This is a genomic window from Labrenzia sp. THAF187b (assembly GCF_009363375.1).
GTDB lineage: Bacteria > Pseudomonadota > Alphaproteobacteria > Rhizobiales > Stappiaceae > Roseibium > Roseibium algicola.
Window position 1 is genome coordinate 4299336 of the sequence record NZ_CP045344.1, and the last position, 57671, is coordinate 4357006.

The following is a 57671-nucleotide window of genomic DNA, read 5'->3' on the forward strand; positions in this document are numbered from 1 at the left end:
TGTTGAGCCAACCGCATCCGAAGCCGATAAGGCTGCTGCCACAGCCGTACTTGGTGAAACCGTGGCATCGGCTGGTCGCAAGGACGCTCCGCCTACCGCTCTTGTCGATCTCATCAACAGCACTGGTGCTGCTCCCGGGCCGGATGGGGAAACAATGACATCACCCGACAAGTCTTTTTCGGGTAATGCCTCATCCGTTTCCTATCTCGACATGCCGGACAGCGCCACGCCATCGGGGCCGGTAATGCCTGACCAGCAGGGGCTTGACCGTCTCGCTTCGCACAAATCCAACCATCTGCCTCTCGATGTCTTGAAAGCTCTTCAGGAACGCCATGCCGAACGCTCCGTATCTGAACGCACTTGATCAAATCTCCGCGTCTTTGGCGGCCCTGGAAACTGAGATCGGGCCCGTGAAACTCAGCGGACGTGTGACCCAGGTTTCTTCCGAATCCATTCGCGTCTCCGGTCTTTCCCGCGTGGTTTGCCTGGGCGACCTGGTGCAGTTCGAGGGGCGAGCTGGCATCCGGCAGGGCGAAATCATCCGGCTGGACCAGAAGGACGTGGTAATCAAGCCATTGGAGCGCGTGACCGACATTGGCATCGGCAGCGTTGCTTCGGTCATGGGCGGACTTGCCATTCATCCGGACATGAGCTGGCGCGGCCGGATCGTGAATGCGCTCGGCGAACCGATCGATGGGGCAGGGCCGCTTGCCCATGGTGTGGAAGCGTTTCTTCTTGACCGCGCACCACCGCCGGCGATGAACCGAAGCAAGATTTCCGAAGGCGTTCGAACCGGTGTGCGGGTGATCGATCTCTTCACGCCACTGTGCGTCGGTCAGCGTGTCGGCGTTTTTGCGGGGTCCGGCGTTGGCAAGTCCACACTTCTCGGCATGCTGGCCGGGTTTGGGGACTTTGACACGGTAGTAGTCGGTCTCGTTGGCGAACGCGGCCGCGAAGTGCGCGAGTTCATTGATGACATCCTGGGCGAGACCTTGGCGCATTCCGTTGTTGTCGCCTCGACTGGCGATGAAAGCGCCATGCAGCGCCGGCTTGCGCCCAAGACGGCCATGAGCGTTGCCGAGTACTTTCGTGCGCAAGGTCACAAGGTGCTGCTCATTCTGGATTCCGCCACCCGATTTGCCCATGCTGCACGGGATGTGGCTCTGGCGGCTGGGGAACCTCCTGTCGCCCGCGGGTTTCCGCCAAGCGTCTTTGCTGATCTTGCCCGCCTCATCGAACGCGCCGGACCCGGAAGCAGCGGCGAGGGCTCAATCACAGGGATCTTTTCCGTTCTCGTTGACGGTGACGACCACAACGATCCGGTTTCCGATGCCATTCGTGGCCTTCTGGACGGACACATCGTTCTGGATCGTCAGATTGCCGAGGCCGGCCACTATCCGCCAGTCAGCGTATTGAAATCCACCTCGCGGCTTGCCGACCGGGCCTGGACACAGGATCAGCAGGAACTTATCCATCGGATCAAGGGGCTGATATCCTACTATGAAGATACGAAGGATCTCCGCCTGATGGGCGGTTTCCAGACTGCGGGCGACGAAAAACTGGAAAAGGCCTGCAGACTTGTGCCCAAGATTTACGAAGCGCTGAGACAGCGCGCAGACCAGCTGGCTCCCTCCGATCCCTTCGCAGACCTGGCTCAGGCTTTAGCTGCCGATACGTAAACCATTTTCCACATCTCTAGTATAAATACGAAATTGCCGCCTTGTCTGGCGGCGATTTTTGTATATATCAGTGTTACATCTTATTAAGGATTGCGGAAAAACGCGGTCCCCGGCATTTTAATAAATTTTTCTCTCAGTTTATTGGTAATGTCCGTGATTTTTTATTTAGTTTTCTATGTGGATATAAGAACTTCCCCCACTATAAATTCTGAAATAGTTGTCGAGTTAGGGAAGAAACGTTGACCTTGTGAAGCTCCAAAATTACGGATTCTACATTGGTAAAATCCAAGGGGCTGATATGTTCATAATCGTAGACTCAAGAGAGATAGTGACCGCAGGCTATGCCTCGGCATTCGACCGGGAAGGCTATGCCTCCCTGGAACTTCATCCATCGGAACTTCTTGACTGGCTGGAAATCACCTGTGCCCAGGATCTGGGCTCGGTTGACGCCATCCTTCTGGGAGAGTGTGAAGAAAGATGCGGCTACGTTGCATCGATCCGCAGCCGGTGTCCGGAAGCTCAGATCGTGGCTCTGGAAGATACCGCCAACCTTGAGAGCACGCTCGACCTGTTTTCCGCAGGTATGGACGATGTTCTGAAGAAGCCGGTTCACGTTCGGGAAATCATTGCCCGCGTCGGAGCTTTCCGCCGCCGGATCACTTCCCGGAACAATTCAGCAGGCACCGGTGCCATTGAAGTCTTCTTCGACGGTCGCGATCCAGTCGTCGGTGGGGACGTCATGGAACTGCCGCGCCGGGAACGCCGCATTCTTGAATATCTCGTCAAGAACAAGGGGCGGCGTGTCACCAAGACACAGATCTTCAATGCTGTTTACGGCGTCATGAACGACGGCGTGGATGAATGTGTCGTGGAAAGCCACATTTCCAAGCTGCGCAAGAAATTGCGGAAAAAGCTTGGCTACGATGCAATCGAGTCGACGCGTTACATCGGCTACATGCTGAAGGACGCCACGGCCACCAAGCAGAAGGTTGCAGATACCCGTCGGCAGGTTCAGGCCTCGCCAGCAACCGCACACGCTGTAGAGGTTCCGGTTGACACCCGCACCACCAACAAGCCGTTTTTGTCAGTGGTCAATGCCTGATCGGAATAAGCTCTGAATATGAAGACCTTGCAAGGAACAATAATTTGCAATGGCAACGATCGAGCGGACTGGTATGAAAGTTTTGCCGGAGACAATTGCATGATGCGATGCCGCTCTAATTCGTCGAATTCAGGTTTTTTGTAGATGCAAGACTATCTGTTTTGCTGTGGAAAGAAGGCTCTTTCAATTTACAATTGATTTTTATGGAAAATTTAGAAAACCTACCCAGAATATACGACACACTGACGCTCTAATCACATGATCTCCGCTGCGCGGCGCATTGATGGGGCGAGGGGCAATGTAGATGTGTCTGTGAATCAAGTATTGAAGAGACGGTCCGCAAAGGCGGTTCGGTTTTCGTCCTTGACCGGAAGCCATTTAAATCGGCGTTCTGCCGGAGTTTTATGAGCTGGAACGGACACCGTGAATTGAGGTGGGCGTCTTGACACTGAACGGCAGTACGTCGTTGCCATATACTCCCAAGGAGATGGGCCGTTCCAGCCTGTCCCGGACGTTCATTCTCTATACGCTCGGTCTTTTCGCTGTTCTTGGCATCATATTCATCGGCATTCTTACGAAGATCACGTGGGACGCCTCTCACGCACGCGCCATTCGTGTCACCGAGGCTTTCTTTCAGGCAACCAAACGCCCGTTTGAACGCGCCATCTGGACAGTCAATGCGGACGCGACCCTGCAGCTCATCCGTGGGTTGGAAAGTCTCGAGGTTGTCGAGAAAGTCTGGGTTGAAACACCGGACACAGGCAATTTCGGTGAACCTGTTACCGGACCACGCGCAGCCGAAGCTCTTAGTTATACACTCAATTCGCCCAGCACCATCCTGCACAAGGATGCAATCGGGCAGGTGTTCATTCTCATCGACCGCAACACGATTTCCTATGAAATCGTGTCGACTGTCGGGTTCATCGTCACCGCGATCATCGTCTATCTGCTGTTGCTCGCCATCGTCATCAGAACGGTCTTTCGCCGTCTGATCGGTCAACCGCTTTCGGCAATCGTGGACTACCTTTCGACGCCGCGCCTGATCGAAGATCCGCCAAAGGCCGAACTGATGCCTGGCCGTGCGGACGAAATCGGCATTCTCGCCGCCAGTCTCCAGTCCATGGTTCAGCGCCGGCATCTGGATTTGCAGAAAATTCAAGAATACCAGACTAATCTCGAGGACTTGGTCGCACACCGGACGGAGCAGCTTAAGTTGGTGCAGGAAGAGCTTATCCAGGCAGATAATCTAGCCGCGCTTGGTGCGCTGGTCGCCGGGGTCTCGCACGAACTGAACACGCCTCTTGGAAACGCGTTGATGGCGGCCACGACCATCAAGGATTCAACCGGTTACTTGCGCACCGAACTTGAAGAGCAGAAGCTGAGCAAGGAAGCTCTGGAAAACGAAGTCGAACGTATTTCCGATACCGCACATATCATCGAGAAGACACTCGGCCGGGCCCGTGAACTTGTCGGAAACTTTCGTCAGGTGGCTGTCGACAGGCAGAGCGAGAAGAAGCGGTCCTTCAATTTTGACCACATCATTCGTGAAACCCTTGCAACACTGCAGCCGACGCTCAAGAAAACACCTTTCAAGGTCGAGCTTGATCTCCATGCGGACGAAATCATCGACAGCTATCCTGGTGCAGTCAGTCAGCTCGTCTCGAATTTTGTCGAAAACGCCATCAAGCACGGATACGAAGGGCGAAGCGAAGGTCTGATCAAGCTTTCTTCCCAGGTGGTTCACCCGAAAGACAAGAACCGAAACAATTCGAACGAACGCAAGATTATCTTCAAATGTCAGGATTTCGGTGTAGGCATTCCGGAGAAGAATCTGAAAAAAGTATTCGAGCCTTTCTTCACGACGAAGTTCGGCAAAGGAGGATCCGGTTTAGGGATGGCGATTTGTTACCAGCTGGTCACCGAAGCCCTGAACGGAACCATCTCGGTGTCTTCCAGCGTCGGGTCGGGAACGGAATTCATTATCGAATTCCCCGCCTTGGCCGCTCAGGATACCAGGAAGCCTCTCGGACAGAAGGTGCATTGAGATGGTGATGGACTTTCTTGCCCCCTCAGAGCCGGAAGTGAAGAAGATCACAAAGGCGCCCTGGAAAATCCTGATTGTCGATGACGATCCGGACGTGCATGAAGTCACCAAGATCGCGGTTGGTGGATGCATCTTCGAAAATCGTCCGTTTGAACTCTTGCATGCTCTCTCGGCTCAGGAAGCCCGGCAGATCCTGTTGAAACACCCCGATATCGCGGTGGCGCTTGTCGATGTCGTCATGGAAAGCGATACGGCAGGTCTCGGGCTTGTGAGCTGGATCCGTTCCGAACTCGGCAATCATTTCACGAGGTTGATCCTGCGCACAGGTCAACCCGGGTATGCACCGCAGACCGACGTGATCATGAAATTCGACATCGACGGCTATACCGAAAAAGCCGAATTGTCGCGGACCAAGCTTATTACAGCCATCGTTACAGGTCTGCGCGGTTACAAGCTTGTCATGTCGCTTGAGACCAATCGAAAGAAGCTCAAGCAGTTAAACGAGCATTTTGCAGCGATTGTCGAAAAGAACGCCCTGAGTGAATTTGCTGCGGCAGTCCTGAAGCATTTCACCGTTCTTGTCGGGCAACCTGTCGACAGCCTGTTGTGCGGTCTTGAGACGCTTCCCGACTACGGATCCTTCGACAAGTCCAACGTCCGTGTGCTCGCGGCAACGGGAAACTTCGAGGACAAGATTGACCTGCCGGTGGACGTCATCAGTGACGATGCGATCCGCAATGCCGTGGCAAGATGTGTCGAGACACAGGCAACATGCGCGTCGCCCAAAGGGCTTGCTCTTCCGCTTGTCACCCGTAACGGCATGACGGGTGCGCTTTATCTCGGCATTTCAGAGGAGTTGCTGGAGGAGCTCGTCGGGTCGGAAGTCGTGCAGTTGTTTGTTTCCAACGTCGCGCTTGGCTACGAGAAGACCGGCCTGTTGGAGCATATTCGCAACCTTGCCTATGTCGATCGCGTCACTGGACTTTCGACGTTCTCCGGTTTCATCGAAACCTTTCAGCGTCACGCCGCCAACGGCGCCAAGTTGCTGGTCGTTCATTCCGACATCCAGAGATTCCGTGTCATTGTCGACGGGATCGGCGACGAAAAGGCCGGCGCGGTCTTGAAACGGACCGGCCACCGCCTGTCGCAGACCTTCCCCGATGCGCTAACCATTGCCAGGAAGGAAAAGGACGAATTTCTCATCCTTCTGAAGGGCGGTGAGGAGAATACCATTCAGGACGTTGTTGCGCGGATCGAAGATGCCTTCCAGCAACCGATAACGCTCGAAGACAACCAGATCACCCTTCGATTGCGGCTGGGGTTTGCGTCCACCGGCACCGAGACGCAGGGCGCGGAAGAACTCGTGCGTTTTGCCTCCATCGCCCTTAACGATGTGCGTCAGAAAGGGGTGACCAACCACGCGGTTTTTCATCCGCTGATGCAGGAGGCAGCGTTTGAGCGCTTGCGGCTTGCTTCACTGCTTACCGGTAGTTCCAACCAGACGAAGTTTTCGCTGAATTATCAGCCGATCATGCACGCCCGGGACGAGAGCCTTGCGTCCTTCGAGGCCCTGATGCGGTTCCGTACCCCGAGCGGAACGTTCCTGAATACCGCTCGGATGATCGAAGCCGCCGAAGCCAGTGGTCTTATAACCGAAATTGGCGCATGGATGTTCAAGACGTCCTTCACCGAATTCAGCAGCTTGACCGGGATTTCCGATGACGTTCGGTTGAATGTGAACCTGTCTCCCCGGCAGGTTCAGGCAAACCGGATCTACAAGGACATCGAAGATGCTGTGACAGCCGCCGAATTGCCGCTGGATCGCCTGGTTTTCGAGGTGACCGAAGGGCTGTTCCTCAGCAACGATCAGGTGACCCTGGCCTTCCTGACGTGGCTGCGTGACAAGGGCGCGCGCGTCGTTATTGACGATTTCGGCACCGGGTATTCCTCGTTCAGTTATCTGCGCAAGCTACCGGTTGACGGTATCAAGATCGACCGAAGCTTTATCATGAACATGGATCAGGATGCGGATGCGCTTGCTGTCGTGAAATCCATCATCGCCGTTGCGCAGGCGCTGGATCTGAACGTTACAGCAGAAGGTGTCGAGACTGTTGCCCAGAGAAACATCATGCAGGAGCTGCATTGCGACTACCTGCAAGGATATTTCTACGCCAAGCCTCTGGCGACCAATGAACTGTCCGGTTTCATCCAGAAGGCTGTCGAACCAGGCGTTGCCTTCGGATAAAACAGTTTATCCGTCTGTTTATCAAATTCTGGCCGGAACTGTCAGGACAGAAGTGCCTTTTTGGCCCATACTAGCGTCAGCTAGGTCATACGTTGAATTGAAGACACCGGATAGCCTGTCAAGGATTGCGTTCTGCAATTCTGTTCACATAAGCGATTGAAAATTTGTACGAAACACGCTCTCATGCGGGAAAACGTGTTTGCGGCGGACGCGTCAATCGCGTTGAATGTCGACTGGACCTTTGTAAATATGCGCTAAAGCGCAACTTGGGGAGAAAACATATGGACATGAGCGGCTCCCACCGGATTCCGGCCAAACGGGAAACCGTATGGCAAGCCTTGAACGATCCGGATGTCTTGCGGGCCTGCATCCCGGGCTGCGAAAGCCTCGAAAAGACCTCGGACACCGAAATGACCGCCGCGGTCACATCGAAAATCGGGCCTGTCAAAGCCAAGTTCAAAGGGGAAGTGACCCTTGAGAACATCAATCCTCCGGAAAGCTACACGATCTCGGGAGAAGGCAAGGGCGGCGTTGCCGGGTTTGCCAAGGGGTCTGCGGATGTGAAGCTTACGGAGGAAGGTGACGAAACCATACTTTCCTACGAAGCCAAGGCGCAGGTCGGGGGCAAACTTGCTCAGCTCGGCAGCCGGCTGATCGATTCTACCGCCAAGAAAATGGCGGAAGACTTTTTCACGAAGTTCTCCGAGATGGTCGGCTCACCGGCAGGACAGGACGAAACTGCTGTCGCAGCTGGTACCGATGACGATCTGGATCCTGGAGTGGCCGAGGAAGCCAAGCGGATCGCGATCGAAGATAGCCCTGGCGAAGTCATGCACGCAATTGAGGATGCGGAGCATGCAGTCGAGGAAAAGATCCATCAGGCGGAACAAAATATTGAAGCCGCCGCGGGACGCAACGTATTCGGCGGCCCCATGGTCTGGGGGCTAGTGTTGCTCGCTGCGGTGATTGTCGTGCTTGCACTTGCAAGTTGACCGGGTAGGACAAATCTTGAAATGATCGGGCTCTGACAATTTAGGACGCGCCAGGGCCCCAGCACAAAACACGGTGACAAGCCGGGAAATTGGGTCAGTGACATACAATCGAATTCGATTGTTTTTTCGTACGCTGGTCTGGATCGGACATCAGAGGTCTTGCCTGTCATTTCATGCAGGTGGGCCGGTTTGAACGCTCCGGTTCAGGGAATTTCATGAGGGAGAGGAATTCATGTCGAAAGTATCGATGGTATTGAACGGCAAGACGGTTTCGGCTGATGTCGAAGACCGGACGCTGCTCGTATCGTTTATCCGGGACGTGCGCGGACTAACCGGTACGCACGTTGGCTGCGACACCTCGCAATGCGGTGCCTGCGTTGTGCATGTCGACGGCAAGGCCGTAAAGTCCTGCACCATGCTTGCAGCCCAGGCCGATGGCGCAGAAGTAGTAACACTTGAGGGGATCGGCACAGCCGACAGCCTGCATCCTGTACAGGCAGCTTTCCGTGAACATCATGGGCTTCAGTGCGGCTTTTGTACCCCCGGCATGATCATGACCGCCGTGGACATGATCAAGCGTCATGGCGCCGGAAATCTCGACGAGGCAACCATTCGCCACGAGCTGGAAGGCAATATCTGCCGCTGCACCGGCTACCACAATATCGTCAAGGCGATCAAAGCCGCCTCCGATCAAATGGCCGGTATGGCTCAGGCCGCCGAATAACGGCGTTGGCCTGAACTCCCAAAATTGATGCGCGAACACGTTCGCGCAGCAGGACAGCAAGACCGATCAATCGAATGAGGTGCCGGGAGGAACAGGCATCTTCGCATTGACCGCCAGGTCTTGAGAGACAGTTGCCTTGAAGGCAGCAGCCGGATTGTCCGGCGAGTGGAGGATGTCCGGTACTGGCGGAGCCGGCAGATATTCGGGAGAGAAAAAATGGCAGTTGAAGGGATTGGCGCCCGTGCCTTGCGCAAGGAAGACAAGCGCTTCATTACCGGCAAGGGCAAATACACCGACGATATGACCATGCCGGGCATGGGGTATGCTGCTTTCGTTCGCTCGCCGCACGCGCATGCAAAGGTCAAGGGGATCGATGCAAGTGCTGCTCTGGCAATGCCGGGTGTGGATGCGGTTCTGACCGGCGACCAATTGGTGGGTGATGGTATCGGCAACCTGATCTGTGGGTGGATGATCCATTCCAAGGATGGCTCGCCGATGAAGATGGGCGGCTGGCGCGCTCTGGAACCGGAAATTGTCCGCCATGTCGGGCAGGCCGTTGCCGTGGTTGTGGCCGATACGCAGGCTCAGGCACGTGATGCCGCTGACGCGGTTGTGGTTGATTATGAGGAATTGCCAGCCGTTATCGATCCGCTGGCGGCACTCGAAGCAGGTGCCCCACAGATACACCCGGAAGCCGAAGGCAACCTGATCTACGATTGGGAAATTGGCGACGAAGGTGCCACAAACGCGGCCTTCGAAAAGGCTGCTCATGTCACGCGCATGGAGATCCACAACAACCGCCTCGTTCCGAACGCGATGGAGCCGCGCGCAGCTCTCGCAGGTTACGATGCGGCCGAGGAGCACTATACGCTTTACACCACTTCGCAGAATCCACATGTGGCTCGCCTGGTGTTGTCGGCCTTCTACAACGTTGCTCCTGAAAACAAGCTGCGTGTGATTGCGCCTGATGTCGGCGGCGGCTTTGGTTCCAAGATCTACATCTACCCGGAAGAAATGGTCTGCCTGTGGGCGTCCAAACGTGTCGGTCGTCCGGTCAAGTGGGTGTCTGACCGGACCGAAGCCTTCCTGACGGATGCACATGGCCGCGACCATCGCTCTGAAGCGGAACTCGCGCTTGACGCGGACAACAAGATCCTGGGCCTCAGGGTCAAGACGATTGCCAATCTCGGCGCTTACATGTCGTTGTTCTCGTCTTCCGTGCCGACGTATCTCTACGCTACGCTTCTTTCGGGCCAGTACGACATTCCGGCTATCCACGCCAACGTGAAGACGGTCTACACCAACACCACACCGGTGGACGCCTATCGGGGCGCAGGCCGGCCGGAGGCGACCTATCTTCTGGAGCGGATTATGGAAACGGCAGCCCGTGAAGTGGGCTTGTCGCCGGCAGAGTTCCGTCGCAAGAACTTCATCCGCACGTTCCCGCATCAGACACCGGTGATCATGTGCTACGACGCAGGTGATTATGATGCGACGCTGGATGCAGCCCTGAAGGCCGCGGACTACGACGGCTTTGCCGCCCGCAAGGCGGAAGCAGCTTCCCGCGGCAAGCTGCGCGGTATTGGTCTGTCCTGCTACATCGAGGCGTGCGGTATTGCACCGTCCGCCGCGGTCGGTTCACTTGGTGCCGGTGTCGGTCTTTGGGAATCTGCCGAAGTGCGCGTAAACCCTGTCGGATCGATCGAGGTTCTGACGGGGTCGCACAGCCATGGTCAGGGACACGAGACAACCTTTGCCCAGCTGATCAGCGAACGTTTTGGCCTGGATACCAATGCGGTGTCCATTGTTCATGGCGATACCGACAAGGTTCAGTTCGGTATGGGAACCTACGGCTCGCGCTCCGGTGCGGTCGGCATGTCGGCAATCGTCAAGGCGCTCGACAAGGTCGAAGCCAAGGCGAAGAAGATTGCAGCTCACCTGATGGAAGCCTCCGAAGGAGACATCCAGATCGAAGGTGGCGAATTGAAAGTTGCCGGTACCGACAAGAAGCTGACCTTCACCGAGGTGGCTCTCGCTGCCTACACGGCGCACAACCTGCCTGAGGGCATGGAGCCGGGCCTGAAGGAGGGAGCCTTCTACGATCCGACCAACTTCACCTTCCCGGCAGGTACCTATGTCTGCGAAGTCGAAGTTGATCCGGATACGGGCAAGACGGAAGTGGTCAACTTCGTCGCGGCTGACGACTTCGGCAACATCATCAACCCGATGATCGTGGAAGGTCAGGTGCATGGCGGTATTACGCAGGGCATTGGCCAGGCACTTCTGGAAAATGCGTCCTACGACGAAAACGGCCAGCTGCTGACGGCGTCCTACATGGATTACTGCATGCCGCGTGCCGATGATGTGCCGTCCTACAATTTGTCGACGCATGTCACGGCCTGCCCGGGCAACCCGCTTGGCATGAAAGGTTGCGGCGAGGCCGGGGCTATCGGATCTCCGCCGGCAGTTATCAACGCGATCACGGATGCGATCGGGGACAACAGCCTGTCGATGCCGGCCTCTCCTGAAAAGGTCTGGGCGCTTTACCATGCAGGTGTGAAGCAGGCGGCCGAATAACGCCACAACGGGATTTTCGGGCGGGGCAACCCGCCCGCCATTGCACAGTTCGAAATCCGGGGAGACCCAGCATGTATGAAACGACGTATCACAAGGCCGGATCGGTAGCGGAAGCTGCTTCTCTGATGGCCAATGCCGATGACGGCAAATTCCTTGGCGGTGGCCAGACCTTGCTGCCAACCATGAAACAGCGGCTTGCCGCCCCCAGCGATCTGGTGGATGTCACCAAGATTGCGGACATGAAGGGGATCAGCGCAAACGGCGATGGTGTGACCATCGGCGCAGCAACGAGCCATTTCGAAGTCTCGACTTCCGATCTGGTGAAGCAGAAGCTTCCTGGACTGGCGTCACTCGCCGGTGGCATTGGTGACCCGGCGGTTCGTCATATGGGCACCATTGGCGGCTCGATTGCCAACAATGACCCGGCGGCCGACTATCCTGCTGCCCTGGTTGCGCTCGGTGCAACCGTTGTCACCAGCAAGCGGGAACTGGCAGCGGAAGAGTTCTTCACCGGCATGTTTGAAACCGCGCTTGATGAAGATGAAATCGTCGTCGCCGTCAAGTTTCCGGGGGCCGCCACCAGTGCCTATGCCAAATACCCGAACCCGGCATCGCGTTACGCCATGGCCGGTGTCTTCGTTGCCAAAGGCAACGATGGCTCCGTCAAGGTTGCGGTAACCGGAGCAGGGCAGGGCGGTGTCTTCCGCATGTCCGCCATGGAAACGGCGCTTGCAAGCAATTTCTCAGCCGATGCCGTCGCCGGCATAGCGCCCGACGCAGACGATCTTCTGTCAGACATTCACGGGTCTGCTGCTTATCGTGCGAACCTGGTTACCGTTATGGCAAAGCGTGCCGTCCAGAAGGCGTAACTGACCTCGTACTGATATGAGAATGGAAACCCGGCCGACACGCGGCCGGGTTTTTATTTTCCTGAGTGGGGAGTGGTCAGCTTCTCGATTGGGACACGAGCGCAGACAGTCGCACTGCTTGCTGCCAGGTTTTGTCAGAGTACCAGTATGGGCACTTCGGCTCCGGCTTCCAGCGCAGGTGCATAAGGTGGACGGACCACAAGTGCGCCGGATTTGGCGAGCAGGTTCAACATGGAACTGTCTTGCCGGGAAAACGGCGTGACGACCGGATCACCGTTTTCCGATTTGGAAAGCGTTGCCCTGACGTAGTCCTGCCTGCGATCGTTCTCGGGCAAAGGAGAGGCGAGTATGGCTCGTTGAGGTCCGGACTGTTCCGGCGTCTGACCGAGCATTGCCTGCATGAGTGGCTTCAGAAACAGCAAGCCGCATATAAGGCTCGAGACGGGGTTTCCAGGCAGACCAAGTACCTTGGTGCCGCCAAGACGGCCCGCCATCAATGGCTTGCCCGGACGCATTGCAATTCGCCAGAACGCCAGGTCCATGCCTTCCTGACCAAGGACACTTTGAACCAGATCGTGGTCGCCGACCGAGGCGCCCCCAAGCGTGACCAGAATGTCCGCCTTCTCGGTGATCGCACGCCTAACGTGGTTCGCAAGTGCCACCGGTTCGTCGGGTGATATTCCAAGGTCGAGAGGCTGACCGCCACAATCTTCCACGAGTGCGGCGATACCTGCGTGGTTCGAGGCGATTATCTGATCCGGTCCCGGTTCCGTTCCCGGGCGAACGAGTTCATCCCCGGTTGCGAGGATCGCAACCGTCGGTCTGCGGTGCACCGGCAGGACCGCGTGGTTCATCGCAGCGGCAAGGGCGAGATGCCGGTAGGCAAGTTTGAGCGGCGGTTGCAGAAGCACATCACCTTCGCAGAAGTCCAGGCCGGCCGGCCGGACGAATGCGCCCTTGGCCGGTTTCTCAAGAACGGTTATGCGCTCGCCTTCACGCTCTGCGTTTTCCTGGATCAGGATCGTGTCCGTACCGGCCGGCACAGGAGCACCGGTAAAGATCCTCACCGTTTCACCGGTGCCCACCGTTCCGGCAAAACCATGGCCGGCCGGTGCTTCGCCGACAACGGTCAAGGATGTTCGGGAAGCGGAAAGATCTTCATGACGAATGGCGTAGCCGTCCATCGCAGACGCTGCGAAAGGCGGTTGGGTTCGGGTGGAAACAAGGGGGGCGGACAGATATCTGCCGTTGGCGCCCTCGAGCGGAACATATTCCGTTTCAAGAGGTTTTACGCCGGAAAGGAGCTTCGTCAGCGCTTCGTCGACAGGCATCAGGCTCATCAGGTGCCACCCAGGCTGCCGTCCTTGTCGAGTGTCCAATGGCCGGATTTGCCACCGGATTTTTCGACCAGACGGATATCTCCGATGACCATGCCCCGGTCTACAGCCTTCGCCATGTCGTAGATCGTCAGGCAGGCCAGCGAGCATGCGGTCAAGGCTTCCATCTCGACACCTGTCTGGCCGCTGACCTTGGTTGTCGCTGTCACGATGAGGCCGGGAAGATCATCATCGGTATCGATGTCGATGGTCACCTTGGACAACATCAGTGGATGGCAGAGCGGTATCAGTTCGTGGGTTTTCTTGGCCGCCAGGATGCCGGCTATGCGTGCCGTGCCGATAACGTCGCCTTTCTTGGCGTTACCTGACCGAATGAGATCCAGGGTTTCAGTCCGCATGGTGACGGTTCCGCGCGCGACGGCAATCCGATGCGTTACGGACTTCTCGGATACGTCCACCATGTTGGCGGCCCCTGCCGCATCCAGATGGGTCAGTTTGGCGTCCTTGTTGGCCATGTCCGCCTAAACCGCTTCGGAGAGGGCCGGACGGGCCAGGAGCGTTCTGGTAGCCGAGGCAACGTCTTCCTGACGCATCAGGCTTTCACCGATCAGGAACGTTGAAATTCCCACCTTGTTCATTCGGGAAAGGTCGGCTGGGGTGAACAGGCCGCTTTCACCGACGATGATTCTGTCGTCCGGAATGCGCGGTGCAAGCTCTTCGCTTGTTTCCAGCCTGGTCTCGAATGTCTTGAGATTGCGGTTGTTGATACCGAGCAGACGAGACGACAGCTTGAGCGCACGCTCCAGTTCATCGGCGTCATGTACCTCGAGCAAGACATCCATTCCGAGTTCGAATGCGGTGTCTTCCAGTGCTTTGGCGGTGTCGTCATCAACAGCCGCCAGAATGATCAGGATGCAATCGCCACCCCAGGCTCTGGCTTCGTATACCTGGTAGGGATCGTAGAGGAAATCCTTGCGTAGCGCTGGAAGGGAAACAGCGTCACGTGCAGCAGCCAGAAATTCAGGCTTTCCCTGGAAGGAGGGCGTATCGGTCAGGACCGAAAGACAGGCTGCGCCACCTTCTTCGTAAGCCTTTGCCAGAAGAGGTGGATTGAAATCTTCCCGAATGAGCCCTTTCGAAGGGCTGGCCTTCTTGATTTCCGCAATGAGTGCGTACTCACCGTTATCGTGTTTGGCTTCGATCGCCTTGAGAAACCCGCGTGGAGCACTCGCGTCTTTGATGCGTGCCTTGAGTTCGTCGATCGAAACGGATGCCTTTGCAGCGACGATTTCCTCGCGCTTGTAGGCTTCGATCTTTTGAAGAATGTCTGCCATGTCTTACCCGTTCGATGCTGCGACAAGCTTTTCCAAAGTGTCGGCTGCGGATCCGCTGTCAATGGATTGCGCCGCCATCTCGACACCATCCTTCAAGGTTTCCACCTTGTCTGCTACCAGCAGGGAGGCCGCTGCATTGAACAGCACCACATCGCGATAGGCGTTCTTTGCTCCGGCGAGGACGTCGCGCAGGGCTTTCGCGTTTTCCGAGGGAAGTCCGCCCTTGAGATCTTTCGGATCGGAAACGGCAAGGCCGACATCTTCGGGTGAAATTTCAAATGAACGGATTGTCCCGTTCTTGAGTTCGGCAATAGCGGTTGGACCGGTTGTGGTAATTTCGTCCATTCCGTCGGACCCGTGGACGACCCAGGCCTTTTCGGACCCTAGTTCGCGAAGAGCTTCCGCAAGCGGCTCGACCCATTTACGGGCAAACACACCAACCATCTGGCGCTTCACGCCTGCGGGATTGGTCAATGGGCCAAGCAGATTGAAGATTGTTCGCGTGCCGAGTTCCATGCGGGTTGGACCCACGTGTTTCATGGCTGCATGGTGCAGCGGGGCGAACATGAAACCGATACCCGCCCTGTTGATGCAATCGGATATCTTCCTGGCATCGATATCGATGTTGACGCCAAGTTCGGCGAGCGCTTCTGCAGCGCCCGACTTGGAAGACAATGACCGGTTGCCGTGTTTGGCGACCGGTACACCGCTGCCGGCGACGACCAGGGCCGTGCACGTGGAAATGTTGTAGCTGCCGGAATTGTCGCCACCTGTTCCCACGATATCCATCGCGTTGGCCGGGGCCTTCACCGGGATCATCTTGGACCGCATGGTCGCGACCGCACCCGTGACTTCGGCAATGCTTTCGCCGCGTACACGCAAGGCCATCAGAAAGCCGCCAAGCTGCGATGGTGTTGCAGAGCCCGACAGGATCACCTCAAAGGCTTCGCGGGCTTCTTCAGGGCTCAAGGCGTGACCGTCTGACACCTTGGCGATGAAGTCCTTGAATGTGCTCATGTCGTCATTCCACTTTCAAACGGATCAATTCCGGTCCAGCCCGATCATCTGGGCGATACCGGCATTGTTTATCTCGACCCCTGCCTTGGTTTCCCGGTCGGAGATGAACTGGCCGAGCAACGTGTCCTGAATCTGCTGGGAAAGCTGCTGACCCAGAGCCGCTACTTGCGGTGCGTCGCTCTGGAAGTCCGGTACGTTGGAACCGCTCACCTTAAGCACGATCCGACCGTTGCCGTCGTTGGTTTCGGTGACCGCGCTTGTTCCAACGGGGCCGTTGAATACAGCCGAAACAGCTTCGCGGCCGAAATCCCCGGACGGCGTGTTGCGCTTCAGGTCAGTCGCGGACTTCACTTCCAGCCCGGTTTCTGCGGAAAGGGCGATAAACGGCGTGCCGCCTTCTACCTTGGCCAATAGGTCTGCCGCAGTGTCGCTCAAGCGTTTGCCGAGTTCATCCTGCTTCCAGGCGGCAATGACGTCATCGCGAACTTCGTCGAGGGTGCGTTCGCGCGACGGGATGACCTTTGCGACGTCATACCAGAGGAACCCTTGCTCACCGAGCTGAAGGACGTCGTTTTCGATGCCGATGTCGCTGTCGAACGTACCTGCTACAAGTCCCTCCGCATCAGGCAAGGTTACGGGTTTGCCGTCTTCGCCGTTTCCGGATGCATCAAAAGCTGACGGAGTTTCTACAGTCAGGGAGAAACGCTCGCCGACTTCATCCAGCAGAGCGCCGCCGGCCCGGGCATCCTCGACTTCGTCAAGCAGATCCAGAATTTCCCGTTCCGCTTGTTCCTTGGCGAGGCTCTGGACGATCTCGTCCTTCACGTCTTCGAAGGGTTTGGTACTTTCAGGAAGGATTTCCTCGACATTCAGAATGACAGTCGAGAACCTGCCTTCCACCGTACCGCTGGTGGCGCCTTCTTCCAGGCTGAAAGCGGCATCGCCGATAGCTTCATCGAGAAAGTCGGCCTTTGCCATGACGCCAAGGGCAACGTCGTTGTTGGCAAGGTTGCGGTCACTCATGAGTTCATCAAAGGTCTTGCCTTTCGCAATTTCTTCGGCAGCTTCTTCCGCAGCCTGTTGTGACGGGAAGGACATCTGGCGGATCTTGCGGCGTTCGGGCTGGAAGAAATCTTCCGACCGGCGCTCAAATTCAGCGCGGGCGTCTTCGTCGGAAATGTCATCCGGACGAGAGAGAGACGTCGGCGTAAGTGAGACGTATTTGATTTCACGGAACTCGGGTGCCCGGAAATTGTCCTTGTTCTCTTCGAAGTATGTTGTCAGGACACCTTCGGCCGGATCCTCGATGTCTCCGATGAATTCCGGTGTGACGACCAGGTAATCAACGCTTCGCGTTTCTCCCTGATAGGCGTCAAGAACTTCCAGATAGGCAATCGGCGCCTTCATGCTGCCGGCGAGGCCTTCTGCAAGCTGTGCACGCTCTGCAACCTTGCGGCGTTCGACGACATATTCGTCTTCCCGGTATCCGTTTGCCTGCAGAACCTGCTGCAGCCGGTTCTTGTCATACCTGCCGCCCAGTCCCTGAAAGGCAGGGTCGCTCTGGATAATGGTCGCCAGGCGTTCGTCCGAAACACCGAGTTTCATGTTTTGAGCGGTGTTGTTCATGGCCGCTTCGGCCACAAGGTTGCCCAGGGTTTGCTGCGGAACACCGAGGGTCGCACCTTCTGCCGGCGTCAGCGGCCGGCCGAACTGTTGAGCCAGCCGTCCGAGGTCCTGCCTGTAGGCCCGGTCAAAATCGAACAGGGAGACTTCCGTGTCACCGACCTTGGCGGCGGTGTTCTGGCCGACACCGGTCAAGAAACCGCTGATGCCCCAAACGGCGAAGCTAAAGATCAACAGAGCAATAAACAGTTTGGCAACCCAGGTGCCAGCGCCCTTGCGCAGCGCGTCAAGCATGACGACTCCCGTATTCTTCTTCGTTCCGGCAGCCGGCGTGACCGGCTGAATTCAGGACCGGCCTTGGCCGGAGCGGGCGGATCATAAAGACGCCGCGCCGCCGCCGCAAGGCGGCCTTTTACAAACTTCGGAAGCGATTTGGGTTTTCCCGTCCTCAGGGTGATTGCAACGCGTGTGCGCTTCTGCTCTATAGGCGGCAAATCAAGGATCATGCCGCGGGAGAAACTGAACATGAGCGCAGCGATCAAGCCGTTGGTTGCCGGTAACTGGAAAATGAACGGTCTGAAGGCAAGCCAGGCTGAAGTCTACAAGATGATCGCCGGCATCAGTGACGATCTGGCGGATTCGGTCGATGCGATGATTTGTGCGCCTGCAACGCTGATCGCAGCAATTGCGGAAAAGGCGGGCAGCGGTGCCCTGTCTGTAGGTGGTCAGGATTGCCATACCGCTGTTTCTGGTGCTCACACCGGTGATATTTCTGCTGAGATGCTTGCAGATGCCGGCGCAAAGGCCGTCATCGTCGGTCATTCCGAACGCCGGACGGATCACGCTGAAAGCGATGTTGATGTCAATGAAAAGGCTCGGGCAGCCTGGAGAGCCGGCCTTGTGGCGATTGTATGTGTCGGCGAGACAGAAGCCGAGCGCAAGGCAGGCCAGGCACTTGCTATTGTCGACCGCCAATTGAACGGATCGGTTCCGGATGGGGCGACTGCCGAAAACTGCGTGATTGCCTACGAGCCTGTCTGGGCGATCGGTACAGGTCTGACACCCACCGCAGGTGATGTTGAGGAAATCCACAAGGCAATGCGGGACAATCTTTCGGCAAGGTTCGGCGGGGAAGGAGCTTCCATGCGCCTTCTTTACGGCGGGTCTGTGAAACCTGGCAATGCGCGTGAGCTGATGTCTGTTGCCAATGTCGACGGCGCGCTTGTTGGCGGCGCCAGTCTCAAGGCTGAAGATTTCCTCGGCATACTTGCTGCTTATTCCTGAAGACACCGAATATATTGTGCCTGGCCTTGAAGCTTCTGTGTCGAAGGCGCAATTGAAGGGTGGAAAGCTGGCGGCGTCTGGTGTAGAAGGCCGCAAATCTTGAATTCAATGAAGAATGGCGTTCGATGGAAACCGTAGTCATCGTAATCCACTTGATGGTCGTCCTGGCCCTGGTGCTTGTTGTCCTCCTTCAGCGTTCCGAAGGCGGCGCGCTTGGCATTGGCGGCGGAGGCGGTGGTCTGATGTCCAGTCGTGGGACTGCGAATATCCTGACGCGTGCAACTGCCGTTCTGGCGGTCGCTTTCTTCGCTACATCGCTGACGCTCAGCCTCATTGCAAAGAATCAGGACCGGCCCGGTTCGATTCTTGATGCTGTTCCGACGGCAACCCAGGAAGTGCCTGCCACGACGGACGGCACGACCGAAGGCGGTTCAGGCGGTGTTCTCGATTCGTTGAAACAGCTGAACCAACAGCAACCTTCCGGACCTCAGGTCCCGGCCGCCCAGTAAGGCGGCCGAACGGGTCTTTTGGCCCATTCACCCGACATATGCCCTGCGGCTTAACTCGCAGGGCATTTTTATGTGTTGAGAACGCAACTCCCGAGTGGCCAAGGCGCCCTCGGCAAGGATATGGTATTGGTCCATGGCGCGATATATTTTCATCACTGGCGGCGTGGTCTCCTCGCTTGGAAAAGGTCTTGCTTCTGCAGCTCTGGGCGCATTGCTCCAGGCTCGCGGTTACAAGGTCCGTCTCCGCAAACTCGATCCCTACCTGAACGTCGATCCGGGCACCATGAGCCCGTATCAGCATGGCGAATGCTTTGTGACCGACGATGGTGCGGAAACAGACCTCGATCTCGGTCACTACGAACGGTTCACCGGTCGTCCTGCGAACCAGCAGGACAACATCACCACCGGGCGGATCTATCAGGACATCATCGCCAAGGAACGGCGCGGCGATTATCTGGGCGGAACCGTCCAGGTCATTCCGCACGTGACTGATGCGATCAAGAACTTCGTTCTGACCGGCAACGAGGACTACGATTTTGTTCTCGTCGAGATCGGCGGAACTGTGGGCGATATTGAAGGCCTGCCGTTCTTCGAGGCGATCCGCCAGCTTGGCAACGATCTTCCACGTGGCGACGTCGTCTATGTGCATCTGACCCTGATGCCCTACATTCCGAGCGCCGGTGAAATGAAGACCAAACCGACGCAGCACTCTGTGAAGGAACTGCGATCCATCGGTATCCAGCCGGATATCCTGATGATCCGTTGTGATCGCCCGATCCCGGAAACGGAAAAACGGAAGCTGTCGCTATTCTGTAACGTGCGCGAGAGCGCGGTCATTCCGGCCTATGATGTCAAGTCGATCTACGACGTGCCGGTCGCCTACCACAAGGAAGGATTGGACGACGAAGTTCTGGCTGCTTTCGGCATCAAGGGGGCGCCTGCACCGGTGCTCGATCGCTGGAACGGCATTTCCGAGGCGGTTGCCAATCCGGAAGGCGAGGTCAAGATCGCGATTGTCGGCAAGTACACCGTTCTGAAGGATGCCTACAAGTCGCTGATCGAAGCATTGGTCCATGGCGGTATCGCCAACCGGGTCAAGGTGAACCTTGAATGGATCGAATCGGAGACCTTCGAGAAGGAAGACCCGAGCCCTTATCTGGAAGGTGTTCACGGAATTCTGGTTCCCGGTGGTTTTGGGGAGCGGGGCGCCGAGGGCAAGATTGCTGCGGCACACTTCGCCCGAACCCGCAAGATCCCGTATTTCGGAATTTGTTTCGGCATGCAGATGGCGGTTCTGGAAGCGGCGCGCAATCTCGCCGGGATTGCCGAAGCCAATTCCACCGAGTTTGGCCCGGCGAAGGAACCTGTTGTCGGCCTGATGACCGAATGGACGAAAGGCAACCGCAAGGAAGTGCGCGACGCCGAAGGCGATCTGGGCGGTACGATGCGCCTTGGTGCCTATCCTGCTGCGCTCAAGGCCGGTTCCAAGATTGCTGAAATCTATGGAACGACCAGCATTTCGGAGCGTCATCGCCACCGGTATGAAGTCAACATCGGCTACCGTGATGAACTCGAGAAATGCGGACTGATTTTCGCCGGGACATCGCCAGACGGTGTTTTGCCGGAAACGGTCGAAATCGCCGATCATCCCTGGTTCGTCGGTGTTCAGTACCATCCGGAACTGAAGTCCCGTCCTTTCGATCCGCATCCGCTGTTTGCATCCTTCATAAGCGCAGCGATCCATCAGGGCCGTCTGGTCTGATCGGCCAAGGCGGGAAGGGGACAAGATAATGGTGCGCGGGCTCGATCACGTCGTTGTAGCGGTGAGGGATCTGGAGGCCGCGGGCCAGGCGTGGGCCGACCTCGGTTTCACGGTTACCCCCGAAAATCGCCATTCCTGGGGAACGGCCAACCGTTTGGTTCAGCTCGACGGGTTTTTCGTCGAGCTGTTGAGTGTTGCCGATCGGGATCTCATTTTCGAGGCTTCTAAAAAGGTTTTCTCGTTTGGGGCCTTCAACCGAGATTTCCTGTCCCGGCACGAAGGGGCCAGCATGCTGGTGCTGGACAGTTCCGATCCTGCGAAAGACAGGGACGATTTCAGCAAGGCAGGACTTGATCTCTACGAGCCGTTTTCCTTCGAGCGCACCGCCAATCTGGCGGATGGCGGCAAGGTGCAAGTTGCCTTCGACCTGACATTCGTGAGTGATGCACTTGCACCGGAGATCGGCTATTTCACCTGCAGGAATCGATTTCCCGAAAATTTCTGGAAAGAAGCCTTTCAGGATCATGCCAACGGCGCTTCAACGATAAAGACGGTCTATCTCGTTGCCGGCGATCCCTCGGATCATCACGAGTTTCTGGGTGGGTTCACTGGCCAGCGCGAAATGCGCGCCACCAGTCTGGGTCTGGAGCTCAAGACTGCTCGCGGGACAATCTCCGTGCTAACGCCATCTGCGTATGCGTCACTGGTCGGCGCGGACGCAGCTGCGCAAATTGCCGGTTCCCTGCCGCAGATTGTTGCTCTGGAAATCGGCTGCGAAGGATTGGATGAGCGCAAGATCGTGCCGGCGGGCCAGCTCAACGGGCTCACACTGATCCTGTCGCCAGTCGTCTCATAGAAGAAGTTCATTCTTTGTGAGATGGCTTGGCCGGTAGACGTACCACCCACGCTCTCCGGCTGGCTTTGCCGCACTTTATCGCATTCAGGATATTTGCCGGCGCATAAACCGTTGGGTGCGTTTCGTGGTTGACGTGCCGGGCAATGTATACGTGACTTTGAAAACGTTAAGGAATTTTTCCCGCCAAGACCACACGGCCTGGGCACAATTCACTTGTTGAATCAACCAGTCCTTTTATAGTGAACTCCAAATCATGCGCCTTGACCTGATGGTCGGACTGCGGAGTTCCCGAATGACTTTTTCGCCTTTTGCCTTTTTCCCTCGCAAACTAGCATTCGTTGCTGCAACCTCGGCTCTCCTGGCCGCGTGCTCCGACGACTCGCAAAAGGCCGCTCCGGCAGCGCCGCCACCATCGGTGACCGTTGCCAAGATCGCGTCCCAGGATATTCGCCAAAGCGCTCGTTTTGTCGGGCAGGTCGCCGCAATCGACCAGGTCGACCTCATGGCGCGCGTCAAAGGTTTCCTGGAAGAGAAAGCTGTGCCGGACGGCTCCGTCGTCAAGAAAGACGACCTGTTGTTCACGATTGAAAAAGCGCAGTATCAAGCTGCGCTGACGAAGGCCAAGGCTGATCTTGCAAGCGCGAAGGCAGACGCGGCACTGAAGGCTGCCGACGAGAAGCGTGACAGGGACCTCCGAGACAAGGGGCACCTCTCCGAGGCGGCTTACGAAGCGACCTTGGCGCAAAAGCAGCAAGCGGAAGCCTCGGTGGAAGCTGCGCAATCGTCTCTGCAGGAAGCGGAGCTCAATCTCAGTTACACCGACATTTCAGCACCTTTCGACGGCCAGCTCGGCAAGACCACCTACAGCGTTGGCGAGGTTGTCGGACCCACAACGAATTCACTGGCCAGCTTGATCAGTCTTGCTCCTGTCTACGTCAATTTTTCCGTCAGCGAGGCGCAGTACCTCAACGCGGTCAAGACACACGGGATAAACCCAGCCGATATCCAGCCGGATGAGTCTCCGGACCTGAAACTGGTTCTGCCAAACGGGCAGGACTACAATGAAAAGGGCAAAATCGTCTTCATCGACAATCAGGTCGATACGGCGACAGGCACCATCTCTTTCCGCGGACAATTCGACAACAAGGACATCCGCCTTATTTCCGGAACCTATGTGACGGTGGTTCTCGAAGCGCCGAAAACGGAAACGGCGCTGGTTGTGCCGCAGGCTGCCATTCAAAGGGACCAGGAAGGAGCGTTTGCGCTGGCAATCACATCGGACAAGAAGGTGGAACAGCGCTACGTGACACTGGGTCAGCAGGAAGGCACGAATTTCGTCGTCTCCAAAGGCCTGAAAGAAGGTGACGAGGTCATCATCGAAGGGTTGCAGAAAGTGCGCCCCGGCGTTGTCGTGAACCCGGTACTTGCTTCCAAGCCGGCGGAGAAAAGCTAAATGTTTTCACGCTTTTTTATCTACCGGCCGAAATTCGCGCTGGTCATTTCCATTGTTATCACTATTGCCGGTGTGCTCGGGTATCTGTCGCTTCCGGTTGAACAGTTTCCGAATATCACCCCGCCGGTCGTAAACGTTACGGCGACCTATACCGGCGCCAATGCCGAAGTGCTGGAAGAAACTGTTGCCGCCCCGATCGAAGGGCAGGTCAACGGCGTCGACGACATGATCTATATGCAGTCGACCAGTAACGACAGCGGCAACTATTCGCTCAACGTTACCTTCGCTGTCGGAACAGACCCGGACATTGCCACGGTTAACACGCAAAACCGGGTCAGTCAGGCCAACAGCCAGCTGCCAAGCGATGTGACCAACAATGGTGTGACCGTGCAGAAAGCCAGCACGAACATGTTGCTGGTCATTACACTGTTTTCGCCAAACGGCAGTTACGATCCGGTCTTCCTGTCAAACTATGCCTCGATCAATCTGAAGGATGCACTTGCCCGTGTGCCTGGGGTTGGTCTGGCAGACGTCATGACCGACTTCTCCTACGGCATGCGCATCTGGCTTGATCCGGACAGGTTGACCAGCCTGGGCATGACACCGACGGATTTCATCACCGCCGTACGTGACCAGAACATTCAGGTGGCTGCCGGTCAGATCGGCGCGCCTCCGGTTCCGGACGGACAGCAGTTCCAGTACACGATCAAGGCAAAGGGCCGTCTGGCCTCACCGGAAGAATTTGAGCAGATCGTTCTGCGAACCGGTGCAGACGGCGCAGTCGTAACGATTGGCGATGTTGCCCGCGTCGAGCTCGGTGCGCAGGTTTACAACGCCTCCGGTGAATACAACGGCAAGCCTTCTACGGTTCTGGCAATCTATCAGGCCCCAGGCGCGAACGCGCTTCAGGTATCGGAAAACGTGCTGGCTCGCCTCGATGAGCTGGCCAAGAATTTTCCGCCGGACATGCAGTACGGCGTTCCCTTCAACACCACGGATTTCGTTCAGGCTTCTCTCAACGACGTCATCACCACACTTTTCCTGACCTTCCTTCTGGTGGTGTCGGTGGTGTTCATCTTCCTTGGGAACTGGCGAGCGACAATCATTCCGACTGTTGCCATTCCAGTGTCGCTGATCGGCACGTTTGCCGTGCTGCTGGCACTTGGCATGACGCTCAACACGATTTCGCTGTTCGCGCTGGTGCTTGCCATCGGTATCGTTGTGGATGATGCCATCGTCGTCGTGGAAAACGTGGAACGCATCATTGCCGATGAAGGCTTGTCGCCGAAAGAAGCCACGACGAAGGCGATGGAACAGATCACCAGTCCGGTGATTGCCACGACGCTGGTGCTGCTGGCGGTGTTCGTTCCGACAATCTTCATGCCAGGCATTACCGGCCGTCTCTATTCCCAGTTCGCAGTTACCATCTCGGTCTCTGTGCTGATTTCCTCGATCAACGCCCTGACGCTGTCTCCGGCTCTCTGTGGCCTGATCCTGAAAGCTCGTTCAGGTCCGCCGCGCGGCATCATGGGGTTGTTTGACCGTGGCATCACCTCGGTACGCAACGGATATACCTCTGTTATTCGCCGCCTTGTTCGTTTCGCCGTGATAGGGCTTGCCGTTGTTGCAGGGGCAGTCGCCTTGATCGTGACACTCGGCGGAACACTGCCTCAGGGCTTTCTGCCTTCGGAAGACCAGGGCTACCTGATGGTCGACGTTCAGCTTCCCGATGGAGCGTCGCTGCAACGGACAGAGAACGTCACCAAGCAGGTGGTTGACCTGACCTCCAAAACGCCAGGTGTGGAAGACGTCGTCATCGTCAACGGCTACTCCATCCTGAACGGCGCAACGTCCTCGAATGCGGCGCTGGTGATTGCGACCATGAAGAACTGGGAAGACCGTCAGGCACCCGATCTTCGAATTGACGCGATCCTTGCAAAGTTCTGGGCGGAATTCTCGACTATTCCTGGTGCAAATATCATCGCCTTCAACCCTCCGCCGATTCCGGGCCTTGGCACGACCGGCGGTGTTCAGGTGATGCTGCAACAAACCGGTGGAGGTTCGCCGCAGGATTTGTCGTCGGCACTTGGGTCGTTGATTTATTCTGCAAATCAGAGTCCCGCGGTTGGGCGCGCCTACTCGACTTTCCGGGCCAATGTGCCTCAGGTCTTTATTGATCTTGATCGTGAAAAGGCCAAAACGCTCGGCATCAATGTGTCGGATGTGTTCACGACACTGCAGGCCTATCTGGGCTCGTACTATATCAACGACTTCAACATCTTCGGCCGGGTCTACAAGGTGATGATCCAGGCGGAAGGCAAGTTCCGCGATCGGGTGGAGGATATCGGTGCACTGTATGTGCGGTCGAGCGACGGCACCATGGTGCCCATGCGAAGCATTCTGACGACACAGAATGTCCTCGGTCCGCAGATTCTGACCCGCTACAACATGTTCCGTGCCGCCGCCGTGATGGCTGATCCGGCACCAGGAGCCTCAACAGGTGTTGTCATCAACGAAGTCAATGCCGCAGGGGCTGAAGCCCTTCCGGACGGGTATTCTCTCGAGTGGACCGGTACAGCACTGCAGCAGCTCGGATCGGGGCAGATCGTTCTGTTCATCCTGCTTTTGTCGATCTTGTTCACATACCTCTTCCTGGTCGCTCAATATGAGAGTTGGACGATGCCGATCGCGATCTTGATGTCGGTGTCGTTTGCAATCCTCGGGGCGCTTGTTGCTGTCTTTGCGACTGGGGGGGATGTCAACCTCTACACGCAGATCGGCATGATCATGCTTGTCGGGATGGGCGCCAAGAATGCCATCCTCATCGTCGAGTTTGCGATGGAGCAAAGGGCCGATGGCAAATCGATCAAGGATGCTGCAGTAGAAGCGGCTCATCTTCGGTTCAGGGCGGTCATGATGACGGCCTTGTCGTTCTTGCTGGGGGTCGTGCCTTTGATGACGGCATCAAGTGCTGGTGCGGCCAGTCAGAAAGCCATTGGCTTCGCGGTGTTCGGTGGCATGCTGTTTGCGACCTGCATCGGCATTCTCATGATCCCGATTCTTTATGTGAACATGCAGACCATGCGTGAAACCGTCAAAAGCTGGTTTGGTGGAAAAGGAAAAACCCAGACGGAACAGGAGCCTGTTGCGTCCTGATCTGAGAAAATTTTCAATACGCAAACGGTTTTGCGTTGTTTGAATCTTACCTAAGGTTAGTTTTGCCGGGCGATCCAGATGGGTTGTCCGGCTTTGCTTTTAGGTCAAATGCCAGCAAGTTCTCAGGTCCCGGGATTGCGAACTTGGATAGTGAAAACACAGATCTCGTCCACCGTGCGGCGAGCAAGCGGCAGATACTACAAGCTTAAAATTTTTAAGGGTAAGCTTTTGGAAATATTGGTGAGCCGACAGGGGTTCGAACCCTGGACCTACTGATTAAAAGTCAGTTGCTCTACCAGCTGAGCTATCGGCTCTCACCAATTTCCGAAGCGGTTCAGTGCGTTGTTGCAGCGCCACCGCGTTGGTGGCGTGTGTTTAGGCCGACCTTGAGGACAATGCAAGAGGCAAAATCGATTTTTTCAACAGGGTAGGAAAAAACAGCGTTGTTCAGTGGTCACTGTTGAAAACACACAACCAAAATTGGGAAATGGTGAATTCTCGCACATGTTATTAGCAACAACGGCTCTGCGATTGATAGTAATATCAAGTACAGTTGATTTTACTCTTTTTAACTCTAGTTGCTAATTTTCGCTTCTAAGAAAATAACGATCATTCTCCTGCGAAAACTGTCAGGTAGCGCAATAAAGCTATGTGAGGTAACGTTATCAGGCACATGAGAGGTTACATGCACACAACGACAATCGACACCCACACGAGCTCCGTCGAGTTCGATTTCGTGAAGGGGCACATCGCGGCGACGATGACGCTGATTCACGGATTGATCGACCAGGGCTTGATCGACCGGGAACGGCTCGACCTGTTTTTCGCGTCGTTTATCGGAGACCTTCCGCATAGCCGGGAAACGCTCGGCTTGCGTCTCATCCTTGACCAGTGGCGGCAGGGCCTTCGCGACGGTGATGCCGAAGAAGAGCTAAAGGGGAAGCTCTTTGAGGTGATCCGGGGAGGGCGAAACAACTGACGTTGTCTGGAGTATGGCCGGTCCAGGGGTTGGGGACCGTGGCATATTCTCGTCCGTAGCATTTGTTCAATCGAAATTTGTTCTGATCAGAAATTTTTTCAAAGTGTTTGCGCTATCGGTCCGGTCATGGGCTCGGTAACTTGTGTTTGAACCGATCGTCCCGAACTGGTGTTGACGCGTCGCCTCTGCTATCCCTTCGACATTGCGTAATCTTGCGGGTGCCTCGGCAGCCAGATGTGCAAGAGTCGCACTGCAGCGCCTGATGCTGGGTTGTTGCGGTCGGTGTGTAGCCGAGTTGTTGAAGGATACCGCCATATTTGTCGGCGGCAGAAGGGCGGAACATTTGGCAAAGTCTCTGGAGACCCTCGTTGCAGCGCAGTCCTTTACGCGCCAGTTGACCGGTTCCATTACCGCATGCAGCCGTCGTACCGCCCTTCTGGGAGCGGGATTGCTGGTGTTGAGCGGTGCAATCGCTGGCGCGCGTGCGGATGAACAGCATTTCATCACGATAGGCACTGGCGGCGTTACCGGCGTCTATTATCCGTCCGGCGGGGCGACTTGCAAGATCGTCAACATGACACGCGCCGACCACGGCGTTCGTTGCTCAGTCGAAACCACGCTGGGGTCGATTGCCAATATCGAAAAGATTCGTTCCGGTGAAATCGATTTTGGTTATGTGCAGTCCGACTGGCAGCACCACGCTTTTCTCGGGAGCTCTGCCTTTGAAAAGGCCGGGCCGTTCGACGAACTTCGCTCCATCTTTTCACTTCATGCCGAAGTCGCAACGATCGTCGTTCGAGAAGAATCTTCCTATCGGGTCTTCGACGATTTGAAAGAGGCAAAGATAAATATCGGCAGCAAGGGGTCGGGGTCTGCAGCTTCCTGGAACGCTCTGATCAGCGGCCTTGGCTGGACGCAGAGCGATCAGGAAGATCTTGAAGAGCTCAAGACATCGGAACTGTCTGAAGCGCTTTGTTCAGGCAGAATTGATGCCTATTTCGAATTGATTGGTCATCCGGCTGCGTTGATCGAGGAAACTCTGGCTCGTTGCGATATTCGCCTGATTGGTATCGATGGCGAGGCAGTTGATGAGCTTTTGAAAGAAGTTCCCTACTACATGCCGGCCGACATCCCTGCGGGCCTTTACGGTCTTTCGCAGCCAGTGGACTCCTTCGGCGTTGTCGCGACCTTCGTAACGTCTGCGCGCATGCCGGAACCGATCGTGACAACACTCGTCGAAGCGGTTTTCGAAAATTTCGACAGCTTCAAGCGTCTGCATCCTGCACTTGGTCGCCTGACAGAAAATGACCTGGTTGCCTACAGGATGCCGGCGCCGCTACATCCTGGCGCATTGACCTATTTCCAGGAAAAAGGCCTAGTGCCCGCAACCGCACCGGCAAAGGCAAACTGACCGGTGTTCACAGCTCTCCAAATGGTGAGCACCTTGTGTCTTTGGTCAAAGCAGGGAAGCGGCTAATAAGGTCGCTCCGAGGCTCGCCGGATTGCCGGTGGGCTGCCTGAACAACCGGAATGTCGAATGATCCAGGAAGTCACCATCATAGGCGCCGCGCTTGCCGGTGTCCTATCCTTTGTCTCGCCTTGCGTCCTGCCGTTGGTGCCTCCTTACCTGGGGTTCCTTGCGGGCGTTTCGCTGGAGCAATTATCAGGTGAAGCAGAAGACAGCACGGCCGCATCGCGCCGGGTGTTTCTGAGCGCGCTGTTCTTTGTGCTTGGTTTTTCAACCGTGTTCGTTTTGCTGGGGGCGACTGCCAGTTTTCTTGGCCAGTTCATTCGCGCCTATCTCGATTACCTGAGCTATATCGCCGGCGCCGCGATCATCGTCATGGGGCTGCATTTCCTTGGCGTGTTCCGCATAGGCCTGCTTTACAAGGAAGCACGTGTTCACGTGGAGAAAAAGCCTGCAGGTCCACTTGGCGCCTATGTCATCGGTCTTGCCTTCGGCTTTGGCTGGACACCATGTGTCGGCCCAATTCTGGCTGCCATTCTGTTTGTCGCCGGCGGAAAAGAAACGGTGGGGCAGGGAGCCTTGCTCTTGAGCGCCTATGCACTCGGCCTCGGCATCCCGTTCCTGATTGCAGCGCTTTTCGCTTCGCCGTTTCTCAAGTTCATGCGGCGGTTCCGCAAGCACATGGGTGTCGTCGAAAAGACCATGGGAGGCGTTCTCGTATTGACCGGGGTCATGTTTCTGACCGGGCAGATGGCGGTCCTGTCCTATTGGCTCCTGGAAACGTTCCCCGCGCTTCAGACCATCGGGTAAACGCAGCGCCAAGGTTCTTCGTCTTGGCGCATTTCATCAACCGACTGAAATCTACCTAGTTCAGGTTGCCTTAAAACGCCGTGTCGCGAAATTCCGCAGCAGTCACGAGCGGATCGCCCGCGAACAGGGCCGGGTGACAGAGCTCGGTCACATCCAAAAGGTGAAGACACGCAACGGCAGCGTCCGCCGCATTGGCAAACGGGCCGACCATCAGGGCTATACCGCCTTGAGGCGTATTTCGTTCCATCAGGAGCGGGCGAAGGTCACGCATGCGTTCCGCATTTTGATTCTTGAAATCGGCCCAGGCTTTTGCTGCTGCTGCAGTTGAGCTGTAGTGACCGATAATCGCCCCGAAATCGCTTCGCTTCAGTTTGCTGTCACCGCCACCGCGAAGCCGTCCGGCGGGACTGGAAGGCGTGATAACCGCAGGTCGACTTGTCGTCTGGGTAGGTGTTGCGTCGAACGGCTCCGGCAAGGGCGGTGTAGAAGGCGTATTGTCTTCAACGGCCAAGGGGATTGAACCTGTCGCTTGGGGTTCGCCACCTGGTGCGGGCAGATCTACCCTTGGCAGGTCGACAATCCGGACCGGTTCGGCAGAATTGAAACTTCGGTTAGGTGCGTCGACTGGAGCGGTTCCGGAATCGATGCTGACCATCCGGGGGGGCGCCTTGGGGACGTCAAGGGCAGGCGTTGAAACCTTATTCTTGGTGTCCGCCTGATCTGGTGCCGCAGAAGTCGTCTGGTTCGGCTTTGAAACAACGAGTTTTGCTTTAGGCGACGCTACGGGGACGGGAAGTGGTTTCTCCGCTTTTTCCGTCATTTCAGTGCGGACGATGCCCGGGCTTGGTTCCACTGGTTGGCCGCTGTCTCTGTCAGTATTCTCCGCTTCAGAGAGCCTGGAAAAAGCGGCTTCCTTCTCCAGTGCTGCGATGCGGCGCGAATATGCAAGATTTTGTTCGGCAAGTGCGCTAAGGCGTCGACGCAACCCGACGATTTCTTTCTGCAGCACAGAGATCTGGCTCTGGTCCAGACCGGGAAGGGGGGCGTGATCGCTTTCTTCCGGCAACTGCATGACTTCTACCGGCACCCCTCTGCCGGAAGATGACGTGATGGAGGCCGTTGACCCCACGCTTCCGACCGGGGGAAGGGCTAGTCCCGTCGGGAAATCGAACTTCGGTGTGAATTGCCCGTGGGCGTTGCTGAACTGATAGGAAGCAAGGCCGACAGTTCCCATGCAAACGGCCGCAAATGCCCAGGAAAGCAGGCCGACACGCGAAGGCGTGAACGTATCCCGGACAACGTCCCGAACAGATTTTTGTGCCTTCCGTTTTGCCAAAAGTCCTGCTTTCCGAGCCTGAAACCGAATCTCAAAGAAGATACCTCATCAGGTGTGCATTATGGTTAATGAAAAGCAAACCGAAGCACTCGGGAAGTCAGATCTTTCAATGTTCTGTGGATCGGGGCATATAGAGGCCGACTTGTGTGGGTGATGCCCGAAAAATAGACAGTGGACCTTTGATGACCTCCCGTTCTTGCCTTTCGATTGTTCTGGCCGCCGGACTCGGCACCCGGATGAAATCCGACCTGCCAAAGGTGATGCATGAGATTGGCGGACTGCCGTTGGTCGGGCATGTGGTAAAGGCCCTGAAACAGGCTGGATCTGACCGAATTTCCGTCGTAACCGGACCAGATATGCCCGAGCTTGAAAAGCTGGTTCAGAACCTAGCGCCGGAAGCGCATTGTCATGTCCAGCACGAGAGGCTGGGTACGGCTCACGCAGCGCTTGCCGCCCGTTCTGCACTGGCTTCGCCTTCGGACGATGTCCTGATCCTGTTCGGCGACACTCCACTGGTGACGGCAGACACGATTGGCAAAGTTCGACGGGCCTTGTCGGATGGCGCAGATTTGGCCGTGCTTGGGTTCGAAACCCTACAACCATTCGGCTATGGCCGGTTGCTGACCGATAACGGGCAACTGGTTGCCATTCGGGAAGAAAAGGACGCCTCGGACGAAGAACGGAGGATCACGTTCTGCAATTCCGGCATCATGGGGTTTTCGGGGCAGCATGCACTCTCTTTGTTGGATGCGATTGGCAACGCCAATGCCAAAAGCGAATTTTACCTGACGGACGCGGTCGAAATAGCCAACAGCAGGGGTTTGAAGGTTGTTGCGGTTTCCGGCTCGGAAGTCGAAACGCAAGGCATCAATACGCGTGCTCAGCTGGCTGCCTGTGAAGAGGATTTCCAGGTTCGTATGCGAAATATCGCTTTGGAAAACGGTTGCACATTGCTTGCGCCGCACACGGTGTATTTCTCGCATGATACCGTTCTGGAACCGGATGTTGTCGTAGAGCAGAATGTTGTCTTCGCCCCGGGGGTAAAGGTCGCAAGCGGAGCAAGGATCCGCGCCTTCAGTCACCTTGAGGGGGCATCCGTTGGCAGGAACAGCGCTGTTGGTCCCTATGCCCGTCTGCGGCTCGGCGCGGTTCTGGGGGCCGACACCCGTGTCGGCAACTTTGTCGAAGTCAAAAACACGACCTTCGAAGACGGTGCCAAGGCCAATCATCTCAGCTACATCGGCGACGCCAGTGTCGGTTCTAAATCGAACATTGGTGCTGGCACCATTACCTGCAATTACGACGGCTACCTGAAACACCGGACCGAGATTGGAGCGGGCAGTTTTGTCGGTTCCAATTCCACGCTGGTGGCACCGGTCAACCTTGGCAGCGGGACTTTTGTCGCTGCCGGAAGCGTGATCACCGATGATGTGGACCAGGATTCGATGGCATTTGGCCGTGCTCGGCAGATCGTCAAGGAAGGCAAGGCAAAACAGTTGCGGGAGCGGCTGAAGGCTGCCAAGGAAACCAAATCCTGACTTTCCTACAATTCTCGACCCTTGTCATTTAATGAAACAGGGATTGATTTCTGATTGGCAGGCGCTGTCGTCTAAAGCAGTGCGGTCCGTTGGATCCATTTTTAAAGGGCTTTTTGCATGTGTGGCATTGTTGGCGTGTTGGGAACGGTTGATGCGGCGCCGCGGATCGTGGATTCGCTGAAACGGCTGGAATACCGGGGCTATGATTCTGCCGGCGTGGCCACATTGGTGGATGGTGCTATCGTGCGCCGCAGGGCGGAAGGCAAGCTGCGCAATCTGGAAGCCGTCCTCGAAAAGTCGCCCCTGACAGGCATCTCCGGGATAGGTCACACACGGTGGGCAACACACGGTGCGCCGACTGTTGCCAATGCCCACCCGCACCAGGCCGGCTCGGTTGCCGTCGTGCATAATGGTATCATCGAAAACTATCTGGAACTGCGAGAGGAAATCGTCGCTGCCGGCGCCGTGCTGGATACCCAAACCGACACAGAAGTTGTCGCCCACCTGGTCAATCTGGCGATGGCCAAGGGACTTTCTCCTCGCGATGCTGTTGCACAGGTTCTGCCGCGGCTGAAGGGTGCTTTTGCATTGGCGATGCTGTTTTCCGGTGAGGAAGATCTTCTTATCGGTGCCCGCAAGGGATCGCCGCTTGCTGTTGGGCATGGAGACGGGGAAATGTTCTTCGGGTCCGATGCCATCGCCCTGTCACCGTTTACCGACCGGATTACCTATCTTGATGAGGGCGACTGGGCCGTCATCACAAGGGCAGGTGTTGAGATTTTTGATCAGGCAAACCAGCCTGTCACGCGCCCGGAAGCAAGGTCGTCTGTCACCTCCAGTCTTATGGACAAGGGCAACTACAAGCACTTCATGGCCAAGGAAATCCACGAGCAGCCGGAAGTGCTGGGCCACACGTTGTCACGCTATTTCGATTACACGACCAAGCGGGCCCGTGTGGAAGGGGCTGACCAACTCAAGTTCAAGGACCTGTCGCGCCTGATCATCACGGCCTGCGGAACAGCGTATCTTGCCGGTCTGGTGTCCAAATACTGGTTCGAGAAATACGCCCGTCTTCCCGTGGAGATTGATATCGCCAGCGAGTTCCGCTATCGCGAAACACCGGTGAGCGAAAAGGACACGGCACTGGTGATTTCCCAGTCTGGTGAAACTGCAGACACGCTCGCCTCACTGCGGTACTGCAAAACGAATGGTGCCACGATCGGCGCGATCGTCAATGTGCCGGAAAGCACGATCGCCCGGGAAGCCGACCGGGTGTTCCAGACCATTGCCGGACCTGAAATCGGCGTCGCCTCGACAAAGGCCTTCACGTGTCAGCTTGCGGTGCTCGCAGGTCTTGCCCTGCAGGCCGGACGGGAACGCGGCGTGCTGACGCCGGAGCGGGAGCAGGCGCTTGTCGCGGAATTGATCGAAGTGCCGAGCCTCGCTCTCAAGGCCCTGGCCCGTGAAAGCGATATCGAGAAACTGGCGCATCCGCTCTCCAAGGCAAGCAATGCCCTTTACCTCGGCCGGGCAACCAATTTCCCGCTTGCACTGGAAGGCGCGCTGAAGCTCAAGGAGCTCTCCTACATCCACGCAGAAGGCTACGCTGCCGGGGAACTCAAGCACGGTCCAATAGCCCTCATCGATGAAAACATGCCGGTTTTCGTGATCGCGCCCTTTGATGCGATTTACGAGAAAACCGTTTCCAACATGCAGGAAGTGGCCGCGCGCGGCGGACGGATCGTGCTCATCACTGATGAACGCGGAGCGTCGGAGTGCGGCAATGCGGCCGAAAATACCGTCATTCTACCGGACATGTCGGATATCGTTGCGCCGATCATCTACGCGTTGCCTGTTCAGCTCATTGCCTACCACACGGCAGTCTTCATGGGCACCGATGTCGATCAGCCGAGGAACCTGGCCAAATCCGTTACGGTTGAATAACCCATGGACGGCAAAAGCACGCAAGATCGGGTTCTGCCCTTCGAGGAGCGGTACAGGGCTGACGTTATTGCTCTCTGGGAGAAATGTGGACTGACGCGACCCTGGAATGATCCGAACAAGGACATCGACCGCAAGAAGACCGACGAAAACGGTGCCTTCTTCGTGCTTCTGCGTGGAGACAGGCTTATCGGGTCCGTCATGGCCGGGTACGACGGCCACCGCGGGTCGATCAACTATCTTTCAGTCGATCCCGAATGCCAGACGGTGGGCCTTGGGAAAATGCTGATGAGCCGCTGCGAGGCATTCTTGATTGCGCAGGGCTGTCCGAAAATCAACCTTATGGTACGTCAGGACAACGACAAGGTTCTGCGGTTTTACGAACAACTCGGATATGCGGAGGAAAGCGCTGTTTCCCTTGGGAAACGGCTTATTCCAGACATTGAGCCCGTCGACCTATGACGGATCCTTGCAACCGTCGGGAGGGGTGTTGCCCGGGCCCGATGGACGAGACAGGACGTAGGCTGCGCAGCCGATCATGAACAGTCCGACACCTATGGCAAGCCACAGGTTCGGATGGGTTGAAAGATAGAAGACGCAATATCCGAAAGTCATTCCGGAAATGGCGAAGATTTTTGCCTTCGGCGGGATCGCGCCATGTTCGCGCCAGGCAATCACTGGCGGACCGAAGATAGGGTGGTTGAGGATGCGCGCCTCAAGTGCGGGAGAGGATCTGGCAAAACAGGCAGCGGCAAGGATGAAGAAGATCGTGCTCGGCAGAATGGGAAGGAACGCACCGACAATCCCGAGGCCGACACATCCAGTTCCCAGAAGTTTGAACGTGGTCCGCCGCAACACTGCCTCCAAATCCGGCATAATTTGAATACATCGCTGAAAAATAAATCAAGCGAAGGATACCGCACTGCGATAAAGATGCTTATCTAAGTTCGGGTCAGTTGAAAAGACGAGCACACACAGGGAAGTTTCGGGTTTAACCCATGAGCCGACACAAACATAAAGCAGAAGACGCGCACAAGATAGGCCATCGGCCGGGTGCGGCAACACGTCTTCGCAACTACTTCCTGACAGGGCTGGTCATCGCCGGCCCGATCGGCATTACCCTGTGGTTGACCTGGACCTTCATCAAATGGGTGGATGGCTGGGTCAAGCCGTTTGTACCCAAGATCTACAATCCGGACACCTACCTGCCGTTTCCGATACCCGGTTTCGGGCTCATTGTTGCAGTGTTCGTCCTCACGGTCGTCGGCTTTCTTGCAGCAAACTTCCTTGGACGCAGTCTTATCTCGGTTGGCGAAAAAATCGTCGGTCGCATGCCGCTCGTTCGTAACATTTACAGTGGCTTGAAGCAGATTTTTGAGACAGTGCTTGATCAGCGTGGAAGCAGCTTTACCACAGCGGCGCTGATCGAATATCCACGCAGAGGTCTATGGGCGATTGTGTTCATCTCCACCGACACCAAGGGCGAAGTGGAGCGCCGGCTCAAGGACAAGGCCGATACACTTTCCGTGTTCCTGCCGACCACGCCGAACCCGACATCGGGCTTTCTGCTGTTTGTTCCCAAGGAAGATGTGATTGAACTGGACATGAGTGTCGAAGATGCCGCAAAGCTCGTGATCTCGGCAGGTCTGGTCAATCCGAAATATCCGGAAATTCTGGCAGACGATATTGTCGATCCGGCGCAGCTGGAACGGGTGAGAAGCTCCGAAGACGCCTGAGTGCGTTAAGCCGTGTAATCCATTGTCCGCTTTGCCCTACGGTGTCAGCCGGCCCTGAGGAGCCTGATCGCGGCATCGCGGCCGAACAGATACAAAAGACACCGCAGAGCTTCGCCGCGTTTGGTTTTCAGATCCGGATCCAGTTCAAGGATAAGTCTCGCGTCGTCGCGTGCGACTTCCATCAGATCGGCGTGTTCGTCGGCGCGTGCGATACGAAAACCTGGCGTGCCGGATTGCCGGGTGCCGAGAATTTCGCCTCCGCCACGCAGCTTCAGATCCTCTTCCGCTATCAGGAAACCATCGTTGGTCTGGCGCATGATGTTGAGGCGCGCGCCGGCCGTTTCTCCAAGCGGTCCCTTGTAAAGAAGGACGCAGGACGACGGCTTGTCACCGCGTCCGACACGGCCTCGCAGCTGGTGCAACTGCGCAAGGCCAAAGCGTTCGGCGTGTTCGATCACGATTATGGTGGCATCGGGCACATCGACGCCGACTTCAATAACGGTTGTTGCCACCAGCACCTTGGTTGCGCCGGACTTGAAGTCTGCCATGGCGGCATCCTTTTCGTCGGCATTCATGCGGCCGTGGACCAGTGAGACGCGTTGCCGAAGAGCATGTTCTAGAACCCGATGACGCTCCTCGACGGCAGCCAGGTCAATCTTCTCGGATTCTTCCACCAGTGGACATACCCAATAAACCTTCTGTCCGTCGGCGACCGCTGCACCAACCCGGCCAATGATCTCGTCCAGGCGGTCCAGGGACACTGACACGGTTGTGATGGGCTTGCGGCCCGCGGGCTTGTCCGTCAGGCGCGACACGTCCATGTCGCCAAAGCCGGTCAGCACAAGCGTTCTCGGAATAGGGGTGGCGGTCATGACCAGAACATCGACGCCGTTGCCCTTGGCCGAGAGGGCGAGCCGTTGATGCACACCGAAGCGATGCTGCTCGTCTACGACGACCATGGCCAGATTGCGAAAGGTCACGGTTCCCTGGAAAAGGGCGTGGGTGCCGACCACGAGGTCGATCTCGCCTGCGTCCAACTGCTCCTGTCGAAGGCGACGTTCCTTCTGGCTGTCCTTTCCGGTCATAAGGGCAAGGCGAATGCCTGCTTTCTCGCACAGCGGCAACATCGACGCGTAGTGCTGGCGGGCGAGAATTTCCGTCGGCGCCATCAGGGCCCCTTGCGCACCGGTTTCTATCACCTGTGCCAGGGCGGCGAGCGCAACAACGGTCTTGCCGGCGCCGACATCGCCTTGCAGAAGTCGCAACATGCGTACTGGTTTGGCGAGGTCTTCATTGATTTCCTCGATCGCTTTTGCCTGACTGCCGGTCAATTGAAACGGCAGTGACGCTATCACCGCTTTTTGCAGTTCCCCTTTGGGGCTTCGCGAAATACCGCCAAGCGTACGCATGTGTGCCCGCACCATGGCAAGAGCCAACTGGCTGGCGAGCAGCTCGTCATAGGCGAGCCGCTGCATGAAGGGGGAGGCGGGGTCGATGTCGTTGCGTTCATGCGGTGCATGCAGTGTCTTCAAGGCATCTGCGAAGTCCGGCCAGCCAGTCTGGTGAAGATGGGCGTCATTCAGCCATTCCGGGAGGTGAGGCACACGGTCGACAGCTGCCCGCACGGCCTTTTGCAGGGTTTTGGAGCTCAAACCGGCGGTTAGCGGATAGACCGGTTCGATCGCCGGCATTTCTTCCGCTTCCTCAGGTTTCAGCGAATAGTCCGGGTGCACCATCTGAGGGCGTTCATTGAACCATTCGACCTTGCCTGACACGATCCTTCGTTCGCCTTCGGGAAAAGTTTTCTCCAGCCAGTCATGGCGCGGGTGAAAGAATACAAAGGTGATCTGGCCTGTCTCGTCGTAGGCGTTGATCCGGTAAGGTGCTTTCGAATGCCGGGGAGGCGCCATGTGCCGGCCGATGGTGACATCCAGCGTGACGATATCGCCATTTTCCGAATAGGCGATGCCCGGGCGGTGCCGCCGGTCGATAAGGCTATGAGGAATATGAAAGAGCAGATCCGCAACTGTTGCGTCGCGGTCTGGCTGGCTGCCGACGAGGCCGGATACCAGCTTTTCGATCTTTGGTCCGATTCCAGGCAAAGTCGAAACCGGGGCAAACAGGGGATCGAGGACTGGCGGGCGCATGTTCGGCGTGTAAACCTTCGAGAGACGGCAGGACGTTCGGTATCAGGAACCCCTGTTCTGCCACGAAGGCGGAGCGCTGCGCAACAAATAGAACATTCTGTGAACTGGGCGCTGACAAGCTCGTTCTCTGGCGCTATATAACCGACACGAAATCACTTGTCCGGCCGATATCGGCGAAAACAATTCTGCCTTTGCCTCAAGGCCGGTCAGCTTCTCATAGGTCTGTCTCTCATGTCCGAAATGTCCGGCGCACACGTCGATACCAATGGTGGCGAACGGGATTCCCGGCGCAAGAAAATACTGTTTCGGTGCTGGCATCGGGGCATGAAGGAAATGGATCTGCTGTTGGGTGGATTTGCGGATGCCAAGATCGACAGCCTTACGGAAGAAGAACTCCTCGAACTCGAGCACTTGCTGACAGCGCATGACCAGGATCTGTACGCCTGGATGACAGGTCGCAAGCCCTTGCCGCAGGAGTGGGACGGTCCGCTTTACCGCCGCATCATTGCCTATCATGAAGCCGCCGGTCCGGCCGGGTTTGGCAGATAACAACAAGGACGCCAGCTGTGTTTGACAGCCTGCTGAAGGATCAGGCCAACGTGACGCTTGCCGGCGTTCCGGATGGGGCCGAAAGCTACGCTCTTGCAAGGCTGCTTGCCGAATCCCGAGCGCAGGGCCTTGCCCTGGTATTTGTCGCCCGCGACGCCACGCGCATGGCCATGGTCAGCGAAGCACTTCAGTTCTTCGATCCCGAGGTCGAAATCCTGCAGTTGCCCGCCTGGGATTGCCTGCCATACGACCGCGTTTCGCCCAATTCTGCGATCAGTGCACGCCGCCTGCTTGCGCTCGGCCAACTTGCGCGTGGCATGACGGACGGCAAGAAAACCGTCCTGATGACAACGCTCAACGCGGCACTTCAGCGTGTTCCCGAGCGCTCTTTCATGGCCGACCAGACCTTCTCCATGGCACCGGGTAACCGGGTCGACATGGGAGCGATCTCCACATGGCTGGAGATGAACGGCTTTTCGCGGACCCCGACCGTTCGTGAAACCGGCGAATATGCTGTTCGTGGCGGTATTGTCGATCTCTTTGCGCCTGGAGCGGAGGAGCCCGTGCGGCTCGATTTCTTCGGCGATACCCTTGAATCGATCCGCTCATTCAACGCGGAAACACAGAGAACCTCCAAACAGCTGAAACGCCTTGACCTGGTTCCGATGAGCGAGGTCGTACTGTCCGAGGAAGGCATCTCACGCTTCCGTCGTTCCTATCTCGCCAATTTTGGCGCAGCCAGCCGTGAAGACGTGCTCTATCAGTCGATCAGCGACGGTCGCCGGTATGCCGGCATGGAGCATTGGCTGCCGCTGTTCCACGACCGACTGGAAAGTCTGTTCGACTACATCGGCGACACGCCTGTCGTGCTGGACACCAGCATGAGTGACGCAGTCCGCGAACGCGTCGACCAGGTCACGGAATACTACCGCGCACGTCAGGAAGCGCGCGAAATGGGGACAAGCGCCGGAACGGTGCCTTACATGCCGGTGGAACCGGCCAGTCTCTATGTCACCGAAGAGGAATGGCGTGCAGCTGTTGCCGACCGCGCAAGCGCCGCACTTGATCCCTTTACGCCGCCGCCAGGCAGCGGCAAGACGATTGTCGAACTGGGCGGGCGTCAGGGCCGGAGTTTTGCTGCCGAAAGGGCAGCGGGCGACATCAACATTTTTGACGCGCTGACAACTCACGTGCGCCAACTGCAAAAACAGGGCAAACGCACGGTGATTGCCTGCTGGTCGGAAGGTTCGCGCGACCGTCTCGGCCAGATCCTTGAAGACCATGGTCTTGGAGCGGTCAAGAATGCGGACACGCTGAAGGACATCGAGGGACTTCCCGCCAAGACAACCGCGCTGTGTGTACTGGGCATCGAGCATGGCTTTGAGCTCAATGACGTCGTCTTCATCGGCGAGCAGGACATCCTTGGTGACAGGCTGGTTCGCAAGTCGCGTCGCAAGTCCAAGGGCGCCAACGTCATTACCGAAGCGACGGGCCTTTCGGAAGGCGATCTCGTCGTTCACGTGGACCACGGTATCGGCAGGTTCATCGGTCTGAAAACGATCGAAGCTGTCGGTGCACCGCATGACTGCCTGGAACTTCAATATGCCGGTGGCGACAAACTCTATCTTCCTGTTGAAAACATCGAGCTTCTGTCCCGCTATGGCTCGGAAGATCAGGAAGCCCAGCTCGACAAGCTCGGTGGCGGTGCCTGGCAGGCACGCAAGGCCAAGCTCAAGAAGCGCATTCTGGAAATCGCCGACGGCCTGATCAAGACAGCAGCTCAACGTGCTCTCAAGACCGCGCCGGTGGTGGAAACACCGGAAGGCGTCTACGACGAGTTCGCGACGCGATTCCCCTACGAGGAAACAGACGATCAGCTTACGGCGATCGATGCGGTTTTCGACGATCTGTCATCAGGGAGGCCGATGGATCGGCTGGTTTGCGGCGACGTTGGATTCGGCAAGACGGAAGTGGCACTTCGTGCCGCTTTCATTGCCGCCATGTCCGGGCGCCAGGTTGCGGTGGTGGTGCCGACAACCCTTTTGGCCCGTCAACACTTCAAGACCTTCTCCGAGCGCTTTCATGGTCTGCCGATCAACGTAGCCCATGCATCCCGCCTGGTGCCCACGAAGCAACTGAGCCTGACCAAGAAAGGCATCACGGACGGATCAGTCGATATTGTCGTCGGCACCCATGCGCTGCTGGGCAAGTCCATCGAATTCCGTGATCTCGGCCTGCTTATCATCGACGAGGAACAGCATTTCGGGGTCAAGCACAAGGAGCGGCTGAAGGAGCTGAAATCGGACGTTCACGTGCTGACGCTATCGGCGACACCGATCCCGCGGACCTTGCAGCTTGCACTGACCGGCGTACGCGAACTGTCGCTGATCGCAACGCCGCCGGTTGACCGGCTGGCGGTGCGCACGTTCGTCTCGCCGTTCGATCCGTTGGTGGTTCGAGAGGCCCTTCTGCGCGAGCATTACAGGGGCGGGCAGAGCTTCTATGTCTGTCCGCGCCTTGCCGACATTGCAGAGCGCCTCGAGTTTCTTGAAAATCAGGTGCCTGAACTGAAAGTGGCGGTTGCCCACGGCCAGATGCCTCCGGGCGAACTGGAAGACGTCATGAACGCCTTCTATGAGGGCAAGTACAATGTCCTGCTGTCGACAACGATCGTGGAATCCGGGCTGGATATTCCGACCGCGAACACGTTGATCGTGCACCGGGCTGATATGTTCGGCCTTGCGCAGCTCTACCAGCTGCGCGGACGTGTCGGCCGGTCCAAGGCCCGCGCCTATGCGCTCTTTACCGTTCCAGCCAACAAGACGTTGACGGCGACTGCCGAGCGCCGATTGAAGGTGCTGCAGTCTCTCGAAACATTGGGGGCGGGCTTCCAGCTGGCCAGCCACGATCTCGACATTCGCGGGGCAGGGAACCTGCTTGGCGAGGAGCAGTCCGGGCATATCAAGGAAGTCGGATTTGAACTTTACCAGCAGATGCTGGAAGAGGCGGTTGCCCAGCTCAAGGATGGAGGCGCGGATTTTGGCGACGAGCAGTGGTCGCCGCAAATCAACATCGGCACGCCTGTTCTTATCCCGGAAAACTACGTCGCCGACCTGCAACTGCGTCTGCAGCTTTACCGTCGTTTGGGCGATGTTACCGAGGCGGAGGAAATCGATTCCTTTGGTGCGGAACTGATCGATCGCTTTGGACCGTTGCCGGAAGAAGTGCAGCATCTCCTCAAGATCGTCTTCATCAAGGGGCTTTGCCGCAAGGCCAATGTGGAGAAGGTCGATGCCGGGCCGAAAGGGATCGTCATCACGTTCCGCAATAGCGAATTCTCCAATCCAGCCGGTCTGGTTTCCTACATTGCCGAGCAGGGTGTCCTTGCGAAGATCCGTCCGGATCAGAAGGTGGTCCTGACGCGCGACTGGGATAAAACCGACGCCCGTTTGAAAGGGACCGCAACGGTGCTGACCAAGCTGGCGCGCCTGGCGGCCGCCTGAGACAGAGTTCGCCGGCTCGCTCAGACGTGTGGAACGAGTGCGCGGACTCGAGCAGGAGCCGGCCCAATATCGCACTGAACATGTGGTTATCCGGCGAACCGAGGTGTTCGCGAAGGACGACCTGGTGGCCCCAAGCCAGAATAACTTCCTGTTTTACAGAGTTTTTCTGAAACAACGCTTGAACCAGTAGAAAGGGGCGCCGGGATACCCGAAGTTGGCGATTGACACCCGATAGGCCTCAGCTCACATCCGCCCATCCTTCGGCACCCACCAGAGGTACGTAGGCGACAGCCCCGAGATTGTCTGTTTTGAACTCGGTTTCGGAAAGCCGTTCGACCCGGATGAGATCTTGCTGCCGCTTTGACCTGCCAACCGGAATCACCAACCGACCGCCTACCTTGAGTTGCTTTTTGAGAGAATCGGGAACAGCCGGCGCTCCGGCCGCAACAGCGATGGCATCGAAGGGAGCCTCGGCCGGATAGCCGAGTGTTCCGTCGGCGCAAAGGACCTCGACGTTCCTGCAACCTGCCTGTTCCAGATTTTTCCTGGAAAGGCTGACGAGCTCCTGAAGTCGATCGATCGTAATGACTTTGTGAGCGAGCTTTCCAAGCACGGCTGCTGCGTAACCAGAACCTGCCCCGATCTCCAGAACCTTCGCGTTTTCACTGATTTCAAGCAGTTCGCAAGTGAGAGCCACAACGTAGGGCTGGGATATTGTCTGGCCATATCCGATGGACAAAGGCCCATCCCGGTAAGCTCGGTTTAACTCGCTCTCCGGAACAAAGATATGGCGCGGCACACTGGCCATGGCGGCCAGAACCCGTTTATCGCTGATGCCGCGCCTGTGCAGTTGCTGCTCAACCATTTCTGCGCGTGCGGTCGTCCACTGATCCATGGGCTGCTCTCGCCGGACACAAATTTACCGTGCATTTGATTGGCTGTCTCAAGACTCTATTAAACCTAAATCCGCATAGTGAGAGAACCAAGAGGCCAGTGTATCAGCGTTAAGGTCCAAAGAGTGCCCCGAGCAGCTACCCGTCAGCGAAAACAGTCATTTCTCCGTCGATTGATCACGCCTGCAATCGCCATTGCTGCGCTTGGTTATTTTGGCTTCCATGCAATGAGCGGTGAGCTCGGAATGGTTGGCCGCGCAATGATCGAGCGTCAGGTGTCCGAACTTGAAGGGGAGTTGGCTGTCTTGACCGCACAGCGTCAGGAACTCGTCTCAAGGGTTAGTCTGCTTCGGCCGGAGAGCCTCGACCCTGATATGCTCGATGAACGCGCAAGGCTCAATCTCAACCTGGTGCATCCTGACGAGCTGGTTGTTCTCAGACCGGGTCACCGTTACAGCATGAACTGAATTTCAGTTGATTTTACTGCATTAACAAAAATCTGGTTAAATATAAAATTCCTCAGCAATGACAATATCTTGATGCAGTTGTTGCAGTGCGAGATGCGTGGATTGGATTGACAGACCCAACCGGATAAGTTGCTCCTACCTATCTTAGGGGAAACGTCACGCCGAGATGAGGGTTATGGCCACAGCATCAAAGACCACTTCCGCTAGCTCCAAGAGCACCAGCCGGACCCGCAGCTCCGCCAAGAAGGCGCAGCCTGCGATCGCCGAGTTCGATAAGGACGAAGAACTTCACGCTTACCGCGAAATGCTTCTGATCCGCCGTTTTGAGGAAAAAGCCGGGCAATTGTACGGCATGGGCCTCATCGGCGGATTTTGTCATCTGTATATCGGACAGGAAGCTGTCGTCGTCGGTATGCAGATGGCCAAGAAAGACGGCGATCAGATGATCACCGGTTACCGGGATCATGGCCACATGCTGGCAATGGATCTCGATCCGAAAGGTGTGATGGCGGAATTGACCGGTCGTCGCGGTGGCTTGTCGAAAGGCAAGGGCGGCTCCATGCACATGTTCTCCAAGGAGAAGCATTTCTATGGCGGCCATGGCATCGTCGGTGCGCAGGTGTCGCTCGGCACCGGCCTCGGCTTCGCGAACAAGTACCGTGAAAACGGCAATGTCGCGATGGCCTTCTTTGGTGACGGCGCGTCCAACCAGGGTCAGGTCTACGAGAGCTTCAACATGGCCGAGCTGTGGAAGCTTCCGGTCGTTTATGTGATCGAGAACAACAAGTACGGCATGGGCACCAGCGTAGCCCGCGCCTCCGCCACCACAGATCTTTCCCAACGCGGTGCTTCCTTCGGAATTCCGGGCAAGCAGGTCGACGGTATGGATGTGCGTGCAGTCAAGGCAGCCTCCGCTGAAGCTCTGGAATGGTGCCGTGAAGGCAAGGGGCCGTTCATTCTGGAAATGATCACCTACCGCTACCGCGGCCATTCCATGTCGGATCCGGCAAAATACCGCTCCAAGGACGAAGTCCAGAAGATGCGGACTGAACATGATCCGATCGAACAGGTGCGTGCGCGCCTCATGGACAAGGGGTGGGCTTCCGAAGACGACCTCAAGGCCATCGACAAGGATGTGCGGGCCAGGGTCGCGGAAGCTGCCGAATTTGCACAGACGGATCCGGAACCGGATGTGTCTGAACTCTACACCGACATTCTGCTCTAAGGCCGGGGGACAACATGCCGATTGACATTTTGATGCCGGCGCTTTCGCCGACTATGGAAGAGGGCAAGCTCGCCAAGTGGCTGAAGGCCGAGGGCGACACCATCTCTGCTGGCGATGTGATCGCCGAAATCGAGACCGACAAGGCCACCATGGAAGTGGAAGCGGTTGATGAAGGCACGCTTGGAAAAATCCTGGTTGCCGAAGGAACCGACAACGTCAAGGTGAACGAGAAGATTGCTGTTCTGCTGGCCGAGGGCGAAGACGCCAGTGCCATCGACGCTGCAGCTTCCGCGCCAGCCGCCGCTGCGGCCCCTGAAGCCCCTGCGGCTGCAGAAGCTTCGAGCGCACCGGCTGTGGCCTCCGCTCCGACGCCTGCTGCTCCTGCACCAGAAACTGCTGACGATCCGGAAATTCCGGCCGGTACGGCAATGAAGTCCTCCACCGTACGCGAAGCTTTGCGTGATGCGATGGCAGAGGAAATGCGCCGTGATCCGGACGTCTTCATTATGGGTGAGGAAGTCGCGGAGTATCAGGGCGCCTACAAGATCACCCAGGGCCTGCTGGACGAGTTTTCCGCAAAGCGTGTCATCGACACGCCGATCACCGAGCACGGCTTTGCCGGCCTTGGCGTCGGGGCAGCGATGGCCGGTCTGAAGCCGATCGTCGAGTTCATGACCTTCAACTTCGCCATGCAGGCGATTGACCAGATCATCAACTCCGCCGCCAAGACGTTGTACATGTCCGGCGGTCAGATGGGTGCCCCGATTGTCTTCCGTGGACCAAACGGTGCCGCGGCGCGTGTAGGTGCCCAGCATTCGCAGGATTACGCTTCCTGGTACGCCCACGTGCCGGGCCTGAAGGTGGTCCAGCCGTATTCGGCTGCGGATGCAAAAGGCCTTTTGAAGGTAGCAATTCGCGACCCGAACCCGGTCATCTTCCTGGAAAACGAAATCCTTTACGGTCATTCCTTCGAAGTCCCGGACATGGACGATTTCGTTCTGCCGATCGGCAAGGCGAAGGTGGAACGCGGCGGAACGGACGTGACGCTGGTTTCCTGGGGCATCGGCATGACCTACACCATCAAGGCAGCTGAAGAGCTGGCCGGAATGGGGATCTCGGCCGAGGTCATCAACCTGCGCACCATTCGTCCGCTGGATATCGACACCGTGCTGGCGTCCGTCCGCAAGACTGGCCGGATCGTGACGATCGAAGAAGCCTTCCCGATGTGCTCCGTTTCATCGGAAATCGCGTACCAGGTCCAGGAAAAGGCGTTCGACTATCTTGACGCACCGATCCTGCGCGTGACCGGCAAGGACGTTCCCATGCCTTACGCTGCAAACCTGGAAAAGCTGGCTCTGCCGAACGTTGGTGAAGTCATCGATGCGGTCAAAGCCGTAACCTATACCGCCTGAGGCCAGGGAGACGGACATGCCAATCAATATTACCATGCCGGCCCTTTCTCCGACCATGGAGGAGGGCAACCTGGCCAAATGGCTGGTCAAGGAAGGCGATCAGGTTTCGGCTGGCGATGTAATCGCCGAGATTGAAACCGACAAGGCGACCATGGAAGTGGAAGCGGTTGACGAAGGCACTGTCGGCAAGATTGTCGTGGCTGCGGGAACCGCAGGCGTGAAGGTCAACGAGCTGATCGCCGTACTTCTGGAAGACGGTGAAGATGCCAGTTCCATCGACACCTCCGGTGGAGCGGCGGCACCTGCTTCTTCATCGGGGGGCGACAAGGCTCCGGCTGTGCCGGAAAGCTCTCCGGCGATTGAGGTCGGGGCAAAGGCGGCAACGGATCCGGTTCCGGCTCCCAAAGCCGCTGACGGAAACCGCATCTTTTCGTCACCGCTGGCTCGCCGTCTGGCTCAGCTCAACGGTCTCGACCTGAAAGCACTTTCCGGTTCCGGTCCGCATGGCCGCATCGTCAAGCGCGACATCGAGGCAGCTCTTGCTGCAGGTACAGGCAAGGCAGCGCCCGCCGCTGCTGCTGCGGAAGCACCGAAGGCTGCTGCGGCACCGGCTATGGCAACCGGCCCGTCTGCGGAACAGGTTCTGAAACTGTTCGACAAGGACAGCTACGAACTCGTGCCGCATGACGGCATGCGCAAGACCATTGCCAAGCGTCTCACCGAGTCGAAGCAGACCATTCCGCATTTCTATGTGTCCGTGGACTGTGAACTCGACGCACTTCTGGCTCTTCGGGCACAGCTAAATGATGCTGCCGCCAAGGACAAGGAAGGCAAGCCGGCCTACAAGCTTTCGGTCAACGACATGACCATCAAGGCTCTGGCTCTGGCCCTGCGCGATGTTCCTGATGCGAACGTCTCGTGGACCGACGACAACATGGTCATGCACAAGCATGCCGATGTCGGTGTCGCCGTTTCCATCCCGGGTGGCCTGATCACGCCGATCATCCGCCGGGCGGAAGAAAAGCCTCTTTCCGTGATTTCCAACGAGATGAAGGATTACGGCAAGCGCGCGAAAGAACGGAAGCTGAAGCCCGAAGAGTACCAGGGTGGTACCACCGCGGTCTCCAACATGGGCATGATGGGCGTGAAGAACTTCTCGGCCGTCGTCAACCCGCCGCATGCGACCATTCTGGCCGTCGGCGCCGGCGAAAAACGCCCTGTCGTCAAGAACGGCGAACTGGCTGTTGCCACGGTGATGAGCGTGACGCTTTCGACCGACCACCGCTGCGTGGACGGTGCGCTTGGCGCCGAGCTTCTTGCCGCCTTCAAGGGCTACATCGAAAACCCGATGAGCATGCTTGTTTAAGCCTCATCTCCGGCGCGGCGGCAACGCCGCGCCGTTTTCAATCGATGACTTCATTCGCCGGGGAAATACACCATGGCTGATACCAATTACGACGTGATCATTATCGGCTCAGGGCCGGGTGGTTACGTGACCGCTATTCGTTCTGCCCAGCTGGGCTTCAAGACTGCGATCGTTGAACGCGAACACCTTGGCGGCATTTGCCTCAACTGGGGCTGCATTCCGACGAAGGCGCTGCTGCGTTCAGCGGAAATCCTGGACCACGCCAACCATGCCAAGAGCTTCGGGTTGACGCTGGAAGGCTCCATGAAGGCGGACGTCAAGGATGTCGTTGCGCGCTCGCGCGGCGTTTCCGCTCGGCTGAACGGTGGCGTCGGTTTCCTCATGAAGAAGAACAAGATCGACGTGATCTGGGGTGAGGCCAAGCTCACCAAACCGGGCGAAGTCAAGGTCGGAAAATCTTCCAAGCCCGTTGTCGAGCCGCAAAATCCGGTTCCAAAAGGCGTGAAGGGTGAAGGCACCTACACCGCCAAGCATATCATCGTGGCAACTGGTGCGCGTCCGCGTGCCTTGCCTGGCATTGAACCGGACGGCAAGCTTATCTGGACCTACTTCGAGGCCATGAAACCGGCCAAGATGCCGAAATCGCTGGTGGTCATGGGGTCGGGTGCGATCGGGATCGAATTCGCGTCCTTCTATCGATCCATGGGCGTCGACGTAACGGTTGTCGAGCTGATGGCCAACGTGATGCCGGTCGAGGACGAGGAAATCTCGAAATTCGCGCGCAAGGCTCTTGAGAAGCGCGGTCTGAAGATCATTACCGAAGCAAAGGTGACCAAGGTCGACAAGGCGGCAGATTCGATTACTGCCCACGTGGAGACCAAGGACGGCAAGGTCAGCAAGATTACGGCTAATCATCTGATTTCCGCTGTCGGCGTTCAGGGCAACATCGAGAATATCGGTCTGGAAGCGCTTGGCGTGAAAACCGACCGAGGATGTGTGGTCATTGATGAGTATGGCCGCACCAATGTGCCCGGCCTCTATGCCATTGGCGATGTCGCCGGTCCGCCAATGCTTGCTCACAAGGCAGAACATGAAGGCGTGATTTGCATCGAGAAGATTGCAGGTGTGCCTGGTGTTCACGGGATGGATCATCGCAAGATTCCGGGCTGCACCTACTGTAACCCGCAGGTTGCCTCTGTTGGGCTGACCGAAGCAAAGGCGAAGGAACAGGGCCGCGACATCCGCGTTGGGCGGTACATGTTCAACGCCAACGGCAAGGCCATCGCGCTTGGCGAAGACAACGGGATGATCAAGGTTATCTTTGACAAGAAGTCCGGCGAGCTTCTCGGTGCGCATATGTGCGGCGCAGAAGTGACCGAACTCATTCAGGGCTTTGTCGTCGCGATGAACCTCGAGACAACCGAAGAAGAGCTGATGCACACCATCTTCCCGCATCCGACCTTGTCGGAAATGATGAAGGAAGCTGTGCTGGACGCCTACGGCAAGGTGCTCAACGCCTGATCCCTTTTGGCCTCGGGGCAAAACTGCACCGAGGCCGATTTCCTTTTGCCGTACTCTGGATCTGCAAACAGTGAAAGAAATGCGCAGGCCTGAAGGTGGATCAGGACATCAACGCTGGACGCTTTTTCTGAAACGGGTAACGTGAAGCCGTCTGAGAAAGGGCTGAAAGGAGCCGTCAGTCATGGATGTAAAAGCAATTTTGATCTGGGTTGCAATCGGCATTATCGCCGGTTGGCTTGCAAGCGTCGTCGTTGGCGGCGGCGGTCTGATCCGTTACCTCGTCAGCGGTCTCATTGGCGCATTTGTCGGTGGTTTCCTGTTCAAGCTCGCAGGTATCAACGTCAATCTGGGCAATGCCTACGTCAATGAAATCGTCGTGGCGGCCGTTGGAGCAATTGTCGTAGTGCTGCTTGCGCGGCTGATTGCCTGACGAATTGAATTTTCTGGAAATAGGAGTCCGCGATGGGGTGGATCATCACAATCATCATCGGCCTCATTGCGGGCGCCGTTGCTCACCGGGTGCTGAACAGCCGCGGTGGTTTTCTTGGCAGCCTCGTTGTCGGCCTTGTCGGGGCACTGGTTGGCGGTGAACTCGCATCGCTGCTCAACCTGCATGTGACAGGTGGTATTCTCGATCGTCTGATTATCGCGGTTCTGGGCTCTATCCTGTTCCTGTTCATCTGGAAGAAGATGTTCAAGTGAGCACGAATTCGAACGAATTCGAGAGCCTGGAAGCTTTTGCTCTCAGGACAGGCGACAAGCTTCGCTATGGTGATACGGACCGGCAGGGACACGTCAACAATGCCGTGTTCGCCACTTTTCTGGAAACCGGCCGCGTTGAACTGCTCTACAATGAAGCGCTGGCTGACCTAGGCGCAGCTTTTGTGATCGCGCGGCTGGAGCTGGATTTCCTGGCGGAAGTCAACTGGCCGGGCGAAGTGGAGATCGGCACAGCGGTGCTTGACGTTGGCCGCAGCTCGTTCAAGCTGTTCCAGAAGGTTTTTCAGGATGGAAAGCCGGTTGCGCAGGCGGTGACCGTCATCGTCCAGATGAACGAGAGCACACGAAGGTCCCAACCGCTTTCGGAACGTGCACGCGAGCGGCTTCAGGAACTGACCGGTCCTGCGCTAAGCACATAGCTGGCTCAACGCTAATCCGTCTTGACCTTTCACCGGAATAACGACACTTAAGGCCCATGGTTACGATCGTCGACACGCTCAATCGCCCGCAGCAGCAATCCGAAGCGCGCCCGCGCCACCCGGAAAAGGCTCACCGTCCGGACAATCCGATACAGCGCAAGCCGCACTGGATCCGCGTCAAGGCACCGACATCGCCGGTCTACCGCGAAACGCAGAATGTCGTGCGCGAGAACAATCTCGTTACGGTTTGCGAAGAGGCGGGATGCCCGAACATCGGTGAATGCTGGTCGAAGAAGCATGCCAGCTTCATGATCCTTGGTGATACCTGTACCCGTGCCTGCGCCTTCTGCAACGTGCGCACGGGCATGCCAGGGCCAGTCGACCCGAAGGAGGCCCAGGGTGTTGCGGATGCCGTTGCTGCAATGGGGCTCGAGCATGTGGTGATCACCTCCGTCGACCGGGACGATCTGGACGATGGCGGTGCACAGCATTTCGCAGATGTGATCAATGCCATTCGCAAGACCGCGCCATCGACCACGATCGAGGTTCTGACGCCTGATTTCCTGCGTAAGGACGGTGCTCTGGAGATCGTCGTGGCGGCGAAGCCCGATGTCTTCAATCACAACCTTGAGACAGTACCGTCGAAATATCTGACCGTTCGCCCCGGAGCGCGCTATTTCCATTCGATCCGCCTTCTTCAGAAGGTCAAGGAACTTGATCCGGAAATGTTCACCAAGTCCGGGATCATGGTCGGGTTGGGGGAAGTGCGCAACGAAGTGCTGCAGCTGATGGACGACCTCCGGGCCGCTGATGTCGATTTCCTGACGGTCGGCCAGTATCTGCAACCTTCCAAGAAGCACCATCCGGTCGTGTCCTTCGTGACACCGGAAGAGTTCAAAGGCTATGAGCGTATTGCTTACGCCAAAGGTTTCCTGAAGGTGTCGGCAAGCCCGTTGACGAGGTCTTCTCACCACGCAGGTGAAGATTTCGCGGATCTTCGCGCCGCGCGCAAAGCAAAGCTCGGCCACTAACGCCAAAGCAACAGGACACTGGACACCGTATGCCCAGTTTTTCATCCGACCACAAAGTCAACCACAAGGCGGACGAGATGTTCCGCCTTGTTGCCGACGTAGAGCGATATCCCGAATTCGTGCCGCTTTGCCAGGATCTTCACGTGCGCGGCCGCAAGGAACTGGATGGCGGACGGACGGTGCTGGTGGCCGACATGACAGTTGCCTACAAGCTGTTCAAGGAAACCTTCACCAGCCGCGTGGAACTGCGTCCGCAGGACAGGACAATCCTGGTTGAATACCTGGACGGCCCGTTCAAGCACCTGGAAAACAAATGGACGTTCGAGGACTCGGGCGAGGGCAGCTGCAACGTCGGTTTCTATATTTCCTACGAATTCCGCAGTCGGACACTCGGCTCTCTCATGGGCGTCATGTTCGAAAAGGCCTTCCGAAAGTTTTCAAGCGCCTTCGAAGCCCGCGCGGACCAGGTTTACGGGACCTGATCAAGCTGACCTGTGGTTCTACTTGAACTGCTTGAAGGCGTCGCGAATGATGCGGATACGGCTCGACTGCATGTCGAGGGGCTCTGCCTGGCGACGGATCTGCTCGATTTCCTTCTTCTTCAACCCGAGACTTTCGAGCGTTGCGAAGGACGTGTAATCGGTACAGACGGGCGTGCGGCTGGAGCCGACATTCTCTTCGACCACGAGGTTTCTTCCGGCAGCAGCTTCTTCTTCCGTCCAGATCACGGTGTTCGAGGATACCCAGAATGTGCGGTCGCAATATTGGGCCTGGTAGTAGCCCTCTTTCGGTTTTGTCAGAATTTCATGAAACCCGGTGAACGTACCGTTGGAATACTGGGACCTGATATAAAAGTCGCTCTGAGCGTAAGCGACGCCGGCAAAGGCAGTGCCAGCGGCCGTCAGTGCAGCGAAGAACGCGAGCGCGCGTTTCATGTCAGGGTCCTTTTTTCTACGCGTTTATGTCACCTGTTCCTGTTGAAAGTCTAAGCTGACCAGCTTACCCGAGCCTTACCAGCCCGGTGCCGGCTTTTTTAGTTGCCGTGATACGACTTGGCAGCGTTGTCGCCACCCGTTGTTTTGAAGGCTTCGCGAATAACCGCGAAACGGTTTACCCGCTTTACCGACGACCCGTCATTTTGAACGACAAGTCTCGGATCATCCTGTACGCCGAGGTCTTCAAGCGTCACCTGTTCTTCAGGATGATCGCAAATCGGCCGCCAGCCTTTGCCCCGGTTGAACTCCACCCGAACCTTGTAATCCTGCTGCACTTCAAGCTGCGTCCAGGCGACTGTCGCATAGCGTACAAAGTAGGATCTGCCACAATACTGAACTTCCACCAGCCCGTCCGCCATCCGGTCATAGATGCGGTGGGAGCCGCGGAACAGCTGATTGCCGTCGCGAGAAATAATGTAGGTGTCACCCGGTTTCGGCGTGTTGTTGCCGGCCTGCGCATTGGCGCACGCAAGGGCGAGGGCACTTCCTGCAAGAAGCGCACGTTGGATTAACATATCCCGTTCCCTTTGCCGCGAAATCATTTCGCGAGTTGGTTCCTGCTTACGGTGACCATACGGCAAGTGTTTGTAAAAGTGATTTCGTAAGGGAAATTAGTTTGATTAAAACTTTAAAAGCACTGATTTTGTTGAGGAAATATCGAATATCTGTCCAGAAGCAGTCGGCTTTTAGCGTGTGTGATACGTGCTGTGGCCCTCTTCGGCGCTATTGCTCTGGAACATTGCGCCGATCGCGGAAAGTCTGCTTTGTGGGGCCGAAGTCTCATCTGGGGCTGCCAGAAGATCGTGCGCGCTCATTGTGACGCCGATGTCCTCAAGACTGACCTGTCGCTCGGGATTGCCGCAGATCGGACGCCAGCCACGGCCAAAATTGAATTCCACCTGAACTTTGTTGCCACGTTCGGTTTCCACTTGCGTCCAGGCGACGGAATGGCTGCGGACAAAATAGCTGCGCTCGCAATAAGAGACCTTTTTCAATCCGCGGGCGTTTTCCGTGAACAGCTTGTGACTGCCCACAAAGTGTCCGCTGCGATCGCGTGAAATCAGATAAAAATCGCCAGGCTGAGGTATGGCACCTGCAAAAGCGGTGGAGCCTGCGCACAAAAATGCAGCCAGAATGGTCGCTGGTTTAATCATAAAGGTTCTGATCTTGAGTTACGTTGAGGTCAAGTTGTCTGGAATATACATATGACCAAGCGGAAGCCCAGCGCGAACTCCCATGAGCGTTAATGAGCATTTACTCAGGAAATTGCATTTAAAATCGATGTGAGGGCAGTTCTGACGGTGGCAAGCCGGATTGATTGCCGGCCGCTATCTGCAAACCAGCAATGGAGATGATCCGTCGGGCGATCCTTTGCCGCGACGGCAATATGGACAGTGCCAACCGGTTTTTGAGGACTTCCGCCACCTGGTCCAGCGATACCCGTTACAGAGACTGCTACATCCGCATTGGATCTGGCGAGTGCTCCTTCTGCCATGGCGATCGCGACTTCCTTGCTGACGGCTCCAAACTTTTCGATAAGGTCTTTCGGAACGCCCAGCATTTCGTTCTTTGCTTCATTGGAGTAGGTCACAAACCCCCGGTCCACGGCGGCCGAAGATCCCGCGATCTCCGTAAGTGCCCCGCAAATCAGGCCTCCGGTGCAGGATTCTGCCGTTGCAACCATCTTCTTGGCGGCAATGAGCCCCTCGAGCACAGCAATTGACAGAGGTGCAAGCTCTTCCAGGTTGTTCGGAGATGTCTCAGTCATGGATTTCTAGTCCTCGTCCTGAAAAGGAAGACGCACTGTCACACTGGCCAGGGCCGCAATACCTTCCTTGCGGCCTGTGAAACCCAGACGCTCGGACGTCGTGGCCTTGACCGAGATCCTCGAAACAGGCACGGCGCAAATCTTGGCAATCGATGTGCGAATTGCCTCGCGGTGAGGCCCGATCTTCGGTTCCTCGCACACGATGGTGATGTCGACATGCGCCAGTCTTCCGCCGCGTTCAGACAGGCGGCGCATGGCGTCCAGTTGAAACTGGTCAGAAGAGGCGCCTTTCCACTGCGGGTCGCTTGGAGGGAAATGCTGGCCGATATCACCATCGCCAATGGCACCAAGCGTAGCGTCTGTTATAGCGTGCAGCACCACATCCGCGTCTGAGTGACCTTTCAGCTTGCTGGAGTGGGGAATGGCTACTCCGCCCAAAATGACGGCATCGCCATCTTCAAAGGCGTGAACGTCGTATCCGATCCCGGTTCTGACATCGGCAAGTTCTGAAAGGAGCAACGGGGAGGCGAGGGTTGTCGACATCAGTTGTAACTCGGCCTGTTGTTCTGCGCGACTGAGGTCGGCGGCAGTTGTGATCTTGAATGCAGCGGGGTCGCCCTCCGTCAGGACAATGGTCATCCCGTCCCATTCCGCAAGGCCGGTGTCGTCAGTAAAATCGAGTTTTCCCGCAGCTACCGCCTTTTCATGCGCCATGAGTATGCGCTGCAAGGGAAAGGCCTGTGGCGTCTGCGCTGCCCAGAGCCCGGCTCTGTCGACGGTTTCCAGCGAGCGACCCGATTGATCTGCTCTTTTTAACGTGTCGGCGACGGGCAGGGCGGCGAGTACGCCTTCGTTTCCTGCCTGCAGTCGCTCAAGCAATCTGTCTATCACGGCAGATGGGAGGAACGGCCGTGCAGCGTCGTGGATCAAAACGTAATCAAATCCTTCGAGGGCGAGGGCCTTCAATCCTGCCAGGACCGACTGCTGCCTGGTCGCACCACCGTAGACTGCCGGTCCGATCTTTGAAGCTGTTTCGTTGGAAGCCGCTCTTGTTGCTTCAGAGAAATGGTTCACGTCGTCAGGGTGAATGACGGTTACGAGACGGTTGATCCGGGGATGATTCCCGAGAGCATCCAGTGTATGGCTCAGCACTGGACGGCCAGCCAACGGCCTGTATTGCTTGGGTAACGCATTGTCGGAGCCCGCAAGACGGGTGCCACGCCCTGCGGCAACGACAAGGGCGGCAGCGGTTTTTGTCATTAACGGGCTCCTCGTGCTCTGCATCAAACCGTCAGCTTTGAACCGTCTTTACCTAGGAACCTGTTCGGACCGCAAATTTTGACTTGTTGCATTGCGAAACTTGTCTACAATATAGGCAATTATGAATCTGCACAGTCAATAAGCAGAAAAGAGACGCTGTGTCGCCGTCTATGAAAACACTCACGATTGGCCGGTATCAACTCGCAAACCCGGCCGTGCTCGCGCCGATGTCCGGCGTGACCGATCTCCCTTTCCGCCGGCTGGCTGCCAGATACGGCGCCGGTATGGTCGTCAGTGAAATGGTTGCGAGCGAATCCTTTGTCAAAGGCGACGCCGAAACGCAAATGCGTGCGGAGGCTCAGGACAAGGGGCTCCATGTCGTTCAGCTTGCAGGGCGTGAAGCCCGCTGGATGGGGGAGGCCGCCAAGGTTATCGCTGGCCTTGGTGCCGATGTAATCGATATCAACATGGGTTGCCCTGCGAAAAAGGTGACGTCCGGATACTCCGGTTCTGCGCTGATGCGGGATCTCGATCATGCCCTGACGCTGGTTGATGCGACGGTAGAAGCGGTCGATGTACCCGTCACTTTGAAGATGCGCCTTGGCTGGGATGACAAGAACCTGAATGCACCGGAGTTGGCCCGCCGTGCGGAAGCAGCCGGGGTGCAGCTCATCACCGTTCACGGGCGCACCCGGTGCCAGTTCTACAAGGGCAAGGCCGACTGGCGTGCGATAGCGGCTGTCAAGGATGCGATTTCGGTTCCCCTGATCGCAAATGGTGATTGCAAGAGTGCTGAAGATGCCTTGCGTATGCTTGAGCTTTCCGGCGCGGACGGCGTGATGATCGGCAGGGGCGCATATGGACGTCCCTGGTTGCCGGGCCACATCGGACATTTTCTGGCAAGTGGCGAACAGCTCGACGCACCTACGGGAATAGAGCTGGCGGAGCTTGTGGCGGAGCACTACGAGGCCATCCTCAGACACTACGGGGAGCGGCAGGGTGTTCGCATCGCGCGTAAGCATCTCGGTTGGTATCTGGACGAAACAACGGCTGCTGGCGCGACCGACGTCCCTGGATCTGTCCGCAAGACCCTAATGACTTCCAATCAGCCGTCGGAGGTTATCCGCCTCGCTAGCGACTGGCTTTCTTCCTCCAACAAACGGACAGCAGCTTGAAGGACATCATGTCTCAGACAGGCCGTACGGCCGCGCTTGCCAGTGACGGGCCGACTATACTGGATGCCTTGCCACACCCGGTGCTTCTGGTTGCGCCGGATGGCGTGATCGAGTCCGCCAACATGGCCGCGGAAATTTTCATGCGGTCCAGTGTATCGGTGCTCCGCCGCCATCCAATCAGTGACTTTGTTCCTTTCGGGAGCCCCTTGCTGACCCTGATCGAGCAGGTGCGCGAACGCAGCGCGCCGGTCAACGAATACAAGGTCGACATCGGTTCTCCGCGCATCGGAGCGCCGAAGGTGGTCGATATCAACGCTGCGCCGGTATCGGAGCGGCCGGGGGCTGTGGTGCTGATGTTCCAGGAACGCACCATGGCGGAAAAGATCGACCGGCAGCTGACGTCCCGAGGAGCCGCCCGCACCGTGACGGGCCTTGCCGCCATGTTGGCGCATGAGATCAAGAACCCGCTGTCAGGAATTCGCGGCGCGGCCCAGCTTATAGAGCAGTCGGTGCCAGCCGAAGACCGGGCGCTGACACGTCTGATCATGGATGAGACCGACAGGATCGTGAAGCTGGTCGACCGGATGGAAGTTTTTTCGGACGAACGGCCGATCGAAAGAGAGCCGGTCAATATTCACGTGGTTCTGGACCACGTGAAGCGCTTGTCGGATTCCGGCTTTGCCCGCGGCAAACGCATTGTGGAGATTTATGATCCGTCATTGCCTCCGGTTTATGCCAACAAGGATCAGCTGATTCAGGTTTTCCTGAACCTGATCAAGAACGCCAGCGAAGCGATTGGTGATGATCCTGATGGTGAAATTCGCGTTTCGACGGCGTTTCGGCCGGGTG

General features: G+C 57.0%; 50 protein-coding genes and 1 tRNA gene (2 of these 51 cut by a window edge). 36 read left to right on the plus strand and 15 right to left on the minus strand.

Translation table 11 applies throughout. The annotated features are described in order from the left end of the window. The 9 genes from FIV03_RS19860 to FIV03_RS19900 form a co-directional block, all read left to right on the plus strand. On the plus strand, positions 1-364 hold the end of the coding sequence (locus FIV03_RS19860; RefSeq protein ID WP_152510706.1) for a hypothetical protein. Its footprint begins 428 nt before the window's first position; 364 of the gene's 792 nt are visible here — the last part of the coding sequence; its start codon lies beyond the left edge, outside the window; it ends in the stop codon at positions 362-364. Then, a complete protein-coding gene (locus FIV03_RS19865) occupies positions 333-1679 on the plus strand; it encodes a FliI/YscN family ATPase (RefSeq protein ID WP_152510707.1) in 1347 nt (448 codons plus the stop codon). The genes FIV03_RS19860 and FIV03_RS19865 overlap by 32 nt, the downstream gene beginning before the upstream one ends. 328 nt (positions 1680-2007) lie before the next feature. Beyond that, positions 2008-2781, plus strand: coding sequence for a winged helix-turn-helix domain-containing protein (locus tag FIV03_RS19870; RefSeq protein ID WP_324251974.1), 774 nt, complete (start codon positions 2008-2010; stop codon positions 2779-2781). Positions 2782-3223: 442 nt separating this feature from the next. Continuing rightward, a complete protein-coding gene (locus tag FIV03_RS19875) occupies positions 3224-4825 on the plus strand; it encodes a HAMP domain-containing sensor histidine kinase (RefSeq protein WP_209009719.1) in 1602 nt (533 codons plus the stop codon). 7 nt (positions 4826-4832) lie between these two features. Further along, positions 4833-7070 carry an EAL domain-containing protein gene (locus FIV03_RS19880; protein ID WP_209009720.1) on the plus strand — a complete coding sequence of 746 codons (2238 nt, stop codon included), beginning with the start codon at positions 4833-4835 and terminating at the stop codon, positions 7068-7070. A gap of 281 nt (positions 7071-7351) precedes the next feature. Then, on the plus strand, positions 7352-8062 hold the full coding sequence (locus tag FIV03_RS19885) for a carbon monoxide dehydrogenase subunit G (RefSeq protein WP_152510710.1): 711 nt from the start codon (positions 7352-7354) through the stop codon (positions 8060-8062). 232 nt (positions 8063-8294) lie between these two features. After that, a complete protein-coding gene (locus tag FIV03_RS19890; RefSeq protein WP_031268448.1) occupies positions 8295-8786 on the plus strand; it encodes a (2Fe-2S)-binding protein in 492 nt (163 codons plus the stop codon). A gap of 216 nt (positions 8787-9002) precedes the next feature. After that, positions 9003-11363 (plus strand): xanthine dehydrogenase family protein molybdopterin-binding subunit, encoded by a 2361-nt coding sequence (locus FIV03_RS19895; protein ID WP_022998541.1) that lies wholly within the window; start codon positions 9003-9005, stop codon positions 11361-11363. Positions 11364-11434: 71 nt separating this feature from the next. Continuing rightward, complete coding sequence (locus FIV03_RS19900) at positions 11435-12232, plus strand: xanthine dehydrogenase family protein subunit M (RefSeq protein ID WP_152510711.1); 798 nt, start codon at positions 11435-11437, stop codon at positions 12230-12232. A gap of 134 nt (positions 12233-12366) precedes the next feature. On the opposite strand, the gene glp is transcribed toward FIV03_RS19900, so the two are convergent. Genes glp through FIV03_RS19925 form a run of 5 tightly spaced genes read right to left on the minus strand, consistent with a single transcriptional unit; the run spans position 12367 to position 17837 of the window. Continuing rightward, positions 12367-13572, minus strand: a complete 1206-nt coding sequence (glp, locus tag FIV03_RS19905) for a gephyrin-like molybdotransferase Glp (RefSeq protein WP_152510712.1) — start codon at positions 13570-13572, stop codon at positions 12367-12369. Then, positions 13572-14084 carry a cyclic pyranopterin monophosphate synthase MoaC gene (gene moaC / locus FIV03_RS19910; RefSeq protein WP_152510713.1) on the minus strand — a complete coding sequence of 171 codons (513 nt, stop codon included), beginning with the start codon at positions 14082-14084 and terminating at the stop codon, positions 13572-13574. Before moaC ends, glp begins: the two co-directional genes overlap by 1 nt. A 6-nt stretch (positions 14085-14090) precedes the next feature. Continuing rightward, positions 14091-14903 carry an indole-3-glycerol phosphate synthase TrpC gene (gene trpC / locus FIV03_RS19915; protein ID WP_152510714.1) on the minus strand — a complete coding sequence of 271 codons (813 nt, stop codon included), beginning with the start codon at positions 14901-14903 and terminating at the stop codon, positions 14091-14093. Positions 14904-14906: 3 nt separating this feature from the next. Further along, positions 14907-15920 carry an anthranilate phosphoribosyltransferase gene (trpD, locus tag FIV03_RS19920; protein ID WP_152510715.1) on the minus strand — a complete coding sequence of 338 codons (1014 nt, stop codon included), beginning with the start codon at positions 15918-15920 and terminating at the stop codon, positions 14907-14909. A 24-nt stretch (positions 15921-15944) separates the two neighbouring features. Beyond that, complete coding sequence (locus FIV03_RS19925) at positions 15945-17837, minus strand: peptidylprolyl isomerase (protein ID WP_152510716.1); 1893 nt, start codon at positions 17835-17837, stop codon at positions 15945-15947. 231 nt (positions 17838-18068) lie between these two features. Between FIV03_RS19925 and tpiA the strand changes: the two genes are divergently transcribed. From tpiA to FIV03_RS19955, 6 genes are all read left to right on the plus strand, one after another. Continuing rightward, positions 18069-18827 carry a triose-phosphate isomerase gene (gene tpiA, locus FIV03_RS19930; RefSeq protein ID WP_152510717.1) on the plus strand — a complete coding sequence of 253 codons (759 nt, stop codon included), beginning with the start codon at positions 18069-18071 and terminating at the stop codon, positions 18825-18827. A gap of 125 nt (positions 18828-18952) precedes the next feature. Beyond that, positions 18953-19336, plus strand: a complete 384-nt coding sequence (gene secG / locus FIV03_RS19935; protein WP_006934575.1) for a preprotein translocase subunit SecG — start codon at positions 18953-18955, stop codon at positions 19334-19336. A gap of 133 nt (positions 19337-19469) precedes the next feature. Beyond that, positions 19470-21098 carry a CTP synthase gene (locus FIV03_RS19940; RefSeq protein WP_152510718.1) on the plus strand — a complete coding sequence of 543 codons (1629 nt, stop codon included), beginning with the start codon at positions 19470-19472 and terminating at the stop codon, positions 21096-21098. Between the two features lie 28 nt (positions 21099-21126). Further along, positions 21127-21954 (plus strand): VOC family protein, encoded by an 828-nt coding sequence (locus tag FIV03_RS19945; protein WP_152510719.1) that lies wholly within the window; start codon positions 21127-21129, stop codon positions 21952-21954. A 292-nt stretch (positions 21955-22246) separates the two neighbouring features. Further along, positions 22247-23407 carry an efflux RND transporter periplasmic adaptor subunit gene (locus tag FIV03_RS19950; RefSeq protein ID WP_209009721.1) on the plus strand — a complete coding sequence of 387 codons (1161 nt, stop codon included), beginning with the start codon at positions 22247-22249 and terminating at the stop codon, positions 23405-23407. Next, positions 23408-26563 (plus strand): multidrug efflux RND transporter permease subunit, encoded by a 3156-nt coding sequence (locus FIV03_RS19955; protein ID WP_152510721.1) that lies wholly within the window; start codon positions 23408-23410, stop codon positions 26561-26563. A 238-nt stretch (positions 26564-26801) separates the two neighbouring features. On the opposite strand, the gene FIV03_RS19960 is transcribed toward FIV03_RS19955, so the two are convergent. After that, positions 26802-26877: transfer RNA gene (locus FIV03_RS19960), tRNA-Lys, on the minus strand. 371 nt (positions 26878-27248) lie between these two features. On the opposite strand from FIV03_RS19960, the gene FIV03_RS19965 reads away from it, so the two are divergent. The 3 genes from FIV03_RS19965 (at position 27249) to FIV03_RS19975 (ending at position 29820) form a co-directional block, all read left to right on the plus strand. Continuing rightward, on the plus strand, positions 27249-27542 hold the full coding sequence (locus FIV03_RS19965; protein ID WP_031268452.1) for a hypothetical protein: 294 nt from the start codon (positions 27249-27251) through the stop codon (positions 27540-27542). A gap of 343 nt (positions 27543-27885) precedes the next feature. Then, on the plus strand, positions 27886-28953 hold the full coding sequence (locus FIV03_RS19970) for a TAXI family TRAP transporter solute-binding subunit (RefSeq protein ID WP_286202210.1): 1068 nt from the start codon (positions 27886-27888) through the stop codon (positions 28951-28953). Between the two features lie 126 nt (positions 28954-29079). Beyond that, positions 29080-29820 carry a cytochrome c biogenesis protein CcdA gene (locus FIV03_RS19975; RefSeq protein WP_022998556.1) on the plus strand — a complete coding sequence of 247 codons (741 nt, stop codon included), beginning with the start codon at positions 29080-29082 and terminating at the stop codon, positions 29818-29820. Positions 29821-29890: 70 nt separating this feature from the next. On the opposite strand, the gene FIV03_RS19980 is transcribed toward FIV03_RS19975, so the two are convergent. Further along, positions 29891-30829 (minus strand): hypothetical protein, encoded by a 939-nt coding sequence (locus FIV03_RS19980; protein WP_152510723.1) that lies wholly within the window; start codon positions 30827-30829, stop codon positions 29891-29893. Positions 30830-31338: 509 nt separating this feature from the next. On the opposite strand from FIV03_RS19980, the gene glmU reads away from it, so the two are divergent. From glmU to FIV03_RS19995, 3 genes are all read left to right on the plus strand, one after another. Continuing rightward, the gene (gene glmU / locus FIV03_RS19985; RefSeq protein ID WP_152510724.1) at positions 31339-32694 is read left to right on the plus strand and encodes a bifunctional UDP-N-acetylglucosamine diphosphorylase/glucosamine-1-phosphate N-acetyltransferase GlmU; all 1356 of its coding nucleotides are present in this window, start codon (positions 31339-31341) and stop codon (positions 32692-32694) included. A gap of 117 nt (positions 32695-32811) precedes the next feature. Continuing rightward, positions 32812-34638 (plus strand): glutamine--fructose-6-phosphate transaminase (isomerizing), encoded by a 1827-nt coding sequence (gene glmS, locus FIV03_RS19990; protein ID WP_152510725.1) that lies wholly within the window; start codon positions 32812-32814, stop codon positions 34636-34638. 3 nt (positions 34639-34641) lie between these two features. Beyond that, positions 34642-35097 carry a GNAT family acetyltransferase gene (locus tag FIV03_RS19995; RefSeq protein WP_152510726.1) on the plus strand — a complete coding sequence of 152 codons (456 nt, stop codon included), beginning with the start codon at positions 34642-34644 and terminating at the stop codon, positions 35095-35097. Here the strand turns inward: FIV03_RS19995 and FIV03_RS20000 are convergent. Then, positions 35092-35511: a YbaN family protein gene (locus tag FIV03_RS20000; protein ID WP_152510727.1), complete on the minus strand. Its 420-nt coding sequence runs from the start codon at positions 35509-35511 to the stop codon at positions 35092-35094. The two genes, FIV03_RS19995 and FIV03_RS20000, sit on opposite strands and share 6 nt — an antisense overlap. Positions 35512-35633: 122 nt before the next feature. Between FIV03_RS20000 and FIV03_RS20005 the strand changes: the two genes are divergently transcribed. Next, positions 35634-36371: a DUF502 domain-containing protein gene (locus FIV03_RS20005; RefSeq protein WP_055654395.1), complete on the plus strand. Its 738-nt coding sequence runs from the start codon at positions 35634-35636 to the stop codon at positions 36369-36371. Positions 36372-36415: 44 nt separating this feature from the next. On the opposite strand, the gene recG is transcribed toward FIV03_RS20005, so the two are convergent. Continuing rightward, positions 36416-38518, minus strand: a complete 2103-nt coding sequence (gene recG, locus FIV03_RS20010) for an ATP-dependent DNA helicase RecG (protein ID WP_152510728.1) — start codon at positions 38516-38518, stop codon at positions 36416-36418. A gap of 231 nt (positions 38519-38749) precedes the next feature. On the opposite strand from recG, the gene FIV03_RS20015 reads away from it, so the two are divergent. Beyond that, positions 38750-39067 carry a succinate dehydrogenase assembly factor 2 gene (locus tag FIV03_RS20015; protein ID WP_077292816.1) on the plus strand — a complete coding sequence of 106 codons (318 nt, stop codon included), beginning with the start codon at positions 38750-38752 and terminating at the stop codon, positions 39065-39067. Between the two features lie 17 nt (positions 39068-39084). Beyond that, positions 39085-42570 carry a transcription-repair coupling factor gene (mfd, locus tag FIV03_RS20020; protein WP_152510729.1) on the plus strand — a complete coding sequence of 1162 codons (3486 nt, stop codon included), beginning with the start codon at positions 39085-39087 and terminating at the stop codon, positions 42568-42570. A 238-nt stretch (positions 42571-42808) separates the two neighbouring features. On the opposite strand, the gene FIV03_RS20025 is transcribed toward mfd, so the two are convergent. After that, positions 42809-43465, minus strand: a complete 657-nt coding sequence (locus FIV03_RS20025) for a protein-L-isoaspartate(D-aspartate) O-methyltransferase (RefSeq protein WP_152510730.1) — start codon at positions 43463-43465, stop codon at positions 42809-42811. Positions 43466-43708: 243 nt separating this feature from the next. Here FIV03_RS20025 and FIV03_RS20030 point away from each other — a divergent pair, with 243 nt between their 5' ends. From FIV03_RS20030 to FIV03_RS20075, 10 genes are all read left to right on the plus strand, one after another. After that, positions 43709-43930 (plus strand): septum formation initiator family protein, encoded by a 222-nt coding sequence (locus tag FIV03_RS20030; protein WP_228866647.1) that lies wholly within the window; start codon positions 43709-43711, stop codon positions 43928-43930. 304 nt (positions 43931-44234) lie between these two features. Continuing rightward, complete coding sequence (gene pdhA, locus FIV03_RS20035; protein ID WP_228866669.1) at positions 44235-45155, plus strand: pyruvate dehydrogenase (acetyl-transferring) E1 component subunit alpha; 921 nt, start codon at positions 44235-44237, stop codon at positions 45153-45155. Positions 45156-45169: 14 nt separating this feature from the next. After that, positions 45170-46567, plus strand: a complete 1398-nt coding sequence (locus FIV03_RS20040; RefSeq protein ID WP_152510731.1) for a pyruvate dehydrogenase complex E1 component subunit beta — start codon at positions 45170-45172, stop codon at positions 46565-46567. A 16-nt stretch (positions 46568-46583) separates the two neighbouring features. After that, positions 46584-47933 carry a pyruvate dehydrogenase complex dihydrolipoamide acetyltransferase gene (locus FIV03_RS20045; protein ID WP_055654387.1) on the plus strand — a complete coding sequence of 450 codons (1350 nt, stop codon included), beginning with the start codon at positions 46584-46586 and terminating at the stop codon, positions 47931-47933. Between the two features lie 72 nt (positions 47934-48005). Then, positions 48006-49454 carry a dihydrolipoyl dehydrogenase gene (gene lpdA / locus FIV03_RS20050; RefSeq protein WP_152510732.1) on the plus strand — a complete coding sequence of 483 codons (1449 nt, stop codon included), beginning with the start codon at positions 48006-48008 and terminating at the stop codon, positions 49452-49454. A 181-nt stretch (positions 49455-49635) separates the two neighbouring features. Beyond that, positions 49636-49884 (plus strand): GlsB/YeaQ/YmgE family stress response membrane protein, encoded by a 249-nt coding sequence (locus tag FIV03_RS20055; RefSeq protein ID WP_022998572.1) that lies wholly within the window; start codon positions 49636-49638, stop codon positions 49882-49884. 32 nt (positions 49885-49916) lie between these two features. After that, positions 49917-50156, plus strand: a complete 240-nt coding sequence (locus FIV03_RS20060) for a GlsB/YeaQ/YmgE family stress response membrane protein (RefSeq protein ID WP_022998573.1) — start codon at positions 49917-49919, stop codon at positions 50154-50156. Continuing rightward, positions 50153-50593, plus strand: a complete 441-nt coding sequence (locus tag FIV03_RS20065) for a thioesterase family protein (RefSeq protein WP_152510733.1) — start codon at positions 50153-50155, stop codon at positions 50591-50593. The genes FIV03_RS20060 and FIV03_RS20065 overlap by 4 nt, the downstream gene beginning before the upstream one ends. A gap of 56 nt (positions 50594-50649) precedes the next feature. Next, positions 50650-51624, plus strand: a complete 975-nt coding sequence (lipA, locus tag FIV03_RS20070) for a lipoyl synthase (protein WP_022998575.1) — start codon at positions 50650-50652, stop codon at positions 51622-51624. A 29-nt stretch (positions 51625-51653) separates the two neighbouring features. Beyond that, complete coding sequence (locus FIV03_RS20075) at positions 51654-52106, plus strand: type II toxin-antitoxin system RatA family toxin (RefSeq protein WP_152510734.1); 453 nt, start codon at positions 51654-51656, stop codon at positions 52104-52106. 18 nt (positions 52107-52124) lie between these two features. Here the strand turns inward: FIV03_RS20075 and FIV03_RS20080 are convergent, their stop codons facing one another. The 5 genes from FIV03_RS20080 to FIV03_RS20100 all read right to left on the minus strand — a co-directional run bounded on the left by FIV03_RS20080 (position 52125) and on the right by FIV03_RS20100 (position 55647). Beyond that, on the minus strand, positions 52125-52559 hold the full coding sequence (locus tag FIV03_RS20080) for a hypothetical protein (RefSeq protein WP_152510735.1): 435 nt from the start codon (positions 52557-52559) through the stop codon (positions 52125-52127). 98 nt (positions 52560-52657) lie between these two features. Further along, positions 52658-53134, minus strand: a complete 477-nt coding sequence (locus FIV03_RS20085; RefSeq protein ID WP_152510736.1) for a hypothetical protein — start codon at positions 53132-53134, stop codon at positions 52658-52660. 171 nt (positions 53135-53305) lie between these two features. Further along, positions 53306-53614: a hypothetical protein gene (locus FIV03_RS20090; RefSeq protein ID WP_152512533.1), complete on the minus strand. Its 309-nt coding sequence runs from the start codon at positions 53612-53614 to the stop codon at positions 53306-53308. A gap of 263 nt (positions 53615-53877) precedes the next feature. Beyond that, the gene (locus FIV03_RS20095; RefSeq protein WP_152510738.1) at positions 53878-54387 is read right to left on the minus strand and encodes a CinA family protein; all 510 of its coding nucleotides are present in this window, start codon (positions 54385-54387) and stop codon (positions 53878-53880) included. A 6-nt stretch (positions 54388-54393) separates the two neighbouring features. Then, positions 54394-55647, minus strand: coding sequence for a bifunctional 2-C-methyl-D-erythritol 4-phosphate cytidylyltransferase/2-C-methyl-D-erythritol 2,4-cyclodiphosphate synthase (locus tag FIV03_RS20100; RefSeq protein WP_152510739.1), 1254 nt, complete (start codon positions 55645-55647; stop codon positions 54394-54396). A gap of 170 nt (positions 55648-55817) precedes the next feature. Here FIV03_RS20100 and dusB point away from each other — a divergent pair, with 170 nt between their 5' ends. Then, complete coding sequence (gene dusB, locus FIV03_RS20105) at positions 55818-56822, plus strand: tRNA dihydrouridine synthase DusB (RefSeq protein ID WP_152510740.1); 1005 nt, start codon at positions 55818-55820, stop codon at positions 56820-56822. 8 nt (positions 56823-56830) lie between these two features. After that, a protein-coding gene (locus FIV03_RS20110; RefSeq protein ID WP_035909465.1) for a nitrogen regulation protein NR(II) crosses the window boundary here: on the plus strand, positions 56831-57671 show its 5' portion. 299 nt of this gene lie beyond the right edge of the window; only the first 841 of its 1140 coding nucleotides appear in the window; it begins with the start codon at positions 56831-56833; the stop codon falls past the right edge of the window.

What these genes read in the sequence shown, in the direction of transcription:
- FIV03_RS19865 (WP_152510707.1), top strand. Translation starts at nt 333, where the DNA reads ATGCCGAACGCTCCGTATCTGAACGCACTTGATCAAATCTCCGCGTCT.
- FIV03_RS19880 (WP_209009720.1), top strand. Translation starts at nt 4,833, where the DNA reads ATGGACTTTCTTGCCCCCTCAGAGCCGGAAGTGAAGAAGATCACAAAG.
- FIV03_RS19885 (WP_152510710.1), top strand. Translation starts at nt 7,352, where the DNA reads ATGGACATGAGCGGCTCCCACCGGATTCCGGCCAAACGGGAAACCGTA.
- FIV03_RS19890 (WP_031268448.1), top strand. Translation starts at nt 8,295, where the DNA reads ATGTCGAAAGTATCGATGGTATTGAACGGCAAGACGGTTTCGGCTGAT.
- FIV03_RS19895 (WP_022998541.1), top strand. Translation starts at nt 9,003, where the DNA reads ATGGCAGTTGAAGGGATTGGCGCCCGTGCCTTGCGCAAGGAAGACAAG.
- FIV03_RS19900 (WP_152510711.1), top strand. Translation starts at nt 11,435, where the DNA reads ATGTATGAAACGACGTATCACAAGGCCGGATCGGTAGCGGAAGCTGCT.
- glp (WP_152510712.1), bottom strand. Translation starts at nt 13,572, where the DNA reads ATGAGCCTGATGCCTGTCGACGAAGCGCTGACGAAGCTCCTTTCCGGC.
- moaC (WP_152510713.1), bottom strand. Translation starts at nt 14,084, where the DNA reads ATGGCCAACAAGGACGCCAAACTGACCCATCTGGATGCGGCAGGGGCC.
- trpC (WP_152510714.1), bottom strand. Translation starts at nt 14,903, where the DNA reads ATGGCAGACATTCTTCAAAAGATCGAAGCCTACAAGCGCGAGGAAATC.
- trpD (WP_152510715.1), bottom strand. Translation starts at nt 15,920, where the DNA reads ATGAGCACATTCAAGGACTTCATCGCCAAGGTGTCAGACGGTCACGCC.
- FIV03_RS19925 (WP_152510716.1), bottom strand. Translation starts at nt 17,837, where the DNA reads ATGCTTGACGCGCTGCGCAAGGGCGCTGGCACCTGGGTTGCCAAACTG.
- tpiA (WP_152510717.1), top strand. Translation starts at nt 18,069, where the DNA reads ATGAGCGCAGCGATCAAGCCGTTGGTTGCCGGTAACTGGAAAATGAAC.
- secG (WP_006934575.1), top strand. Translation starts at nt 18,953, where the DNA reads ATGGAAACCGTAGTCATCGTAATCCACTTGATGGTCGTCCTGGCCCTG.
- FIV03_RS19940 (WP_152510718.1), top strand. Translation starts at nt 19,470, where the DNA reads ATGGCGCGATATATTTTCATCACTGGCGGCGTGGTCTCCTCGCTTGGA.
- FIV03_RS19945 (WP_152510719.1), top strand. Translation starts at nt 21,127, where the DNA reads ATGGTGCGCGGGCTCGATCACGTCGTTGTAGCGGTGAGGGATCTGGAG.
- FIV03_RS19950 (WP_209009721.1), top strand. Translation starts at nt 22,247, where the DNA reads ATGACTTTTTCGCCTTTTGCCTTTTTCCCTCGCAAACTAGCATTCGTT.
- FIV03_RS19955 (WP_152510721.1), top strand. Translation starts at nt 23,408, where the DNA reads ATGTTTTCACGCTTTTTTATCTACCGGCCGAAATTCGCGCTGGTCATT.
- FIV03_RS19965 (WP_031268452.1), top strand. Translation starts at nt 27,249, where the DNA reads ATGCACACAACGACAATCGACACCCACACGAGCTCCGTCGAGTTCGAT.
- FIV03_RS19975 (WP_022998556.1), top strand. Translation starts at nt 29,080, where the DNA reads ATGATCCAGGAAGTCACCATCATAGGCGCCGCGCTTGCCGGTGTCCTA.
- glmU (WP_152510724.1), top strand. Translation starts at nt 31,339, where the DNA reads ATGACCTCCCGTTCTTGCCTTTCGATTGTTCTGGCCGCCGGACTCGGC.
- glmS (WP_152510725.1), top strand. Translation starts at nt 32,812, where the DNA reads ATGTGTGGCATTGTTGGCGTGTTGGGAACGGTTGATGCGGCGCCGCGG.
- FIV03_RS19995 (WP_152510726.1), top strand. Translation starts at nt 34,642, where the DNA reads ATGGACGGCAAAAGCACGCAAGATCGGGTTCTGCCCTTCGAGGAGCGG.
- FIV03_RS20000 (WP_152510727.1), bottom strand. Translation starts at nt 35,511, where the DNA reads ATGCCGGATTTGGAGGCAGTGTTGCGGCGGACCACGTTCAAACTTCTG.
- FIV03_RS20005 (WP_055654395.1), top strand. Translation starts at nt 35,634, where the DNA reads ATGAGCCGACACAAACATAAAGCAGAAGACGCGCACAAGATAGGCCAT.
- recG (WP_152510728.1), bottom strand. Translation starts at nt 38,518, where the DNA reads ATGCGCCCGCCAGTCCTCGATCCCCTGTTTGCCCCGGTTTCGACTTTG.
- FIV03_RS20015 (WP_077292816.1), top strand. Translation starts at nt 38,750, where the DNA reads ATGTCCGAAATGTCCGGCGCACACGTCGATACCAATGGTGGCGAACGG.
- FIV03_RS20025 (WP_152510730.1), bottom strand. Translation starts at nt 43,465, where the DNA reads ATGGATCAGTGGACGACCGCACGCGCAGAAATGGTTGAGCAGCAACTG.
- FIV03_RS20030 (WP_228866647.1), top strand. Translation starts at nt 43,709, where the DNA reads ATGGTTGGCCGCGCAATGATCGAGCGTCAGGTGTCCGAACTTGAAGGG.
- pdhA (WP_228866669.1), top strand. Translation starts at nt 44,235, where the DNA reads ATGCTTCTGATCCGCCGTTTTGAGGAAAAAGCCGGGCAATTGTACGGC.
- FIV03_RS20040 (WP_152510731.1), top strand. Translation starts at nt 45,170, where the DNA reads ATGCCGATTGACATTTTGATGCCGGCGCTTTCGCCGACTATGGAAGAG.
- FIV03_RS20045 (WP_055654387.1), top strand. Translation starts at nt 46,584, where the DNA reads ATGCCAATCAATATTACCATGCCGGCCCTTTCTCCGACCATGGAGGAG.
- lpdA (WP_152510732.1), top strand. Translation starts at nt 48,006, where the DNA reads ATGGCTGATACCAATTACGACGTGATCATTATCGGCTCAGGGCCGGGT.
- FIV03_RS20055 (WP_022998572.1), top strand. Translation starts at nt 49,636, where the DNA reads ATGGATGTAAAAGCAATTTTGATCTGGGTTGCAATCGGCATTATCGCC.
- FIV03_RS20060 (WP_022998573.1), top strand. Translation starts at nt 49,917, where the DNA reads ATGGGGTGGATCATCACAATCATCATCGGCCTCATTGCGGGCGCCGTT.
- lipA (WP_022998575.1), top strand. Translation starts at nt 50,650, where the DNA reads ATGGTTACGATCGTCGACACGCTCAATCGCCCGCAGCAGCAATCCGAA.
- FIV03_RS20075 (WP_152510734.1), top strand. Translation starts at nt 51,654, where the DNA reads ATGCCCAGTTTTTCATCCGACCACAAAGTCAACCACAAGGCGGACGAG.
- FIV03_RS20080 (WP_152510735.1), bottom strand. Translation starts at nt 52,559, where the DNA reads ATGAAACGCGCGCTCGCGTTCTTCGCTGCACTGACGGCCGCTGGCACT.
- FIV03_RS20085 (WP_152510736.1), bottom strand. Translation starts at nt 53,134, where the DNA reads ATGTTAATCCAACGTGCGCTTCTTGCAGGAAGTGCCCTCGCCCTTGCG.
- FIV03_RS20095 (WP_152510738.1), bottom strand. Translation starts at nt 54,387, where the DNA reads ATGACTGAGACATCTCCGAACAACCTGGAAGAGCTTGCACCTCTGTCA.
- FIV03_RS20100 (WP_152510739.1), bottom strand. Translation starts at nt 55,647, where the DNA reads ATGACAAAAACCGCTGCCGCCCTTGTCGTTGCCGCAGGGCGTGGCACC.
- dusB (WP_152510740.1), top strand. Translation starts at nt 55,818, where the DNA reads ATGAAAACACTCACGATTGGCCGGTATCAACTCGCAAACCCGGCCGTG.